The sequence below is a fragment of the Inquilinus limosus genome (genome assembly GCF_002195995.1).
Taxonomy (GTDB): domain Bacteria; phylum Pseudomonadota; class Alphaproteobacteria; order DSM-16000; family Inquilinaceae; genus Inquilinus; species Inquilinus limosus_C.
Window position 1 is genome coordinate 1 of record NZ_NHON01000025.1, and the last position, 54885, is coordinate 54885.

A 54885-nucleotide genomic window follows, 5' to 3' on the forward strand; every position below is an offset into this window, starting at 1 on the left:
GGGGCGCTGGCGACGGGTTTCTCCGCCGGCGGGGCGGCGGGCGCGGGCGCGGTGCGGTCGCGCGAGCCGAACCCGACCAGGGCGATGCCCCCGATGCCGAGCACGGCGATGACCGCCGCCGCGACCCAGCCCAAGAGCCCGCCGCGCCGAGCCGGCTGGGCCGCCGCTTCCACCAGGCGGTCGTTCAGCGTGTCGATCTCGCCGCGGGCGTTGCGCAGCTCCTGCTGCAGCTGCAGCACGCTGTCGTTCAGGGATTTGAGTCGGGCCTCTTCCTGCGTCTCGGGCGCGTTCTGCGCCGGAAAGTGCAGGGTGTCCTCAGGGGGCTGCTCGCCGCTCATACCGTATCCTGCCTCGACCGTTTGTCCGACCTGCGCTGCCCCGCATACGCGCCTAATCTTCTATTATGCCGAATTCGGGGCGGCAACGCGCGGTTGCGATGCTGCACCGCCTGGGCTATCAATCCCGCCCGGCCGATTGGGGCGTAGCCAAGCGGTAAGGCAGCGGGTTTTGGTCCCGCCATTCCTAGGTTCGAATCCTAGCGCCCCAGCCAGCCGCATTCTCCGATATTCCGGCTCGCAGGCCCAGGCCTGCATGGGAACCCTGATGGCGGCCCCGCCGTTTCTCCGGTCAGGAGGTACGGATGATGATCGTGGCTCTCCTCGGCGGCTTCGCGCTCGCCATGGTTTACGGCCTTGCCCTGTGCCGCGCCGCCCGGGACGACGGCGACGAGATGGCGCGGCCGACACAGATTTCCCATCGCTGGGTGGTCCGGCCGCGGCGCTGGACGGTGCTGGCGCCGACCCGGCAGACGGTCGTGATCCGCCCGCGGCGCCGCCGCTGACAGGCCTCAATCGACCGCGATCAGGTCGTCCTTGGCGCCGGCCGCAAGGCGGCGGGCGTGCAGCCGCACCAGCGCATCACCGGGACTGTCGGCGGCCAGCGCCGTGAACAGTGTCGCCGCCTCGGGATCGCCCCGGCGCAGCGCCGCATGGGCCTCGGCATAGGCCCCGGCGGGGACGGGGCACAGTTCATCCGGAATCATCGTCTCGATCGGCGCGCCGATGCCGCGCAGCTGCAGCCGCGCCACCGGCCGGAACACCCGCCCCGGGCAGGCCCTGGCGGTGGCGGCCGAGACGCAGAGCGGCGTGCCCAGCGTCTTGTTCGCATTTTCCAGCCGCGCCGCCAGATTCACCGCCTCGCTGTAGGCGGTGTAGTCGAAATGGTGCCGGCTGCCGAAATTGCCGACCACGGCGCCGCCGGTGGTGACGCCGATCCGCGTCTCGCCGAAGGGCATGCCCTCGGCCCGCCGGGCGGCGGCGAATCCGGTGGTGAAGCGGTGGATCGCCAGGGCGCAGGCGACGGCGCGTTCGGCATGGTCCGGCTGGTCCAGCGGCGCGCCGAACATCGCGTGCAGCGCGTCGCCCACCATCTTGTCGATGGTGCCGCCGGCCTCCAGAACGGCGCCGCAGACCCCGTCGAAATAGGCGTTCAGCGTCGCCACCAGCCGGTCCGGCGGCACCGACTCGCTCAGGCTGGTGAAGCCGGCGATGTCGGTGAAGACGAAGGACATCTCACGCCATTCGCCGCCCAGCCGCAGCCGCTCCGGATGCTCGGTCAGCCGGGCCACCAGGGACGGGGCGAGGTATTGCGCGAAGGCGGCGCGGATGGCGCGGCGCTCGCGCTCGACCCGCCATTGCGCCGACGCCGCGACCGCGCCATGGGTCAGCAGCAGACCCAGCGCCGGCAGGGTCGGGTCCAGCAGCAGCCCCGCCTGGCGATAGGCCAGGAAGGCGCCGGCCAGGATGGCGCCCGCGGCCAGCACCGCGAGGCCGCCGGAGACGATCGCCGGCAGCCGGCGCCAGGACGCCACCAGGGCCAGGCCCAGCGCCAGCAGCAGCCCGATCTCCGCCGCCGCGGCCCAGGGGGGACGGGTCAGCGACCCGCCGAGCAGGATCTGCTCCAGCGCCTCGGCATGGGCGGTGACGCCGGCGATGCGGTCGCGCAGCGGCGTCAGCACGGTGTCGCCGAAGCCGGTGGCGGTGACGCCGACCAGCACGATCCGCCCGCGCAGCGCGGCGGCGGGGTCGGCGCCGGCGGGGGCCGGCTCCAGCAGCTGCCAGGCCGGCACCTGGCGGGCCGGCACGTCGCTGGTGAAGCGCAGCCAGAACTGCCCGTCCGGCGCCACCGGCAGGATCGCGTCGCCGATCCGCACCGCGTCCAGCCCGGGGCCGTCGGGCGCGGCCCGCAGCGTCACCGTGCCGGCGCCCTGGGCCACCCGCAGCGCCTCGACCGCCAGCGACGGGATCAGGGCGTCGCCGAGCAGGGCGACGGCCGGCAGGCGCCGCAGCACCTCGTCGCGGCCGGCCGGCGCGCCGATGCTGCCATTGCCCCAGGCCGTGGCCTCGAATTCCGGCAGGCTCGGCACCGCAGCCGCGAAGCGGCCCAGCCCCTGCCGCGCGGGCCCGATCTCGGCGAAGCTGGCCTTGATCAGCGGCATCCGGCCCGGCGTGTCGGTGGGGGCGAAGGCCACCACGCTCGGCACCCGTTCCAGCGCCCGGGCCAGGTCGCGGTCGGGGTCCGGCAGGTCCCTGGCCAGCTGCGCCAGCTCCGGCGGGGCGGCGCGGCCGGCCAGCAGCTCCGCGATCCGGGCCGGCGCGCTGCGGTCCGGCTCGGCCAGGACGAGGTCCAGCGCGACTGCCGCCACCCCGGCCCGGCCCAGCCGGTCGACCAGCTGCGCCAGGCGGTCGCGCGGCCAGGGCCATTGCCCCAGGCGGCGCAGCGAGTCGTCGTCGATCGCGACCACGCGCACCGGCACGTCGGGGTCGTAGATTCGTGGCGCCAGCCGCTGGAACAGGTCGAAGCCCTGCAGCCGCAAGGCCGCGACCGGCGTCGGATCCGCCAGGCGCAGCGCCGTCAGCCCGGCCAGGACCAGCAGTCCCGGCAGCACCAGGGCGAGGCGGCGCCAGGGCCGGCGCATCGGGTCAGGGGGCTCCGGCGTCGGCGATGTCGGCCAGCGCGTCGGTGTCGCAGATCACCATCGCCCCGTCTTCCCGGCGCAGCAGCCCGTCGGCGGACCAGCGGCCGAGCTGCAGGTTGACCTTCTCGCGGCTGGCCCCGATCAGCTGGCCCAGATCGCGCTGCGACAGGTCCAGCGGCAGCAGCATCTCGCCGTCCTTGCCGCGCGAGCCATGGGCCTCGGACAGGGTCAGCAGCAGCCGCGCCAGCCGCGACGGCAGCGCCATCAGCGCGACGCCCTCCAGCTGGTCGCTGGTGCGCCGCAGCCGGTTCGACAGCAGCTCCAGCAGCCGGATGCAGGCGTCGGGCGAGTCCAGCAGCACCGGCAGCATGTCGCGGCGTTCCAGGATCAGCAGGCGGCAGGGGCCGAAGGCGACGGCGTCGGCGCTGCGGCCCCGGCCGTCCAAGAGGGACATCTCGCCGAAGATCTCCCCGGACTCGAGGATCGCCAGCAGGATCTCGCGCCCCTGCGGCGATGTGAGGCGCAGCGCGACGCGGCCGGAGACGACGATCATCAGGCTCGTGCTCTCGTCGCCGCGCAGGAAGATGGTGTCGCCGTCCTCGTGGCTGCGCTCGACCAGCCGGGCGGCCAGGGCATCGCGCTGGCCCGGGGAGAAGGCGGTGAAGAATGGGGTCTCGGACAGAAGGCGACGCTTCTCCGCCAGAGGAACGCTGGCCACTGACACTCTCCTGCCTGGACTGCGCTAAGATAAGGGCTGTCTCCCGCCACGGGAAGGCCCGGTTGCGCCGCGACATGACCCAGGTAACACCGGACGGCCCCGCGCCGAACCATCATCTCTCCGAAAGGGAGATCGCGATGACACGTCTTTCACGCTCCGTCGGGTTCGTCCTTGCCTGCCTGCTGCTGCCGGCCGTGGCCGTGGCGCAGGACCGCCCGAAGATCGGCCAGGTCGACCGGCTGGAGCCGGCGGCCGGCGCCTATTACCAGGGCCAGGACCGGCTGCTCGACCCGGCCTCGCCGGTGTTCCTCGACGACACGCTGTGGACCGGCCCGCAGTCGCGGCTGCAGGTCAAGCTGGACGACGGCACCGAGCTGTCGCTCGGCCCCGCGGCGCGGCTGCTGGTCGACCGTTTCGCCTATGGCGGGGCCGATGGCGGCGCCACCCTGGCGCTGCGCCGGCTGCAGGGCGCCTTCAAATTCGTCGGCGGCGGGGTCGAGCAGGTCCCCGGCCACAGCCTCTCGATCGAGACCGGGGTGGCCACCCTCGGGGTGCGCGGCACCAGCTTCTTCGCCGGCCCGATCGACGGCGCCTTCGGCGTGCTGGTGCTCGAGGGCTCGGTCGAGGTGTCGACCGATGCCGGCTCGGTCACGCTCGGGCCCGGCGAGGGCACGGCGGTCACCAGCCGCAAGGAGCCGCCGGGCGCGGTCAAACGCTGGCCGGCCGAGAAGGTCCAGCGCGCGCTGGCGATGGTGGATGTCCGCTGAGGGTGGCAGATACCGAGGAAATACGGCCCCCTCCAGCTGTCATGCCCGGGCTTGACCCGGGCATCCAGAGAGCGTCGACACCTTCTGGATTGCCGGGTCAAGCCCGGCAATGACAGCAGGGGACCGAGGCCGGTCGAGTTGGATGTCCTACAGCCCCAGGTCGCGCTTGATCTCGGCCAGAACGGCGCAGGCCTTGTTCGGGTCCTGGGCGCTGATCGAGGGCAGCGACTGGATCTTCTTCGAGATCTCCGACAGCTTGTCCTCGGGCAGCGACCCGTCGCGCACCTTCGAGCCCCAGGCCGCGACCACGGCCGCGGATTCGGCGTTCACGTCGCAGGATTCGGCGGCCAGGGCAGGCCCGGTGGCGAGGGTGAGAAGGGCGGCGGTCAAGGCAAGGCGGCGCATGGCATTCTCTGGTCTCGGCGCAGCCGCAGGGGCTGCACGACGGAGAATCGCGGCCGAGCATGGCGAGAACAAGGCCGGCAAACCCTTCCGGAGCCGGTCCGGTTGCGCTATGAAGCGCCAAATCCCCACGGGGTCTTGGAGAACCGTACATGGCCGAGCACGCGTCGTTCCGGAAGGATTTCCCGGTATCCTGGGAGGAGCTGCACCGCAACGCCCGTGCCCTGGCCTGGCGTCTGGCCGAGCTGGGGCCGTGGAAGGGCATCGTCGCCATCACCCGCGGCGGGCTGGTGCCGGCCGCGATCCTGGCGCGCGAGCTCGACGTCCGGCTGATCGACACGGTCTGCGTCTCGACCTACGACCACCAGGACATGCGGGAATCCAAGATCCTGAAGGCGCCGATCGAGGGCGACGGCGAAGGTTGGCTGATCGTCGACGACCTGGTCGACACCGGCCGCACCGCCCGGGTGGTGCGCGACCTGCTGCCGAAGGCGCATTTCGCCACGGTCTACGCCAAGCCGGCCGGGCGGCCGCTGGTCGACACCTTCATCACCGAGGTCAGCCAGGACACCTGGATCTTCTTCCCCTGGGACATCGAATACCGCTACGCCGAGCCGATCGCCGAGATCCGCCAGAAGCGCTGAGGCCGCCATGCCGATCCATTTCGAGGCGTCGGAGCTGGCGGATCGCCGGCGCCGCGTCTGCGCCGAGATCGCCGCCCGCGGCCTCGACGGCCTGCTGGTGTTCCGCCAGGAGTCGCTGTACTGGCTGACCGGCTACGACACCTTCGGCTATGTCTATTTCCAGTGCCTCTGGCTTGGCGTCGACGGCCGGATGACGCTGCTGACCCGCTCCGCCGACGAGCGCCAGGCCTATTTCACCTCGGTGATCGAGGATGTCCGCGTCTGGGTCGACCGGGCGGGGTCCGAGCCGGCGGACGACCTGCTGGCGATCCTCGACGAATACGACGCCCGCGGCGGCCGCATCGGCGTCGAATGGGACGCCTACGGCCTCACGGCAGCGCTTGGCTTCCGGCTGAAGGCCAAGCTCGACGGCTACGCGACCAACGAGGACGCCTCCGACCTCGTCTCCCGCTTCCGGCTGATCAAGAGCCTGGCCGAGCTGGTCTATGTGCGCGAGGCGGCGAAGCTGGCCGACGCCGCCTATGACGAGGCGGCGAAGCTGACCGGGCCCGGCGCCTTCGAGGGCGACATCCTGGCGGCGATGCAGGGTGCCGTCTGGCGCGGCGGCGGCGACGACCCGGCCAACGAATTCATCATCGGCTCCGGCCCCGGCGCCCTGATGTGCCGCTATTTCACCGGCCGCCGGCACCTGTCGGCCGAGGATCAGTTGACGCTGGAATTCGCCGGCACCTACCGCCACTACCACGCCTGCCTGATGCGCACGCTGCTGGTCGGCAAGGCCTCGCCGGAACACCGGGCGATGCACCGGGCGGCGGTCGAGGCGCTGGAGGCGGCGAAGGCGGCGCTGAAGCCGGGCCGGCCGCTCGGCGACGTGTTCGACGCCCATGCCAGGGTGGCCGACGCCGCCGGGCTGCGCCACGCCCGGCTGAACGCCTGCGGCTATTCGCTGGGCACCACCTTCGCGCCGAACTGGATGGACTCACCCAGCCTGTCGATGTTCTTCCACGGCAACCCGACGCTGGCGGCGCCCGGGATGGTGTTCTTCATCCACATCATCCTCTACGACAGCGACCGCGGCCTGGCCATGACCTCGGGCCAGTCCGTGCTGGTCACCGACACCGGCTGCGAGCCGCTGACCCTGGCGCCGACCGAGCTGGTGGTGGCCTGACGGAGCCGACGATGCCGCCGCGGATCTTCCTGATCGGTCCGGGCGGCGTCGGCAAGACCAGCTCCGGGCGGGAGCTGGCGGCGCTGCTGGGCTACGCCTTCGTCGATCTCGACCAAGCGTTCTGCGACCGCATCGGCCCGATCGACGCGTTCCTCCGGACGGAAGGCTACGAGCGCTATATCGAGGCGAATGCGGCACTGTTCGACGCGCTGTGCCGCAGCGATGACGGCGACGTGGTGATGCCGCTCTCCTCCGGTTTCCTGGCGACCCACATCCGGCCGGACCTGGTCGAGCATAACCGGCAGGCGGTGCGCCGCTCCGGCGTCTCGGTGCTGCTGCTGCCGTCGCTGGATATCGATGCGGCGGCTGAGATCGTTGTCGAACGGCAGCTGCGGCGCGGCTTCGGCCTGGAGCGGGAAAGAGAGCTCGAGAAGTTCCGCGCCCGCTTCCCGGCCTATCTCGGGCTCGGCGATCTGCGGGTCGTCTCGACCCAGCCGCCGGCGGAGATCGCGGCCGAGATCGCGGCGCTGCTGCGGGGGCCCGGCTCAGTCGTGGGTCTCGCCTGACAGCGGCGTCGCCAGCATCGACGGGCGGCGGCTGAAGGCGTCGAACCAGGCGGAGAGGCGCGGCCGGCCGGGGCGGAACGCCGGCAGGCCGCGGAACTCCAGCCAGCTCAGCGCGGTGGCCAGGGCGATCTGGCCCAGCTCGACCGGCCCGTCGAGATCGACCTCGCGCTTGATGAAGTCGTAGCCCGCCTGCAGCTTCGCCGCCTGGCCCTCGGCCAGGGCCGGATAGCGCAGCGCCTCCGGTCGCCTCTCCGTCTCCCAGCGCAGGGCGATGCCCGCATCGGCCAGCCCCTGGGCCAGGGCCTGCAGCCGCAGCGTCAGGGCGCGCGCCCGGCCGGCGGGCGGGATCAGCCTCGGCCCGTTATGCAGGCTGTCCAGGTGGTCGCAGATCGCGACGCTGTCGAACAGCGCCAGCCCGTCGGCGCAGACCAGCACCGGCACCTTGCCCAGCGGGTTGGCGGCGAACACCGCGTCGTTGCGCCGGGTCGGGCTGGTCTCGTGGTGGATCACCTCGATCCGGCCGGCGAGGCCGGCCTCATGCGCCATCACCAGCACCTTGCGGGCATAGGGGGAATGGGTCTGGTACAGCAGCTTCATGGCCGGCCCCGGCGTGGAGAGAAGATGCCGTGACCCTATCCGCCCGCTTGCGCGAGGTGCGCGCGATGATCGTGTGCGAACGCAAGGTTTTTGCGCAACGGCCTTGTCGCCAACCGACGTCCTCAAAAGCCGTCATGGCGAGGCGCGCAGCGCCGTGGCCATCCGGGCTCGCCATGACGGTGATGTATGGGTAGGCCGCGCCTATCCGATGCGCCCGACCTTCATCCTCGGATCCAGCAGGTCTCTCAGCCCGTCGCCGATCAGGTTCAGGCCGAGCACCGCGACGGCGATGGCCAGGCCAGGGAACACCGCCTGCAGCGGCGCCTGGGCCAGCAGGGTCTGGGCATCCAGCAGCATCTTGCCCCAGCTGGCCTGCGGCGGCTGGGTGCCGAGGCCGAGATAGCCCAAAGCCGCCTCGGCCAGGATGGCGATGGCGAACTGGATCGTCGCCTGCACGATCAGGGCGTTGGCCATGTTCGGCAGCACGTGGCGCAGCGCGATGTCCAGCCGCGACCGGCCGAGCGACTGGGCGGCGCGGACGAAGTCGCGGCCATAGACCACCAGGGCGGCGCCGCGCGACACCCGGGCGAAGACGGCGATGTTGAAGATGCCGATCGCCAGGATGGCGTTGACCGCGCCGGGGCCCAGCAGCGCGGTGATCAGGATGGCGCTGAGCACGGCGGGGAAGGCGAAGGTCAGGTCGACCGCGCGGCCTAGGATCTCGTCGGTCCAGCCGCGTCGGGCGGCGGCCCACAGGCCCAGCGGTACGCCGAGGACGAGGCCGATGGCGACCGCCACCACGCCAACGGCGACCGAGGTGCGGGCGCCGACCATGATGCGGGACAGCGTGTCCCGCCCCAGCTGGTCGGTGCCAAGCCAGTGCAGCAGGCTGGGCGTCTGCAGCTTCTGCGGGATGGCGATGGCGTTCGGCGCGTAGGGCGTCCAGAGCAGGCTGAGCAGCGCCATGCCGATGAACACGGCGCAGAGGGTTAGGCCGAGGACGAAGCCGCGATGGGCGAGGAGGCGCAGCATCGGCCTCACCCCGCCTGCTTCGGCCGCGGGTCGATCACGGCATAGACCACGTCGACCAGGAAGTTCACCGTGACGACGATGGCGGCCAGCAGCACCACCACGTCCTTGACCACGATCAGGTCGCGCTGGGCGATGGCCTGGAAGGCCAGCCGGCCCAGGCCGGGCAGGGTGAAGACGTTCTCCACCACCACCGCGCCGGCCATCAGGAAGCCGAACTGCATGCCGATGATGGTGGCGACCGGGATCAGCGCGTTGCGCAGCACGTGGCGGCGCAGCACCTGCCCCCTCGACAGGCCCTTGGCCCGGGCGGTGCGGACATAGTCCTCGCGCATCGTCTCCAGCATCGCGGAGCGGACGATGCGGGCCAGGATCGCGGCCTCGGTCAGGGCCAGGGCCACGGCCGGCAGCACCAGCGCCTGCAGCGCCAGGCCCCAGCCGGCAGACCAGCCGGGGAAGCCGCCGGCGCCGAACCAGCGCAACTGCAGCGCGAAGGTCCAGATCAGCATGATGCCGACCCAGAAGCTGGGCACGGCGAGGCCGAGCTGGCTGAACCCCATCACCCCCCAGTCGCCGACCCGGTTGTGCTTCACCGCGGCCAGCATGCCCAGCGGGATGGCCAGCGCGGTCGACAGCAGCAGGGCCAGCAGCGCCAGCGGCGCCGTCACCGCCAGCCGGTCGCCGACCAGCTTCGCCACCGGCATCTTGTAGGTGTAGCTGGTGCCGAAATCCCCGGTCAGCGCGCCACCGGCCCAGTCGAGGTAGCGGACCGGCGCCGGCTTATCGAGGCCCATCTGGCTGCGCAGCGCGGCCAGCGTGTCCTCGCGCGCCTCGGTGCCCAGCATCAGCAGCGCCGGGTCGCCGGGCAGCACCTCCAGCACCGTGAACACCACCACCGAGGCGGCGAACAGCGTGAACAGCAGCGTCAGCACCCGCCGCGCCAGGAAGCCGATCATCGGGTTAGGTGCCCGGCGCGGCGGAGCCGGTGCGGCCGGTCATTCCGCCCAATAGGCCTTGGTCATGTCGTTGGCGGCGATCGGGCTGTTCTTCCACATCCCCAGCAGCTTGGCGTTGCGCACGCCGGTCTTGGCCAGCTGGAACAGGAACACCGCGGCCTCGTCATCCGACAGGATCTGCTGCGCCTGCTGGTACAGGGCACGGCGCTGCTCCGGGTCGACCGTGCTGTTCAACTGCTGGATCACCTGGTCGAAGGCCGGGTTGTCGTAGCCGAAATAGTACTTGTCCTTGCCGCGGGCGTAGATGTCGATGTCCAGCGCCTCGGTGTGCGAGACGATGGTCATGTCGTAGTCGAAGCCCTTGAACACCTGCTCCAGCCACTGCGCCCATTCCACCGGCACCAGCTCGACCTGGACGCCGATCTCGGCCAGCTGCGCCTGGATGATCTCGCCGCCGCGGCGGGCATAGCCGGGCGGGGGCAGCTTCAGCGTCGCCTTGAAGCCGTCGGGATAGCCGGCCTCGGCCAGGAGGGCCTTGGCCTCCACCGGGTCGTAGGGATACGCGCCGGTCAGGTCCTTGTAGGCCGGGTCGTAGGGCGCGAAATGGCTGCCGATCGGGATGCCGTAGCCGAACATGGCACCGTCGATCAGCGCCTGCCGGTCGATCGCCATGGCCAGGGCCCGGCGCACCTTGACGTCGTCGAAGGGCTTGCGGCGCTGGTTCACCGCCATCACGGTCTCGCCGGCGGTGGTGCCGATCTCGACCGCGAAGCGCGGATCGGCCTTGAACTGGTCCAGCGTCTCCGGCGCCGGCATGTTCGGGAAGGCGTCGATGTCGCCCGACATCACCGCGGCGGAGGCCGCCGCCGGGTCGGCGACGAAGCGGAACACCAGCCGGTTCAGCTTCGGCTTGTCGCCGGCATAGGCGTCGGTGCGCTCCAGCGTGACATGGTCGCCCGGCACCCATTCGACGAATTTGAACGGGCCGGTGCCGATCGGGTGGGTGCCGTTGTCGGCGGCGGTGTTCGGCGCCACGATCAGCGCTGCCGCCTGGCCCAGATGGAACAGGAACAGCCCGTCCGGATGCGACAGGGTGATCACCACCTGGTCCGCCGCCGGGGTGTCGACCGACTTGATCGGCTCGAAGAAGACCTTCTGCGGGTTGGTCGAATCCGCCGCCCGGGCGCGGTCCAGCGAGAACTTCACCGCCTCGCTGTCGAATTTGGTGCCGTCATGGAAGGTGGTGCCGCGGCGCAGGGTGAAGGTGTAGGTCAGCCCGTCGTCCGACACCTTCCACTCGGTGGCCAGGCTCGGCTGCACCTGGCCGGCCTCGTCGATCCGGGTCAGTCCCTCGAAGACATTGGCGTAGACGACCTCGGCGATGGCCGCGGCGGCGCCGCCGGTCGGGTCCAGGTTCGGCGGCTCCAGCACCATGCCGATCACGGCCTGGTCCTTGGCGGCCATGGCCGGCGTCGCGATCAGCCCGACCGCCAGCATGGCGGCGGCGAGCAAGCCCCTCATCCCCATCGTCGTCTCCCTGTGCCGGTGGGAAGCGAATCCCCCGGCCCTTCGCGTTCGCCGCGGATGATGGCAGCGCCGCCGGGGCGGGTTCAAGCCTTGCCGTAACGCTCCCGCCAGGCCTGGTAGCGGCCCTCGCTCAGGGTCCCGGCGTGCCAGACGCCGCGGGCGATGGCGCGGGCGACGCAGTCGGCGGCGATGGCGCCGATCCGGGCCAGGTCGATCGGCCGGGGCCCGGGCAGCGCCACGGCGCCGGTGGCCAGGGCGAAGATGGTGTCGCCGTCCATCGGCGTGTGCACCGGGCGGATGGCGCGGGCCAGCCCGTCCTGCGCCATGATCGCCAGACGCTGCGCCTCGGCCTTGGTCAGGGCGGCGTCGACCGCGACGATGCCGATCGTGGTGTTGCCGCCGGGCTCGGGCGCCGGGTGGCGGTGGAACTCCGGCTCCGGCGCCGCCGGCCCGGCCGGGCGGTGCGGGCCGCCGAACTCGCCGTCCTGCTCGAACGGCCAGGCCCAGAAGGTGCCGTCCGGCATGGTCACGGCGCCGACCGGGTTGGCGGCGACCAGCGCGCCGATGGTGATTCCGGTCTCGGGGTCGAAGGCCGAGGCGGTGCCGAGGCCGCCCTTGCAGGTGGCGGTCTTGGCGCCCAGCCCGGCCCCGGCATTGCCCTGCCGCACCTCCGGCCCGGCGGCATCGCAGGCGGCCAGCGCCAAAGCGCGATAGGGCGGGGTGTCGCCCCAGCTCTTGTCGCCGCCATTGGTCAGGTCGAACAGGATGGCGGCCGGCACGATCGGCACCCGGACCTCGCCGACCGGATGGCCGCGGCCGCGCGCAGCGAGCCAGGCGACGACGCCCGACGCCGCCTCCAGCCCATGCACCGACCCGCCGGACAGCACCACGGCGTCGATGGCCTCGACCAGGCAGGTCGGGTCCAGCGCGTCGGTGTCGCGGGTGCCGGGACCGCCGCCGCGGACATCGACGGCGGCGGTGCAGCGCGTCTGCGGCAGCAGCACGGTCACGCCGGTGCGCGCCGCCACATCCTCGGCCTGGCCGACCGTCAGGCCGGCGATGTCGGTGATCGAATTGCGCGGGCCCGGGCGGATGGTCATGGCGGTCTCATCGATTGGCGGCGAGAGGCAGCAGACAGGACCGGCCGGTGCGGCGTCAACGTCCGCGGCGTCAACGTCGCGGTTCCCGTCGGGCGGCGGCGCCCCTATGCTCCGCCGCCATGACCGACCTGCCGCTCATCCGCCTGCAGCCCGGCCGCGACAAGCGCGTCGCCGCCGGCCATCCCTGGATCTTCTCGAACGAGATCGCCATGACGCCGGAGCTGCGCGAGGTGCCGCTGGGCGCCCCGGTGCGGGTCGAGGCGGCCAGCGGCAAGACCCTCGGCGTCGGCGGCTTCAACCGGCATGCGCTGATCGCGGTGCGCATGCTCGACCGCAGCCCGGACGTGGCGATCGACACCGCCTTCCTGCGCCGGCGCCTGGCCGCGGCGGTGGCGCTGCGCGACGCGCTGTTCGACCGGCCCTTCTACCGCCTGGTCCATGCCGAGGCCGACGGGCTGCCGGGCCTGATCATCGACCGCTATGGCGATGTGCTGGTGCTGCAGAGCAACACGGCCCTGATCGACCGGCTGGAGGGCCCGCTCTGCGACGCGCTGGAGGAGCTGCTCAAGCCCCGCGCCATCGTGCTGCGCAACGACAGCGCCGTGCGCGGCCTGGAAGGGCTGGCGGAGGAGGTGCGGGTCGCCCGCGGCGCCGTCGATGGCCCGATCGCGGTGGAGGAGAACGGGGCGAGCTTCGAGGCCGATCCCCTCGGCGGCCAGAAGACCGGCTGGTTCTTCGACCAGCGCGACAACCGCGCCTTCGTGGCGAAGCTGGCCCGCGGCCGGCGGATGATCGACGTCTACACCCACACCGGCGGCTTCGGCATCCAGGCGGCGCTGGCGGGGGCGGAGGCGGTGACGCTGGTCGACCGCTCGGCCCCCTCGCTGGAGCTGGCGGCCAAGGCGGCCGAGGCCAACGGCGTCGCTGACCGTGTCTCCACCGCCCGCGGAGAAGCCTTCGCCGAGCTGGAGCGGCGGGGCGGGGAGGGCGAGCGCTGGCCCGTGGTGGTGGTCGACCCGCCGGCCTTCGTGAAGTCGAAGAAGGACCTCGCGGCCGGCGCGCGGGGCTATGCCAAGCTGACCCGCCTGGCGGCGCGGATCACCGAGCGCGGCGGCTTCCTCTGCGCCTTCTCCTGCAGCCATCACGTCGACCCGGCGCTGTTCGCCGAGCAGGTGGCACGCGGCCTGGTCGATGCCGGGCGCACCGGCCGGATCCTGCGCCAGTCCGGCGCCGGGCCGGACCATCCGGTGCACCCGCTGCTGCCGGAGAGCGCGTATCTGAAGGGCATCGTGCTGCAGCTCGACTGACAGCGCCGTCCCTCGTCCACGGGGTTGACAAGCCGGGCCGCTCCCGCTGGTCTATACCAGCCAAAAGGGGAGGCTCAAGACAATGACCACCATCCTATCCCGCGTCCTGATGACGGGCGCGGCCTTCGTCGCGCTGGCCGGCGCCGCCCGCGCCGAGGACGTGACGCTGACCATCGACAGCTGGCGCAACGACGACCTCAAGATCTGGCAGGACAAGATCATCCCGGCCTTCGAGTCGACGCATCCGGGGATCAAGCTGAACTTCGCGCCCTCGGCGCCGACCGAGTACAACGCCGCGCTGAACGCCAAGATGGAGGGCGGGGTCGCCGGCGACATCGTCGCCTGCCGCGCCTTCGACGCCTCGCTGGCGCTGTTCCAGAAGGGCCATCTGGCGCCGGTGAACGACCTCAAGGGGATCGACAATTTCACCGCCGATGCGCGGACGGCCTGGAGCACCGATGACGGCAAGACCACCTTCTGCGTCCCGGTCGGCTCGGTGATCGGCGGCTTCATCTACAACAAGAAGATCTTCGAGGAGCTCGGGCTGACCCCGCCGAAGACGCAGGCCGAGTTCTTCGCCCTGCTCGACAAGATCAAGGCCGGCGGGGAATACGCGGGGCTCGATATCGGCACCGCCGACCAGTGGGAGGCCGCGACCATGGGCTTCCAGACCATCGGCCCGAACCACTGGAAGGGCGAGCCCGGCCGCAAGGGCCTGATCGCCGGCACCGCCAAGTTCACCGACGCCCCCTATGTCGGCGCCTGGGCCGAGCTGGCGAAGTGGAAGCCCTACCTGCCGGACGGCTACCAGGCGCAGTCCTACCCGGACAGCCAGAACCTGTTCACCCTGGGCCGCACCGCGATCTACCCGGCCGGGTCGTGGGAGATCCCGCTGTTCGAGGCCCAGGCCGACTTCCCGCTCGGCGCCTTCCCGCCGCCGGTGGCGAAGGAAGGCGACCCCTGCTTCATCTCGAGCCACACCGATATCGGCTTCGGCATGAACGCCCAGGGCAAGCATCCGGAGGCGGCGCGCGCCTTCCTGGAATGGGTGACGTCGGCCGAGTTCGCGACGATCTACACCAACGCCCTGCCGGGCTATTTCACCCTGTCGACCCACAAGGTCGAGCTGAAGGACCCGCTGGCGGCGGAATTCCAGGGCTGGAAGGACAAGTGCGGCAGCAACATCCGCCTGGCGCACCAGATCCTGTCGCGCGGCAAGCCCAATGTCGACCAGGCGATCTGGAACGTCTCGGCCCAGGTGCTGAACGGCACCCTGACCGCCGAGCAGGCCGGCGCCAAGGTGCAGGAGACGCTGGACGCCTGGTACAAGCCGCCGGGGAAGTGAGACCGCAGGGCTGACCGCGATAGGGCCATTGGCATAATATGCCAATGGCCCTATCTTATTCCTGAAGATGTGTTCAGGAGGACAGCCCGCGATGCCGACCCGCAACGTCGTCGTGACCGACCATCAGGCCGAGCTGATCGAAGGGCTGGTCAGGTCCGGCCGCTACCAGAACGCCAGCGAGGTCCTGCGCGAGGGGCTGCGCCTGGTCGAGCAGCGCGAGCAGGAGGACGCGGCCAGGCTGGAGCGCCTGCGGGCGGCGGTCGACGTTGGAATCGCTGCGATGGAGCGCGGGGAGTACACCGAGTTCGACTCCATGGACGATTTGGAGCGGCACATGAACGCCATAGCCGAGAAAGCCATAGCCGGCGCCCTCAAATCCGGTTCGGCGGACTGATCCCGGATGGCCGGGGGCCGCTGGCAGGTCCGCTTAAGCATCGCGGCCGACCAGGACCTCGCTTCCATTCTTCATTGGACCACCCAAGCCTTTGGTCCGAAGCAGGCGAGCGACTATCGGCAGACGATCGTCCAGGCCGTCCGGGCGCTGGGAGGCGGGCCGGACCTTCCGGCCAGCAGGGCACGCGATGAGGTCCGGGCGGGTGTCCGCATATTGCATGTCGCCAGGCGTGGCCGCCGCGGCAGGCACATTCTGGTCTATCGGGTCATCGAGGAAGGCGTCATCGAAGTGCTGCGCATCCTCCACGATTCGATGGACCTCGCACGGCATGTGCCGCACTGAACCGCTCAGGGATTTGACGATTCCTGAGGCGCTTCACGCCCCCACCCGGGCCAGCAGCAGCAGGCGGCGGAAGGGGAACAGCGTGCTGCCGTCCGGCTGCGGCGGATAGGCCTGGGCCAGCCGGGCCGAGTAGCTGGCGATGAAGGCGTCCAGCTCCGGCCCCGACAGCGCCGCCATCACCGGCAGCAGCGCCGTGCCGCGCACCCAATGCAGCACGGGGTTGTCGCCCTTCAGCACGTGCAGGTATTCGGTCTCCCAGATGTCCAGCGCCTCGGTGCGCGGCGCCAGCAGGTCGTAATAGGCGGCCGGGGTGCCGACCGGCGGCCGGCGCAGCGGGATCCGGCCGGCCCAGGGCGCCTCCGACGCCAGCGCCCGCATCAGCACATGGCTCGGCGCATCGTGGTTGCGCGGCATCTGCACCGCCAGCACGCCGCCCGGGGCCAGGAAGGACAGCAGGCGCGGGACCAGCGCGTCGTGCCCTTCGACCCATTGCAGGGCGGCGTTGGAGAAGATCAGGTCCACCGGCTCCGCCGGCGCCCAGTCGGCGATGTCGCCTTCGGCCCACTCCAGGTCCGGATGGGTCGCGCGCGCCTCGCGCAGGGCGTTGCGGTCGCGGTCCAGGCCGGTGACCGTCGCACGGGGCCAGCGTTCGGCCAGCTGCGCCGCCAGCGCGCCGGTGCCGCAGCCGAGATCGACGATCCGCCGCGCCTCGATGTCCGGCAGCCGGGTGATGAGGTCGAGCCCGGGCTGCAGCCGCGGACCGGCGAATTTCAGCGTGTGGGTGGGATTCCATGTCATGGCGCTCAATCTACCGGAAGATCCGCGTCGCACGCATCCCCGCACCGATCCCCACGCCGATCCGTGGCCGGATCGATTGACTCGGGCGCCGGTCATGCCTATAACCCGCGACCGTTTTGCGTCCGGAAGGGCGCAGTTGAGCCATCCGGAGTTCAGACCGTGAAGAGAACCTATCAGCCGAGCAAGCTGGTGCGTAAGCGCCGCCACGGCTTCCGCGCCCGCATGGAGACCGTCGGTGGTCGCCGCGTGCTGTCCAATCGTCGTGCCAAGGGCCGGAAGCGCCTCTCCGCTTAACCGGCTCTCGGCTTTCGCGGCCGGGGTGACCGGATGCGCGTCCGCCTTGACGATCCTTCCCTGATCCGCCTCGGCCGGCTGAAGAAGCGGGCCGAGTTTTTGGCCGTGGCCGGCACCCGCCGCAAATGGGCGCAGCCGGGCGTGATCGTGCAGCTGCGCCGCTGGGACCAGGCCGGGACCGACGCCGAGGCGACGGCCGGTTGCGACCTGCGCGTCGGCTACACCGCCAGCCGCAAGGTCGGCAACTCGGTCGCCCGCAACCGGGCGCGCCGGCGCCTGCGCGCCGCTGCGGCCGAGGTGCTGGGCCGCCGGGCCGCGCCGGGCCTCGACCTGGTGCTGATCGCCCGCGGCGAGACCATCACCCGTCCCTTCGCCGACCTGGTCGCCGATCTCGACCGCGCGCTGCAGAAGCTGGGGGCCGTGCGCCCGGCCGCGGAGGCCGGAGGGGCCGCGGCATGAGCCCGCTGGCCCATGCGATGCGCGCCCTGGTGATCGGCTACCGCTACAGCCTGTCGGCGCTGATCGGACGCCAGTGCCGGTTCGCGCCCACTTGCTCCGCATACGCGATAGAGGCTATTGAGCGGCACGGTGCGATCGCCGGGGGCTGGCTGGCCCTGCGGCGCATCGCGCGTTGCCACCCCTGGGGTGGGTCGGGGTATGACCCCGTGCCCGACACCCTGACCAAGGATGCCGGTGGATCCGGCCGCGACGCCTGCTGCGGCGCGGCCCGGTCCACCGACCAATAAACGCACGACTGACCGGCCGGCCAGATTAGACAGGCAGGGGCCGGGACCGGAGCCCTGATGCGATGACCGACCAGAAGAACCTGATCCTGGCGATCGCCCTTTCGCTGGCCATCCTTCTCGGCTTCCAGTTCCTGTTCCCGGCGCCGAAGCCCACCACGCCGTCGGGACAGCAGCAGACCACCACCGCCGCCACCACCTCGACCGCCTCGCCCCAGGCCCCGACCACGGTCGGCGGCGCGGCGCAGGCGCCGATGGACCGCGCCCAGGCGCTGGCCCAGTCCCAGCGGGTCAAGATCGAGGCGCCGCGCGTGCACGGCTCGATCAACCTGACCGGCGGCCGGATCGACGACGTCACCCTGCGCGACTACCGCGAGACGGTGGACCCGAACAGCCCCGAGATCGTGCTGCTGACGCCGCTGGGCGGCCCCTCGGCCTATTACGCCGATTACGGCTGGGCCCCGGCCGACGTCTCGGTCCAGGTCCCCGGCGCCGGCACGGTGTGGACCGCCGACCGCGACACGCTGACCGCGGACGCGCCGGTGACGCTGAGCTGGGACAACGGCCAGGGGCTGGTGTTCAAGCGCACCATCTCGATCGACGCCAACTACATGTTCACGGTGGTGCAGAGCGTCGTGAACAACACCGACAAGCCGGTGCAGCTGGCGCCATACGGCCGGGTGCTGCGCTTCGGCACGCCGGTGACCCAGGGCTACTACGTGCTGCATGAAGGGCCCTACGGCGTGTTCAACGGCACGCTGGAGGAGAAGACCTATAAGGACATCCAGGACGACAAGGCGGTCAAGAACTCGACCACCGGCGGCTGGCTCGGCTTCACCGACAAGTACTGGCTGGCGGCGCTGATCCCGGACCAGGCGGTCAAGGTCGACACCCAGTTCCTGCACCAGTCGGACGGCGAAGGCCGGTACCTGGCGACCTACCAGGCCGACGCCATGACCGTGGCGCCGGGGCAGACTGTGGACTCGACCGGCCGGCTGTTCGCCGGCGCCAAGGAGGTCGACCTGATCAGCAGCTATGCCGACACGCTGCACATCACCAAGTTCGACTTCGCCATCGATTTCGGCTGGTTCTGGTTCCTGACCAAGCCGTTCTTCAAGATTTTGGCGTGGATCCACAGCGTCGTCGGCAATTTCGGCCTGTCGATCATGATCTTCACCCTGGCGCTGAAGCTGCTGTTCTACCCGCTGGCGGACAAGTCCTACCGCTCGATGGCGAAGATGAAGGCGCTGCAGCCGGAGATGGTGAAGCTGCGCGAGCGCTTCGCCGACGACAAGGCCAAGCAGCAGCAGGAGCTGATGGCGCTGTACAAGCGCGAGAAGGTCAACCCGGCTGCCGGCTGCCTGCCGATCCTGATCCAGATCCCGGTGTTCTTCGCCCTCTACAAGGTGCTGCTGGTCACCATCGAGATGCGGCACGCGCCGTTCTTCGGCTGGATGCACGACCTGTCGGCGCCCGACCCGACCACGGTGTTCAACCTGTTCGGCCTGATCCCGTGGACCCCGCCGGCGATGCTGATGATCGGGGCGGCGCCGATCATCATGGGCTTCACCATGTTCATGCAGCAGAAGCTGAACCCGGCGCCGGCCGACCCGGTCCAGGCCAAGGTGTTCATGGCGCTGCCGATCGTGTTCACCTTCATGCTGGCGCATTTCCCGGTCGGCCTGGTGGTCTACTGGGCGTGGAACAACACGCTGACGATCCTGCAGCAGTGGTCGATCATGAAGCGCATGCATGTGAAGATCTCGGGCGGGGTCGAGGAAGGCGCCGAATCGCCGGTCGCCCTGCCGCCCTCGGTCGCCCGCAAGAAGAACGGCAATGGCGACGCCAAGGCGCCCGCCAACCGCAAGCCGGCGGGCCGCAAGGGGTGACCGACGCGCAGGCGACCGGCGCGGACGCGTACGGACCGGAGGCGATCGAGGCGGGGCGGCTGCTGTTCGCGCAGGAATGCCGCTTCACCTGGGGCTCGGCCGCGCTGTCCGACCTGCCGCCCGCGGGCCTGCCGGAGATCGCCTTTGCCGGCCGTTCCAATGTCGGCAAGTCCAGCCTGGTCAACGCCCTGACCGGGCGGAAGACCCTGGCCCGCACCAGCCACACCCCGGGCCGCACCCAGCAGCTCAACTTCTTCGACCTCGGCGGCCGGCTGGCGCTGGTCGACCTGCCGGGCTACGGCTACGCCAAGGTGTCGAAGACGCTGTCCCAGGGCTGGACCGACACGCTGAAGGGCTATCTGCGCGGCCGGGCGACGCTGCGTCGGGCCCTGGTGCTGATCGACGGCCGGCACGGCATCAAGGAGTCGGACGCCGAGATCCTGAAGCTGCTCGACGACACCGCCGTGGCCACCCAGGTGGTGCTGACCAAGATGGACAAGGTCGGCAAGGGCGAGCGCGAGCGCCGGATCCCGGAGGTCGAGGCGGCGCTGAAGCGCCACCCGGCGGCCTTCCCCAAGGTGATGCTGACCAGCAGCGACAAGGGCGAGGGCATCGCCGAGCTGCGCGCCTTCCTGACCGAGATCGCGAAGAACGGATAAACCGGGGCCGATTCCGGGTTTCCCAGACCGTCATTGCGAGCGCAGCGAAGCAATCCAGGGGCCGCTCGCACCGGCCCCTGGATTGCTTCGTCGGCTTCGCCTCCTCGCAATGACGGTCTGGAGAGAAGGGCTTGTCTCCGCGGTTGATCGCGGCGGCGCGCTGGGGCATGAGAGGGGCGCCGGCAACCGCTCGCAGGATTCGAGCCCGATGACCAAGCCCTTCGCCGCCCCGCCCAAGCTGCCCGCCGCCTCGCTCGACAAGGCCCAGACCCTGGTCGAGGCGCTGCCCTTCATGCGCCGCTACGCCGGCGCCACCTTCGTGATCAAGTATGGCGGCAACGCCATGGGCGACGACTCGCTGACCGAGAGCTTCGCCCGCGACGTGGTGCTGCTGAAGCAGGTCGGCATCAACCCGGTGGTGGTGCATGGCGGCGGCCCGCAGATCGGCGCGATGCTGGAGCGGCTGCAGATCAAGTCGGAATTCGTCGACGGGCTGCGCGTCACCGACCGCAACACCGTCGACGTGGTCGAGATGGTGCTGTCCGGCAACATCAACAAGCAGATCGTCTCGGCCATCCAGGCGGTGGGCGGCAAGGCCGTCGGCGTCTCCGGCAAGGATGGCGGCCTGATCTCGGCCCGCAAGCTGCAGCGCACCAAGCGCGACCCCGACAGCAACATCGAGCGCATCCTCGACCTCGGCTTCGTCGGCGAGCCGGCGGCGGTGAACCCGGAGATCCTCGAGGCGTTCGAGGACAGCGACTTCATCCCGGTGATCGCGCCGATCGGCGTCGGCCCGCGGGGCGAGAGCTACAACATCAACGCCGACACCGCGGCCGGGGCCATCGCCGCGGCGCTGAACGCCACCCGCTTCTTCCTGCTGACCGACGTCGCCGGCGTGCTGGACAAGGAGAAGACGCTGATCCAGGAGCTGCCGCTGGCCCGGGCGCGCGAGCTGATGACCGACGGCACCATCTCCGGCGGCATGATCCCGAAGCTGGAGACCTGCATCTCGGCGGTCGACCAGGGGGTCGAGGGCGCGGTGATCATGGACGGCCGCATTCCGCATGCCGTGCTGCTCGAGGTCTTCACCGAAGGCGGCATCGGCACGCTGATCCGGGCGTAAGGCCGGCGGCCCATAGGGGTTTCCTCGTCATGGCGAGCCCCGAAGGGGCGTGGCCATCCAGGGGCGGCTCGCACCGGCCCCTGGATGGCCACGTCGCTGCGCTCCTCGCCATGACGGATCATGGGTCTTGGCCTGCGACTACACCTGCGCCCCCACCAGCCCGGCCACCACGTCCAGCAGCACCTCGGCGCCGGCGGCCAGCTGCTCCGGCGCGGTGAACTCGGCCGGGTTGTGGCTGATGCCGCCGCGGCTGGGCACGAAGATCATCGCCGACGGCGCGATCCGGGCGATCATCTGGGCGTCGTGCCCGGCGCCGGAGGTCATGCGGCGCCAGCGATGGCCGCGCCGCTCCGCCGCCTCGGCCACCCGCCGCACCAGCGCCGGGTCGAACCGCACCGGCTCGAACCGGGCCAGCCGCTCGGCCGCGACCTCCACCCCCTCCGCCGCCGCCAGCGTCTCGAGATAGCCGGCCAGCGCCGCCTCGGCCGCCTGCAGCCGGCCTTCGTCCGGGTCGCGCAGATCGACGGTGAACACGGCGCGGGACGGGATGACGTTGATCGCGTCCGGCTCCAGCCGCAGCGACCCGACGGTCGCAAGGGTTCCGGCATTGGCCCCGGCCACCCGGTCGCGCAGATGGGCGATGACGCGGGCGGCGGCCAGGCCGGCGTCGCGGCGGGCGGCGATCGGCGTGGTGCCGGCATGGTTGGCGGCGCCGGTGATGCTGACGCGCTGCCAGGAGATGCCCTGCAGCGAATCGACGGCGCCGATCGCCAGCCCCTCTGCCTCCAGCACCGGGCCCTGCTCGATGTGCAGCTCCAGGTAGCAGGCCGGGCGGATCGATCCGGGCGCCATCTCGCCGGCATAGCCGATCCGGGCCAGCTCCTCGCCCAGCACGGCGCCGTCGGTGCCGACCGTGGCCAGGGCGGCGTCCAGCTCCAGCCCGCCGGCATGGACCAGCGACCCCATCATGTCGGGCTGGAAGCGCACCCCCTCCTCATTGGTGAAGGCGGCGACCGCCACCGGCCGCGACGGCGCGATGCCGGCCGCCCGCAGCGCCTCGGCCACCGCCAGCCCGGCGAGGACGCCATAGCAGCCGTCATAGATGCCGGCGTCGATCACCGTGTCGATGTGCGATCCGATCATCACCGGGGCGGCATCGCCCGCGGCCGGCCACAGGCCGAAGATGTTGCCGATGCGGTCGACCCGCACCTCCAGCCCGGCCTCGCGCATCCAGCTCGCCAGCAGGTCGCGGCCTGCGTGGTCGGCGTCGGTCAGCGCCAGCCGGGTCGGCCCGCCGGACGGGCCGCGGCCGATGGCGCCCAGGCGCTGCAGCCGGTCGATCAGGCGGGCATGGTCGAGGACAGGGGCGGTCATGTCGGATCCCGGGTCGTTGCCGCGGCAGCATATCGCCGGCCCGGCTCGATCGGTTTGCGTATCCCGCGCCGCGGCGCAAAGCCTTTGCGCCGGCTTCCGGTGCCGGGCGGCATCCTCTAGGGTTCCCCGACTCCCAGAACGCCAAGCCGAGGACAGCGCCGATGGCCGACACCATCACCTATCTCACCACCACCCGCTTCGGGGCGGGCGCGGTCGAGCTGCTGCCGCAGGAGCTGGCGGAGCTCGGCATCGGCAAGCCGCTGCTGGTCACCGATCCCGGCATCGCCCGGCTGCCTCTGCTCGACCGGGTGCGCCGGATGCTGCCGGCGGAGCACGCGCTGTTCACCGAGACGCCGGGCAACCCGACCGAGGCGGCGGTCGACAAGGCGTTCGAGGTCTTCCGGCAGGGCGCCTGCGACGGGCTGGTCGCGCTCGGCGGCGGCTCGGCCATGGACCTGGCCAAGGCCGTGGCCCTGCGCGCCACCCATGCCGGGCAGCTGGCCGAATACGCGCTGATCGAGGGCGGCGCCGGCCGCATCGGCCCGGTGGCGCCGCTGGTGGCGATCCCGACCACCGCCGGCACCGGCAGCGAGGTCGGGCGCGGCGCCCTGATCACCCTGCGCGACGGCCGCAAGCTGGCGCTGATCAGCGGCCATCTGATCCCCGCCCGCGCCATCTGCGACCCGGAGCTGACGCTCGGCCTGCCGCCGCTCTTGACCGCCGCCACCGGCATGGATGCGCTGACCCATTGCATCGAGACCTTCCTGTCGCCCCGGTACAACCCGCCGGCCGACGCCATCGCCCTGGACGGCGCCGCAAGGGCCATGACCTTCCTGCCGCGGGCGGTGGCCGATGGCGGCGACCGCGAGGCGCGGGCCGAGATGATGATGGCGGCGCTGGAGGGTGGGCTGACCTTCCAGAAGGGGCTGGGCGCGGTGCACGGCCTGTCGCACGCGCTGGGCGCCATCCCCGACCCGGTGCTGCATCACGGCACGCTCAACGCCGTGATCCTGCCGGCGGTGCTGCGTTTCAACGCCCCGGCGGCGGCGGCGAAATATCCCCGGCTGGCCCTGGCGATGGGATTGGCGGCGGAGGCCGACCTCGCCGCCGCGATCGAGAACCTCAATGTTCGCCTGGGCCTGCCGGGGAGCCTGCGGCAGATGGGCGTGACCGAGGCGCATCGCGACCGCGCCGTCGCCGGGGCGCTGGCCGACCATTCCACCGCCAGCAACGCCCGGCCGGTGACCCGGTCGGATTACGAGGCGCTGTTCGACGCCGCGATGGGCTGAAGGTGCCCCGACGCGCTCAGAGGAGCGCGCGGCGCTCATCGGATAGGCAATTTCCGGCTGCGGCCATCGGGCATGCAAAAAATTTCGGGGGGGTGGGAACCTCCCCTTTTGCGAGGCGTTCTACGATTGCACGTCCGCATCGTGCATGAACCTCCCTGTTCAACTCGGGCCGGCCATGGGGTCGGCCCGTTCTTTTTGGGACCCCGCCTTCCACCCCATTCGGGGCGTAGATCGCGCCCGCGCGGCCTGCTACCCAGGCGCGGGGGAAAACCCCGACGTCACGGCGAGGGTGGGATGGCGCGCGCGCGATTGCGGGATCTGGGTCTGTCGATCGGCACGCTGCCGCCCGGCCCGAAGAACGGCATCACCGATGTTCCCGGCGTGCTGGTCGGCCAGGTCACCCTGGTCGAAGAGACGCCGCACATCATCCGCACCGGCATCACCGCCATCGTGCCGCAGGACGGCGAGATCTGGCGCCGCAACCTGTTCGCCGCCGGCCATGTGCTGAACGGCAACAGCGAGGTCACCGGCCTGACCTGGATCAACGAGTTCGGCCTGCTGTGCGGCCCGCTGTCGCTGACCGGCACCTTCTCGATCGGCGCCGTGCATGAGGGCATGGTCGATGCCGAGGTGACGCTGGCCACCGGCGCCGACTTCAAGATGCCGCTGGTGTCCGAGACCTATGATGGCTGGCTGTCCGAGAGCGAGCATTTCGTGCTGCGGCCGCACCATGCGCTGGAGGCGCTGCGCCGTGCCACCGCCGACCCGGTGGCCGAGGGCTGCGCCGGCGGCGGTACCGGCACCAACGCGCATGAGTTCAAGGCCGGGACCGGCACCGCGTCGCGCATCGTCGCCCAGGGCGGCGAGAGCTGGACCGTCGGCATCCTGGTGCAGACCAATTACGGCGACCGCGACCGGCTGCTGCTGGACGGCGTGCCGGTCGGGCGTGAGATCCCGGTCACCGACGTGCCCAGCTGCTTCGCCCAACGCCGGGTCGAGGGGTCGATCCTGGTCGTGGTCGCCACCGACGCGCCCCTGTTCCCGCACCAGCTGAAGCGGCTGGCGCAACGTGCCGGCCTCGGCCTGGCCCGCTGCGGCGGGCTGGGCTGGCCGGGCAGTGGCGACGTGTTCATCGCCTTCTCCACCGGCAACGACCTCGGCCAGGCCACCGACACCAGCCGGGCGCAGCCCTTCGACAACCTGCGCATGCTGCCGGATTTCGCGCTGCAGCCGCTGATGGCGGCGGTGGTGGAGGGGACGGAGGAGGCGATCTGGAACTCGCTCTGCGCCGCCGAGACCACGCAGGGCCGCAACGGCCGGGTCAGCCACGCCTTGCCGATCGAGCGGCTGCCGGAGATCATGCGCCGCTACGGACGCACTTGACGCGGCCGGCGCGCGGGATTCTTGTGGCGGCATCGACCGCCGCCAGTCGGAGCCCCATGCGCCGATCCATCACCGCCCTGTTCCTCGCTCTCGCCGCGGCCATGCCGTCCACGGCCCAGGCCGCCGGCAGCGGCCAGCCGGTGCCGCGATTCGTCTCCCTGCGCTCGGACGAGGTGAATCTCCGCACCGGCCCGGGCGAGCGCTACCCGGTCGAATGGGTGGTCAGCAAGAAGGGCCTGCCGGTCGAGGTGATCGCCGAATTCGACACCTGGCGCCGCGTGCGCGACTGGGAGGGGATCGAGGGCTGGGTCCACCAGGCCCTGCTGACCCGCCGGCGCACCCTGGTGGTGACCGGCAAGGAGGATCAGCCGATCTACAACGAGCCCAGCGAGGGCTCCGGCCTGATGGCGAAGGCGGAGCCGGGGGTGCTGGGTTCGCTGCTGCGCTGCCCGGGCGACGGGGCGCAGGCCGACTGGTGCTATGTCGACCTCAAGGGCTATCGCGGCTGGATGCGCCGGGCGTCGTTCTGGGGGGCGTATCCGGGCGAGAAGGTGGAGTAGGGCGCGGCGTCGAGCGTCTTCTCGCGCGTTTCCTCTCCCGCCTGGCGGGAGAGGTCGGGCTCGTGCAGCGAGACCGGGTGAGGGCTGGCCAGGCCTCGACAAAATCCCCTCACCCGGAGCCGCTTCGCGTCTCCGGCCTCTCCCGCAAGCGGAAGAGGCAACACGTCACCACCTTGGCGAGATCGAGATGGCCCGATCCAGCCTAAGCCATCCCGCTCCGTAACCGCGGCCCAACGAAAAAGCCCCGCCTTGCGGCGGGGCTCCTCGAATTCACAATCGTAGCGCGGGGATCAGAGGTTGCTCTCGACCCACTGCGACAGCGCGCCCTTCGGCACGGCGCCGATCTTGGTGGCGGCGACCTGGCCGTCTTTGAACAGCATCAGGGTCGGGATGCCGCGCACGCCGTATTTCGGCGGGGTCAGCGGGTTCTCGTCGATGTTCAGCTTGACGATGCTGACCTTGCCGCCCAGCTCGGCGGCGATCTCTTCCAGCGACGGGCCGATCATCTTGCAGGGGCCGCACCATTCGGCCCAGAAGTCCACCAGGACGGGGCCGGAGGCCTTCAGGACGTCGGTTTCGAAGCTGGTATCCGAGACGGGCTTCGTGCTCATGGGAATTCCTTGCTTAGGGGCGGGACGCCACCTCACCACGTGGAGATAGGGTAGGGAGGGGAACGGAACAAGGTCAAGCCGATGCGCCCGGGGCATGCCGGTCCAGCGTTGCGGGCGGGAGCTCCATCAGCCTCGGACCCTCGGTCCACAGCAGCGCGCAGCGTACTGTCCGGCCTGGATAAACCAGCCGCAGCGCCGCGCGGTAGGCGGCCATCTGCACCAGGTAGGCGCGCGGCACCGACTCGATGCTGGCCGGCGGCGGGCGGTTGGTCTTGTAGTCGACCACCAGCACCGACTCGGGGGTCACCACCAGCCGGTCGATCTGGCCGGACAAAGCGCGGCCCTCGACCAGGCCGACCACCGGCACCTCGGCCCGGCTGCCGGGGCCGAACAGCGGCTCGAAGCCGGGCTGCGCCAGCACCGCCAGGGTGGTGGCCACGATCTCCGCCTGCTCGGCCTCGTCGCGGCCGTGCTGTGGCCGGGCCAGGTAGCGCCGCGCCGCCGCCTCGCGCGCCTCGGGCGGCAGCTCGGGCAGCGCCTGCAGCAGGGCATGGATCAGCGCGCCGCGGCGGAACCGGCCCTGATCGCTGCCCTCCAGCGGCGACCGGGCCGGCGGCTCGGCCTCCGGCCGCGACGGGGTCAGCGGCCGGGTCGGGTCGGGCTCCGGCGGCGGCGGACGGTGCAGCCAGTCCGGCGGTGCCGCCCCGGCCGCCGCTTCCGGCGCCACCGCCTCGGGCCCGGCGATCCGGTCGGCCTGGGGCCGGTGCAGGCGCAGGCCCTCACCCTCGACGCCGTCGATCGCGACCGTCGCGGCGTCGGGCAGCGTCGCCAGCCCGTCGCGCACCAGATGGTACCAGCAGCCATCGGCCGGCTTGCCGCGCTCGGTGGCGTAGTGGCCCAGCAGGTACAGCCGGTCCTCGGCCCGGGTCAGGGCGACATACAGCAGGCGGCGATACTCCTGGTCGCGGCGGCGATCGGCGCGCTCCATCGCCTCGCGATAGGCGGGCGGCCGGTCGGCGGCGCGCGGCGCCCATAGCGGCACCGGCAGCGCCCCCGCGACCGAATCCGGCTCCGGCCACAGGATCTTCTCCCCGGCCCGGGCGCCGCCGCGCGGCATGCCGACCAAATCGGGCAGGATCACGATCGGCGCCTGCAGGCCCTTCGATCCGTGCACGGTCATGATCCGCACCTGGCCGCCGGCCTGCTCCTGCTCGCGCTTGACCTCGGTGGTGCCGGTCTCCAGCCAGTGCAGGAAGCGCTGCAGCGACGGCGGCAACTGCCGCTCGAAGCCCAGGGCCAGCGACAGGAACTCGTCCAGCGGGTCCTCGGCCTCGGGCCCCAGCCGGCCCAGCATGGCGCGACGGCCGGAGATCGGGTCGCCCGGGCAGGGCCGGGCCAGCACGCCGGAGAACAGCTCGAACGGCGCCTGGAAATCGACCCGGTCCAGGATCTCCGCCAGCCAGGCCCGGGTCGCCTTCACCGCCGGGTCGGGCGACGCCGCCATGGCGGCCCACAGCGCGCCGCGCCTTCCATGGGCCAGGGCGAACAGCCGGTCGTCGTCGAAGCCGACCAGCGGGCCCTTCAGCAGCTCGGCCAGGGACAGATCGTCCTCCGGCAGCAGCAGGAAGCGGGCCAAGGCCATCAGGTCCATCACCGCCAGCTGCTCGGTCAGCACCATCCGGTCCATGCCGCCGACCGGCACGTCTGCCGCCTTCAGGGCGCGCATCAGCTCGACGAAGAAGCGGTTGCGGGTGCGCACCAGGATCAGCACGTCGCCGGGGCGGATCGGCCGGCCCTGGGATTCCAGGATCGTGCCGTCGCGCAGCCAGCCGGCGATGCGGGCCGCGATCAGCCGCGCCAGCCGGGCGCCGGGGTCGCTGATGCCACGCTGCTCGGTCGGCGGCTCCCAGGCCGGCGGTTCGTCGCTCTCGCTGGGGCCCAGGAGCGGCCACAGCTCGACCAGCCCGCCATGCAGCCGCCGCCGCTCCGACACGAAATGGCGCGGCGGCTCCGGCGCCACCCCGTCCAGCGCCGGGTCGCGGGCGAAGACGGCGTCGACCAGCTCCAGCACGGCGGAGACCGAGCGGAACGAGGTCTCCAGCGGGATGGTGTGGAACGGCCGCTCGGCCTCGCGGCTGCGCCGGTCGAACAGGCCGTGCACGCGGCTGAACTCGGCCGGGTCGGCGCCCTGGAAGCTGAAGATCGACTGCTTCTCGTCGCCGACGACGAAGATTGTGCGGTCGGCATCCTCGCGGGCGCCGAATCCTGCGAAGAACTCCGCCGTCAGGGCCTCGACCACGCGCCACTGCTCCGGGCTGGTGTCCTGCGCCTCGTCGATCAGCACATGGTCGATGCCGCCGTCGAGCTTGAACAGCACCCAGGCGGACTTGCCCGGCCGCTCCAGCAGGTCGCCGGCCTGCAGGATCAGGTCGTCATAGTCCAGCAGCGCCCGCCGCGCCTTCTCCGCCCGGTAGCGCTCGATCAGCGCCGCGCCCAGGGCCAGCAGGGCGGCGGTGGCGTCGGCGGTGCCGGCGGCGCGCAGCCGCTCGGTCAGCGCCAGGATGCGCTCGGCCTCGGCCTGCAGCGCGTCCAGCACGCCGGGCACGGCGGCGACGGCCTTGGTGGCCAGGCGGGCACGGATGCTGCCGTCGGTCGCGGTCAGGAAGGCGTCGCGGTAGTCGCCGAAACCGACGACCCGTCCGTCCGGCTTCTCCAGCCAGTTGGCGATGGCGGTGCCGCGGTCCTGATCGGTCTTGGCGCCGGCCAGCAGGGCATAGGCCGCCGCGCGCACCGCCTCGCAGTCCAGGGCGGAATCGGCACAGGCGTCGCGCAGCAGGCTGTCGGCGGTGGCGCCCTCGGGCAGGTCCAGCAGGGCGCGGATCCCGGCGACAAGCGAGTCCCGCCCGCCATGCTCGTCCAGCAGGCGGGTCAGCTGGCCGCGCTCGGCCACCAGGGCGCGCACGATCTCGCTGAACTCGTCGGCGCCGACCGAGGCGGCGACGCGGTCGACCGCCCAGCCGAGGCCGTCATCCGCCAGCACCTGGCGGCGCACCCGCTCCAGCATCTCGGCGGCGCTGCGGTCGTCGATCAGCTCGAATTGCGGCGGCAGCCCGGCCTCGACCGGGAAGCGGCGCAGCAACGACTGGCAGAAGCTGTGGACGGTCTGGATGCGCATGCCGCCGGGCACGTCGAGGACGCGGGCGAACAGCCGCCGCGCCTCGGTCTGCACCGCGGTGGCGGGCGGCGCGCCCATCAGATCGGCCAGGGCCAGCTGCAGCGCGTCGTCCGGCATTGTGGCCCAGCGCGCCAGGGTGGCGGCGATGCGGTTGGCCATCTCGGCCGCGGCGGCGCGGGTGAAGGTGATGCACAGGATGCGGTCGGGCGGCGTGCCGGCCAGCATCAGCCGCAGCACCCGGTCGGTCAGCACCTTGGTCTTGCCGGTCCCGGCCGAGGCGCCGACCCAGACCGACTGTTTGGGATCGGACGCCTCGCGCTGCGTCGCCGTCGGGTCGGGGCGGATCGCGCTCATCCCTCGCCACCTCCCGCCGACCATTCCTTGACCCGGGCCAGATGGGCGTAGTCGGAGAAGCGGGGCGCCAGGCCGCGCGGCTGGGACAGATAGGGCGTCTCCGGCAGGTCGAAGCGGGCGATCAGCCTCATCAGCCCGCCCAGCGCCTGGTCGGCCAGGGCGGCGAAATCGCCCTCGGCCGGCTTCACCGGCTTGACCTCGCCGGGCGTGGCGGCGCCGGACAGGCGCCAATGCTCCAGCCCGGCCACCGGCACGCCCGCAGGCACGCCGGGGAAGCCGCCGTCGCGGATCATCATAGCCTCCAGCGGCAGCTGCGGCTGGTGGCCGGCCAGGATGGTCTCGTTCGACGGCACCACGCCGGTCTTGTAGTCGACCACCACCAGCCCGTCCGGCCCCTGGTCGATGCGGTCGGCGACGCCGGACAGGGCGAAGGCCCCGCCCGGGGCGGGCAGGGTGACCAAGCCCTTCTGCTCGGTCAGGATCGCGCGCCGCCCGGCCGCGCGCAGCCGGCCTTCGGTCTCGACGAACCAGGCGGCGATCCGGGCGAAGCGCGGCCACCAGAAGGTGCGGATGTCCGGCCCCGGCGGCAGCCTGGCGAACTCCGCCCGGCCCAGCACCAGAAGGCGCTCCAGCGCGTCCGGCGGCAGCGCGTCCGGATGGGCCTGGACGAGCGCGGCCAGGGCGGCGTGGATGGCGGTGCCGCGCTCCGACGCGCCCGGCTCGGCCTCGATCGGGTCCAAGGGCTCCAGCCCCAGCACCATGCGGGCGTAGATGGCGTAGGGGTCCTGCATCCAGACCGAGATCTGGGTCACCGACAGGCGCCGCGGCCGCGCCTCGACCGGCGGCTTCGGCCGCGGCGGTGCCACCGGCCGCACCGCCTCGGGCTCGTCGATGTGCCGGGCCAGCGCGCGCCAGTCGCGCGCCGGTGGAGTCAGGGCCAGGCCGGCGCCGTCCAGCACCGCCTGCAGCCGCAGCAGCCAGCGCGACGGCACGGTCGGCGTGCCCTCCACCTTCTCCGCCCGGGTCAGGAAGACCTCGGTCCCGGCGGCGGCCTGGGCGAAGTCGTTGGCGGCCAGGCCGATGCGCCGCTCCGGCGCCGGCAGGCCGAATTGCCGCCGCATCGGCCGCGACAGCCAGGGATCGGCGGCGGGCACGCCGGGCCAGGTGCCCTCGTTCAGCCCGCCCAGCACGATGCGGTCGAACCGCGCCATCCGCGCCTCGACCGGGCCCAGGATCGCCAGCCGCGGATGCCGGCCCCAGCGCGGCCGCACCACCGCCCCGTCCATCATCGCCTCGAACAGGCCGGGCCAGTCGGGGCCGGGAATGGCCGGGAAGCCGTCGAAGCCGGCGAGCAGCTCGTCGGCCAGCGCCTGCGCCGCCTCGCCATCCTCGGCCCGCCACAGCCGGGCGGGGCCGGGCTCGGCATCAGTGGCGGCCAGGGCCTCGGCGCAGGTGATGTGCAGCCGCAGCAGCTCGGCCGGGGATTGGCTGTCGTCCCGCACCGCTTCGATGAAGGGGCTCAGGATGCCGCCGACCTTGTCCAGCCAGACGGCCAGCGCCGGGCCGCCGCCGGCCGCCAGCGCCGCCTGCAGCCCGGCGATGCCGGGCTCCGGCGCCGGGCCGCGCAGCACCTCGCGCTCCAGCCGGCGCAGCGCCTCGCGGAACAGGCCGATCGGCTCGCCGCCGGCCGCCAGAGGATGCTTCAGCAGCGCCAGCACCGACAGCGGCGAGGCGTCGCGGAAGGCAACGTCGCCGACCAGCCGCAGATAGGCGCCGACCGGGGTGTCGGCCAACGGCCGGCCGGCCGAATCGTCGACCGCCACCTGCCAGCGGGTCAGGTCGGCGGCCACCCGGCGGGCCAGGTCCCGGTCCGGCGTCACCAGCGCGGCGGTGCGGCCCGGCGTCTCCAGCACCTCGCGCAGCAGCAGGGCGATGACGCCCGCCTCCTCCTGCGCCGTGGCGCAGTCGATCCGGGTGAGGCCGCTCAGCGCCGCGGCGTCCAGCCCGGCGGGGTGGCGCCAGGCATCGGTGGTGGCGGCCGGGCGCATCACCTCGCGCAGCAGCACGGTGCGGTCCGGCCCGCCGACGGCCGTGGGGTCGGGCCAGTCGGCGACCTGCGCCCGGTCGACGCCCAGCCCCTCCAGCATCCGTTTCAGCGGCTGCTGCGGGTGGCCGTCATCGAGCTGGTCCCAGCTCTCGCCATCCATGAAGCGGTCCAGGCCTGGCAGGACCAGCGCACCCTGCGGCAGCGTGGCGACCACGCGCAGCAGCCCGATCTCCGCCGGGTTGGTGCCCAAGAGGCCGGCGGCTATCACCGGGTCGGCCGGCGGCGCGGCCTGCCAGGCCTCGGCCTGGGCCCGGGTCAGCCGGGCGCGCCATTCGGCCGGGTCGAGGGCGTCGAGGTCCTTCAGCACCTCGGGCCAGGCGGTGGTGACGATGCGCAGGAACTCCAGCGTCTCCTGCCAATGCTCGGCCAGCTCCTCCGGCACCAGCCCGTCCAGCCGGTCGAAGCCCAGCCCCTCGGCCTGCACCTCGTCCAGCAGCCGGGCCAGCGCCGCCGCCAGATGCATCGCCTGGTCGGCGCCGACCTGCGGGTCCGGCCGGGCCAGCACCAGCCGGGCCAGCAGGATCTGCCGCTGCCGCGGCTGGATCGCCGGCGGCAGCGCCAGCGCCTCGGCCACCGCCGGGGTCTCGCCGGCGGCCAGGCCCAGCGCGTCGGCGTCGATGTCGCCGACCGGCAGCAGCCGGGGCAGCAGCAGCGGCTTGCCCTCCGCCGCGCGCAGAAAGGCGTCCCGCAGGGTGGTGCCGGCCCGGCGGCTGGGCAGCAGCACGGTCATGGCGCCCAGCGCCAGCGGATCGCCCGCCGCCCGGGCCAGCAGGCCGCGGGCCAGGGCGTCGGCCACGCCGCCGCCGGCCGCGATGGTGTAGATTCGCGGGGTCACGGCCCCTCGCGCAGGGCCCGGGCCAGGGCCGCGCCGCGGCCGCCCAGGCCGGTGATGGCGGCGATGCGGCCGTCGGCCTCGCCATGCGCCAGCTCGACCTTCAGCCGGTCGGCCGGGGTCAGCGGGCCAAGCCGGTCCGGCCATTCCACCAGGCAGATGCCCAGCCGCGCCTCGTCCCAGCCCAGCTCCAGCACCTCCTCCAGCGCCGCCAGCCGGTACAGGTCGAAATGCCACAGCGGGCCGGCCGGCAGGTCGTAGGTCTGGACCAGGGTGAAGGTCGGGCTCGGCACCTCGAGATCCGGCTCGCCGGCGGCGGCGCGGATCAGGGCGCGGGCCAGGAAGGACTTGCCGGCGCCCAAATCGCCGGCCAGCAGCACGATATCGCCGGGCCGCAGCAGCGCCGCCAGCCGTGCCGCCAGGGCTGCGGTCGCGGCTTCGTCCGGCAGGTCGAGGGTGAATCGGAACATCGGCCGATTGTTCGCATACCGGGGCAGATGCGTCACGCCCGCGTCGCATCGCGATGGTGCGCCCGGCCACAGAACCGGCTATCCCATCGAGGTCTGCAGCTCCGGAGAACCGCCATGCCGACCCCGCACCGCACCGACGTCGCCATCATCGGGGCCGGCCCGGTCGGGCTGTTCGCGGTGTTCGAATGCGGCATGCTGAAGCTGCACTGCCATGTCGTCGATGTGCTCGACGTCCAGGGCGGGCAATGCGCGGCCCTCTATCCGGAAAAGCCGATCTACGACATCCCCGGCCAGCCGCGGATCGAGGCGGCAGAGCTGATCGATAGGCTGGTGGCCCAGGCGGCGCCCTTCGCCCCGGTCTACCATCTCGGCCAGCGGGTCGAGACGCTGGCGCGGCAGCCGGACGGCCGCTGGCTGGTCGGCACCAGCGCCGGCACTGAGATCGACGCCGCGGCGGTGATCGTCGCCGCCGGGGTCGGCGCCTTCGGCCCGAACCGGCCGCCTTTGGCCGGGATCGAGGCCTACGAGAACCGCTCGGTCTTCTACATGGTGACGCGGAAGGAGGCGCTGCGCGGCAAGCGGGTGGTGGTGGCCGGCGGCGGCGACAGCGCGCTCGACTGGTCGATCCTCTTGGCCGACATCGCCGCCAAGGTCATGGTGGTGCACCGGCGCGACAAGTTCCGCGGCGCGCCGGACAGCGTGGCGAAGCTGCATGCCCTGGCCGAGGCCGGGAAGATCGAGCTGGTGACGCCCTACCAGCTGCACGGGCTGGAGGGGGCGGGCGGCCAGCTTTCCGCCGTCACCGTGGCGACGCTGGACGGCGAGGTGCGGCGGCTCGACGCCGACGTGCTGCTGCCCTTCTTCGGCCTGTCGATGAATCTGGGGCCGATCGCCGATTGGGGCCTGGCGCTGGACAAGAACCACATCGCCATCGACCAGGCGACGGCGGCGACCAGCGTGCCCGGCATCTTCGCGGTCGGCGACATCGCCACCTATCCGCACAAGCTGAAGCTGATCCTGACCGGCTTCGCCGAGGCCGCCTCCGCCGCCCACGCCATCCACCCGCTCGCCCGCCCGGGCGAGGTGCTGCATTTCGAGTATTCGACGACGTCCGGCGTGCCCGCGGCGTGAGGCACGGGCGACCCTTCCCCTTGTGTCATTGCCGGGCTCGACCCGGCAATCCAGGGGCCACGAAGGGCTGTTCTCGACGGCCCCTGGATCCTCGGGTCAAGCCCGAGGATGACAATGAGGGGGCCGATCCCCGCCGATCTCAGCCCAGCAGATCCGCCGCGATCGGGTACAGCGAGGCGACCAGCAGCAGGGCCATGCCCAGGTTGAAGGCGCGGACGGCGGCGGGGGCGTGCAGCACCCGGCGCAGCGCCATGCCGAACAGGGCCCAGCAGCCGACGCTGGGCAGGTTCACCAGCCCGAACACCAATGTGACGATCGCCAGATTGCCCAGGAAGCCGGCCTGCGGCGTGTAGGTGGCGATGGCGCCCACCGCCATCACCCAGGCCTTGGGGTTGACCCACTGGAACGCCGCGGCCTCCAGGAAGGTCATCGGCCGGCCGGATTCGCCGCCGGCCGCGATCGGCCCGGAGCGGGCGATCTTCCAGGCCAGGTACAGCAGGTACGCGGCGCCGCCGTATTTCAGCAGCTCGTACAGCAGCGGCCAGGCGGCGAAGGCGGCGCCCAGCCCCAGCCCGACCGCCGCCACCATCACCGTGAAGCCGACGGCGATGCCGACCATGTGCGGCACCGTGCGGCGGAAGCCGAAGCTGAGGCCGGAGGCGGTCAGCATGATGTTGTTCGGCCCCGGTGTGATCGAGGTGACGAAGGCGAACAGCACGAAGGAGGAGAGCAGCTCTGGCGTCATGGCCGCAGAGTGGCGCGACGGCGGGATCGAGACAATCGGAACATTGTCCCGAACAATTCGGTGATAGAGCAATGTCAATCTCCGTGCCACCCTCTGGCCGCACCGCCGCCCGAGGAGTTCCCCGATGTCGCTGCCCGAATTCGCGCTCGAAGCCTATTTCGCGCGCTGGGAGTTCACCGCCCGCCACAATCTCTGCGCCTCCGACATGCAGTCGCTGACGCTGACGGACCTTCTGGCCCTCGGCACGCCGGTCCAGCGCGAGGCCTGGGACAAGCTGTGGCTCGGCTACACCGAGACCGCCGGGGCACCGTCGCTGCGCGCCGCCATCGCCGGGATGTATGCGGGGCTGCAGGCGGATGACGTGGCGGTCACGGTCGGGGCAGGGGAGGCGATCTTCCAGTCGGTGCGCAGCCTGCTGGGACCGAACGACCATGCGGTGACGCTGATCCCGAACTACCAGTCGCTGGAGGCGGTGGCCGCCGGCATCTGCGCCGTCACCGGCGTGCCGCTGCAGGCCGATCCCGGGGCGCCGGGCGGCTGGTCGCTGGACCCGGACCGGATCGCCACGGCGCTGCGGCCGAACACCCGGCTGATCATCCTCAACGTGCCGCACAACCCGACCGGCTGGCTGCCGCCGCGGCCGGTGCTGGACGCGATCATCGAGCTGGCCCGCTCGCGCGGGATCTGGATCCTGGCGGACGAGGTCTATCGCGGGCTGGAGCGGCGCGAGGCGGACCGTCTGCCGCCGGCGGTCGAGCTGTACGAGCGCGCGCTGTCGGTCGGGGTGCTGTCCAAGACCCACGGCCTGCCGGGGCTGCGCCTGGGCTGGGTCGCCTGCCGCGACCGCGAGCTCCTGCGCCGGATCGTGCGGCAGAAGGACTACACCACGCTGTGCGCCCCGGCGCCGAGTGAGGCGCTGGCCGAGATCGCGATCGGCGCTCGGGAGCATCTGGTGCGGCGCAGCCGCGACCTCGTCGCCCGCAACCTGCCGCTGCTGGAGGCGTTCTTCGCCCGGCACGCCAACCGCTTCGACTGGCAGGTGCCGGCCGCCGGCTGCATCGGCTTCCCGCGCTATTTGGGCGGCGAGGGGGTGGATGCCTTCGCCGACGACCTGGTCGAGCGCTCCGGCGTGCTGCTGCTGCCGGCACGGGTCTACCGCTCGGCCCTCGGCCCGGTGCCGGCCGACCGCTTCCGCATCGGCTTCGGCCGCGCCGACATGGCCGAGGCGCTGGAGGCCTTCGAGGCGCATCTGTCGCGTTGAGAGCCGGCTGAATCCCCAACACCGTCATTGCGAGGAGCGCAGCGACGAAGCAATCCAGGGCCGGTTCGCACCGGCCCCTGGATTGCTTCGCTGCGCTCGCAATGATGGTATCGGGAACCCCGAAAGGGTCCCGCAGGCGGCAGGGCTGCGCGACCAACCATGACGAATCTGTAACGCGTGCGACGCGATGGCGGGGAGGCGCGGCGGCGCCGCAGCGTGTAGGGTGCGGCCGGATCACCGGGATGAGACCCATGCTGCGCCGCCTTGCCTTCGCCCTCCTTCTGCTGCTGCCCGCCCTGCCCGCGGCGGCGGCCGACCAGACCCTCGGCACCTTCCGCGGCACGGTCGCGGGCCCCGGCGGCGAGACCGAGACCATCGAGGGCTTCGCCCTGGCGGTGAAGGACGATCGCGGGCGCTTCGTGGTCGGCATGACCGCGACCGGCGAGGGCGTGATCCGCGCCCGCCAGATCCAGCTGCTGCTGCCGGCCGATGTCGCGCCCGGCACGCTGCAGGTGGGCAGCTACGATTCCGCCCGGCACGACCAGGCCGGCAAGGCGTCCGGCGCCCTCTACCTCGCCATCGGCGCGAATGGGTCGCGCGTGCGCGACTGCCGGCTGGTGCCGCAGGGCACGGTCGAGGTGACCGGCGTCTCGCCCTTCGCCGGCACGCTCAACTTCACCTGCCGCGATTCGTCGGAGGCGACGCTGTCGCTGACCTTCGACGCGGTGCCGGTCGACCCGAGCCAGGTGGTGCCGTCGGAGCCGGCGGCGGCCTCGGCCGGACCCGGCCGGGTCAGCACCACGATGGGCGCGCCGGTCAACGCCACCATCACCGGCACCGGCTCGGCCAAGCGCCAGGCCGCCGGCAGCCGGCTGCTGATGCTGTATCTGGAGCAGGAGCGCGACGTCCACGGCACCAAGCAGATGATGCCGGTCGGTGCCGTGGTGGTGGCGCTGCCGAAGGACGCGTCCCTCGGCACCCATGACCTGAAGCCGTTCTCCCAGGCGGTCGCGGCCGACAAGTCGGCCACCGATTACGGCGTCTCCTTCAGCATCGACGCGGGCGACGATTCGCTCGACGGCTGCGACCAGGCGGCGAGCGGCACCCTGACCCTGACGGGCCTCGACCCGCTCGCCGGTTCGGCCCGCTTCACCTGCGCCGACCAGAAGGATCTCTCGGTCGAGACCGATTTCGACGGCATCCCGACCGAGTGACGTCCCCGGGCCGCGGCTACAGCACGAAGTCGCCGGCCACCAGGGTCAGGCTGTCGGTCAGGGTGATGTGGAAGTCGGAGGCGCCGTCGCCATTGACGTCGCCGGCGATGGTGGTGACGCCGCCGCTGACGGCATAGCGCAGCTCCCCGGCGTGGTGGGTGTACAGGCCGGTGCCAAGGAAGGTGAAGGCCTGGTCGCCGGCCGTGCCGGCGTTGGCGTCGATCGCCGACAGGTCGATGCGGTCGCCCTGGGCGTGGCTGAAATCGGTGATCCGGTCGGCATTGGCGCCGACCGCACTGTCGGTGATGGCGCCGTAGACGAAGCGGTCGGCCCCGGCGCCGCCGGTGAGCGTGTCCTTGCCCAGGCCGCCCGAAAGCACGTCGTTGCCGTTCCAGCCCTGCAAGGTGTTGGCGCCGCCATTGCCGACGAGGCTGTCATTGCCCTGGCTGCCGGACAGATTCTCGATATTGAGCAGGGTGTCGCCCTGAGCCTCGCCACCGCTGCCGATGCCGGTCGTGAGGTCGACCGCGACCCCGGTCGAGCCGCTGAAGTAGCTGGCCGTGTCGACGCCGTTGCCGCCGTCGAGGGCGTCCATGCCGGCTCCCCCGCGCAGCACGTCGTTGCCGTCGCCGCCGGACAGGAAATCCGCCCCGTCATTGCCGGTCAGGGTGTTGGCGCCGGCATTGCCGACCAGGGTGTCGGCGGCGTCGCCGCCCGTGGCGTTGATCACGGCGCCGCCGGTCAGGATCAGCCGCTCGACGAATTGCGGCAGGGTGTAGGAGACGCTGGAATAGATCGTGTCGGTGCCGTCCGAGGCCGAGAATTCGGTGACCGTGTCGCCGGTCGAATCGACGATATAGGTGTCGTCGCCGAAATTCCCCTGCATGGCGTCGGCGCCGGTGCCGCCGTCGATATAGTCGTCGCCGCCACCGCCATCGATGAAGTCCACGCCGCTGCCGCCGAAGGCCAGGTCGTCACCGATGCCGCAGTTGAGATTGTCGTTGCCGCCGAGGCCGTTGAACACGTCGTTGCCGCTGTTGTCGCCCATCAGGGGGGGCAGCATGTCGTCGCCATTGGTGCCTGTGAATGTGGTCATCGAACTCTCCCAAAGCAGGAATGAAATATCAATTCGCGCGGAAGAAGCGACATATGCCTCATGTTGGCGGCATTGATTTGGCATGAACGTGCTGAATCTGGGGTGTTCCTGCATGACGCCGCACCGCAATCTGCCCGGTCTTGCTGCAGGCACGAAAAAGCCCCCGCCTTGCGGCGGGGGCTGGTCTCGACCGGACCCTTGCGGGGTCGATCAGTAGCGGTAGTGGTCCGGCTTGAACGGGCCCTGCGACGGCACGCCGATATAGTCGGCCTGCTTCGGGGTCAGCTGGGTCAGTTTGGCGCCGATCTTCTCCAGGTGCAGCGCCGCGACCTTCTCGTCGAGGTGCTTCGGCAGGACGTAGACCTTGCGCTCGTAGTTGGCGTGGTTCTGCCACAGCTCGATCTGGGCCAGCACCTGGTTGGTGAAGCTGGCCGACATCACGAAGCTGGGGTGGCCGGTGCCGCAGCCCAGGTTGACCAGCCGGCCCTGGGCCAGGACGATCAGGCGCTTGCCGTCCGGGAACACCACCTCGTCGACCTGCGGCTTGACCTCCTCCCACTTGTAGTTGCGGAGGGCGTCGATCTGGATCTCGCTGTCGAAGTGGCCGATGTTGCTGACGATCGCCCGGTCCTTCATCGCCCGCATGTGATCGAGGGTGATGACGTCGACATTGCCGGTCGCGGTGACGAAGATGTCGCCGATCGGCGCCGCCTCGTCCATGGTCACGACCTGGTACCCTTCCATCGCCGCCTGCAGGGCGTTGATCGGGTCGATCTCGGTGACCATGACCCGGGCGCCCTGGCTGCGCAGCGAGGCGGCCGAGCCCTTGCCGACATCGCCATAGCCGGCGACGACGGCGACCTTGCCGGCCATCATCACGTCGGTGGCGCGCTTGATGCCGTCGACCAGGCTCTCGCGGCAGCCGTAGAGGTTGTCGAACTTCGACTTGGTGACGCTGTCGTTGACGTTGATGGCCGGGACCTTGAGGGTGCCCTTCTTCATCATCTCATACAGGCGGTGCACGCCCGTGGTCGTCTCCTCGGACAGGCCGCGGACCTCGGCCAGCATCTCCGGATACTTGTCGTGCATGATCTGGGTGACGTCGCCGCCATCGTCCAGGATCATGTTCGGGGTCCAGCCGCCCGGGCCGCGCAGCGTCTGCTCGATGCACCACCAGAACTCCTCCTCGGTCTCGCCCTTCCAGGCGAAGACCGGGATGCCGGCGGCGGCGATGGCCGCGGCGGCCTGGTCCTGGGTCGAGAAGATGTTGCAGGACGACCAGCGCACGGTGGCGCCCAGCGCCGTCAGCGTCTCGATCAGCACCGCGGTCTGGATGGTCATGTGCAGGCAGCCGACGATACGGGCGCCCTTCAGCGGCTGCGACGCGCCGAACTCCGCCCGCAGCGCCATCAGGCCGGGCATCTCGGTCTCGGCGATCGCGATTTCCTTGCGGCCCCAATCGGCGAGGCTGAGGTCCTTGACCTTGTAGTCGGTGAAGGTGGCGGCGTCAGGCATCGGGTGCTCCTGCGACAAGTTCGGAATTGCCGCAGGGTGTAGCAGCCGGGCCGGTTCGCCACAAGCATAAAGACATCTTTATATGTTTGATTTGCCCTTCCCCGCCGTCGGGCCGGCCGGCGGCGGGGAAGGGCGTCCGGTCAAGCCTGCTTGTTCGGCGCCCCGGCCCCGGCGCGCTTGGCGTGGCTGCGCTTGGCCAGCAGGTTCAGCACCTCGACGCCGAGGGAGAAGGCGATGGCGAAGTACAGGTAGCCGCGCGGGATGTGGAAGTGCAGGCCGTCGGCCACCAGGGCCACGCCGACCAGCAGCAGGAAGGACAGGGCCAGCATCTTCACCGTCGGGTGCCGGTGCACGAAGCGGCTGATCGGGCCGGAGGCCGCCAGCATGGTGCCGACCGCGACGATCACGGCGGCATACATCACCGGCAGGTTGTCGGTCATGCCGACCGCGGTGATCACGCTGTCCAGCGAGAACACCAGGTCGAGGATGATGATCTGGCCGATGATCGCGGCGAAGCTGGCCGCCTTGATGGCGTGGCCTTCCTCCTTCTCCTCGATCGCGGCATGCACCTCGACCGTGGCCTTGTAGAGCAGGAACAGGCCGCCGGCGAGCAGGATCAGGTCGCGCCAGGACACGTCCAGGCCGAAGGCGCTGAACACCGGCGCGGTCAGGCCGATGATCCAGGAGATCATCGCCAGGAACACCAGGCGCAGCAGCAGCGCCAGGATCAGGCCGACGCGGCGGGCGTTGGCGCGCTGGCTCTCCGGCAGCTTCTCGGTGGCGATGGCGATGAAGATGATGTTGTCGATGCCGAGGATGATCTCGAGCACGGCCAGCGTGATGAAGCTGGCCCAGATCTGGGGATCGGCGAGGAAGTCGAGCACGGCTCGTCGGTCTCCGCTATGGCTGAAAGCCGCCGGGATATTGGGGGCGGCGGCGCAGATTACCAGGAGTTCACGACCGATTTCGCCTGTTGTCGGTGCGGGAAGGGCGCCCCCGGGGAGGCGGTCGAGGCATGGGCGAAGGGGCCATTCAACTCTCCTCACTTGTCATCCTCGGGCTTGACCCGAGGATCCAGGGGCTTTCAGAGCCGTTCTCGGTGGCCCCTGGATTGCCGGGTCAAGCCCGGCAATGACAAAAAGGGGGCATCAGTGGTTTTCCTGCCGGCCGTTGCATGTTCGTGCACAATCATGCATGATCGTGCAAAATCAGGCAGTGGCCGCATGACCGACATCCTGTTGCCCGAGGAACGGCGCAAGCGCCTCCTCGACCTCCTCGCCCTCGACGGCAAGATCCTGGCCACCGCGGCCAGCACGGCCCTCGGCGTGTCCGAGGACACGATCCGCCGCGACCTCAACGACCTGGCCCGCGCCGGCGCCGTGCGGCGGGTCCATGGCGGGGCGCTGCCGCTGACCCCGGCCACCGGCACCTTCGCCACCCGGGCGACCGAGCGGACGGAGGCCAAGGCGGCGCTGGGCCGGATGACGGCCGGGCTGATCCGCCCGGGCGAGGTGGTGCTGCTGGACGGCGGCACCACCATGCTGGCGGTGGCGGAGGCGCTGCCGCCCGACCTGCGCGCCACCATCGTCACCCCGAACCTGCCGGCGGCGCTGGCCCTGACCCGGCATCCTTCGGCCGAGGTGGTGCTGCTGGGCGGCCGGCTGGACAAGGCCGACCAGGCGACCGTCGGCACCTCGGTGCTGGCGGCGCTGGAGGGCTTGCGCGCCGATCTCTGCCTGCTCGGGGTCTGCAGCCTCGATGTCGAGGCCGGGCTCGGCGGCATGGACCATGAGGAGGCGCTGGTGAAGCGGCGCATGGCCGCCTGCGCCGGCCGGGTCGCCGCCGTGGTCACCGCCGACAAGCTGGGCACCGCCGCCCCGTTCCCGATCCTGCCGGTCGGCCGGCTGGACGCGCTGATCACCGAGCGCGACGCCGACCCCGACCTTCTGGCCGCCTATCGCCAGGCCGGCCTGACCCTGATTCTCGCCTAGGAACCGTCATGACCAGCCTCGCCCGCACGGACGGCCCGTCCGACACCGCCGATCTCCGCGCCGCGCGCCTCGCCACCCGCGCCATGTTCCTGATCTGCGGCACCGTCACCGCCAGCTGGGCGCCGCAGGTGCCGCTGGCCAAGGCCCGGCTCGGCATCGATGACGGCGTGCTCGGCCTCACCCTGCTCGGCCTCGGCGCCGGGGCGATGGTGGCGATGCCGCTGGCCGGGTTCCTGGCCTCGCGCTTCAGCAGCCGGGTGGTCACGGCGCTGGGCGGGCTGGTGATCTGTCTGTCGCTGCCGCTGGTGATCCTGGCGCCGGACGCGCCGCTGCTCGGCCTAGCCCTGTTCCTGTTCGGCGCCGCCACCGGGTCGATGGACGTGGCCATGAACGTCCAGGCCACGGCGGTGGAGGCGCGCGGCACCAAGCCGGTGATGTCCTCCTTCCACGGCATGTTCAGCGTCGGCGGGCTGATCGGCGCCGGCGGCGCCAGCCTGCTGCTGGGCCTCGGCCTGTCGCCGCTGCTGGTGGCGGTGGCGATCAGCGGCGTGATGCTGGTGCTGCTGGCGACCCAGGCCGGGTCGATGCTGCCGCCGGAGCGCAGGCCCGCCCAGGCCGGGATGCGGTTCACCCTGCCGCGCGGCATCGTCCTGGTGCTGGGCCTGCTGACCTTCGTGCTGTTCCAGGCCGAAGGCGCCGTCCTGGACTGGAGCGCCGTGTTCCTGCACGACAGCCGCGGCCAGGACCCGGCGGTGGCCGGGCTGGGCTATGCCATGTTCGCGGTGGCGATGGCGGTGATGCGGCTGGCCGGCGACGGCATCACCAGCCGTTTCGGCGGCGAGACGGTGGTGCGGCTCGGCTCCGCCCTGGCGGCGGCCGGCTTCCTGCTGGCGGTGCTGGCGCCCTGGCCGGTGGCGGGCCTGGTCGGCTTCGCCCTGGTCGGGGTCGGCGCCGCCAATGTCGTGCCGGTGCTGTTCAGCGCCGCCGGCCGGGTGCCGGGCATGCCGCCGGGCCTCGCCATCTCGACCATCGCCACGCTGGGCTATTGCGGCATCCTGGCCGGGCCGGCGGCGATCGGCTTCGTTGCCGACCATGTCGGCCTGCCCACGGCGCTCGGCATCGTCGCGGCGCTGCTGGTGGCGACGGCGGCCGCGGCCCGGGCGGTGCGGGTCTGACGACCGGCTAGGAATTCCGGCGTCTGGCGCCGCCGCTGTACAGCCGCAGCGGCGGCAGGGCCGGGCGGCGGATCGCATTGGCCTCGCCCGGCCGGGAGGCGTCCCGCGGCGCCGGGGCGGATGCGTCGTCGTTCGGCCCGGCCGCCCACAGGCCGTTCAGCCGGGCGACGGTGGCCACGATGTCCCGGCGCAGCTCGGCCGGCAGGAACGGGTCGCCGGCGTCGATCACGGCCTCGACCCGGGCCAGCAGGCCCTCCAGCTCCAGAACCTGGCGGTCCCCGACGCTCGCATTCCGCATCAGCAGGGCGCAGGTGCGGCCCAGCCAGTCGGCGAGATCGTCGGCATCGCCCAGGCAGACCGGCGAACGCTCCTCATCCCGGAGCCAGATCGCCGGCGTCACATGAACGATCCCTTGCATGCCTCTCTTCCCACCACGAGTCGGCATCGGCAAGTTTTGTATAAAATATTATGTATTGCAATACGAGAATGCCTGGCGCTCGCGATTGGCCGGGTCAGCCCACCGGGTAGGGGCCTTCGGCGAAGCTCTCCGCATGGTAGCCCTTCGACCCGACCAGCCGGGCCAGCGGGCTCCACAGGCTGCCGCCTGCCCGCAGCCGGTCGATCACCGCGGCGAAGTCGTGGCGGGGCCGCCAGCCCAGCTCGGCGCGGGCCCGGTCGTTGACATAGACCCGGTCGATGCCCGGCACCATCCGCCAGCCGCGGCGGGCATATTCCGCCTCATGGCCGGGGACGCGCCGCCGCACCACCGCCGGCGCATCACGCCGCAGCTCCGCCAGGTCCTCCGGCCGGAACGGCGTGGTGGCACTGACGATGTAGCGGCCGAAGCCGATCGCCGGCGCCTTCTCCAGCGCCAGCAGATGGGCGTCGACCACATCCTCGATGTCGACCCGCCGGAACAGGAATTCGCTGGCCTTCAGGTTGTCGTCGGCATAGGCGGCGCGCTTGGCCCCGTCATCGTCGGCCTCGGGGAAGAAGCGCGAGGTTCGCAGCACCAGGCAGGGCAGGCCGTGGTTGCGGTGGGACAGCTGGCACAGGTCTTCCGCCGCGGCCTTGGTGACGCCGTAGATGTTCTTCGGGACCGGCACGACATCCTCGGTCACCCAGGCGGCCGGGGCGTCCGGCGGCGGCACCAGCGCGTCGCCGAACACGCTGGTGGTGCTGGTGAAGACGAAGGCGCCAATGCCCGCGGCCGCCGCCTCCTCCAGCAGGTTCAGCGTGCCGGTGATGTTGGTGTCGACGAAGTCCTGCCGGGCATGGGTGGCGACATGCGGCTTGTGCAGCGTGGCGGCGTGCAGCACCGCCCGAGCCCCCGCCATGGCCGCCTGCACAACGCCGCGGTCGGCGACCGAGCCGACCCGGTCGGTGAACGCTCCTGGCAGCAGGTCGAGCCCGACGGCCTCGTGCCCGCGGTCCCGCAGCGTGCGGACCAGCGCCTCGCCGAGATGGCCGGAGCTGCCGGTGACCAGGACCTTCATCGGCCGCTCAACCACCTTCGTTGAAATCGTCCAGCAGCGCCGCGATGCGGCCGGAATCGGTCTGGTCCAGCATCATCCGGGCGCGGCGGGCGGCGGCGACGCTGTCCAGCGTCAGGATCCGGCGCTTGACCTCCAAGAGGCGCAGCGGCGCCATCGACAGATCGCGGATGCCCAAGCCCACCAGCAGCGCGGTGAAGCGCGGGTCGCCGGCGATCTCGCCGCAGGCGCTGACCGGGATGCGGGCGCGCAGCGCCGCCTCGACCGTGAACTGCACCAGCCGCAGCACCGAGGTGTGCAGCGGGTCGTAGAGATGCGACACGGTCTCGTCGCCGCGATCGGCGGCCAGCGTGTACATCACCAGGTCGTTGGTGCCGATGGCGAAGAAGTCGACCTCGCGCGCCAGGGCGTCGGCGATCAGCGCCGCGCCCGGCACCTCGATCATCGCGCCGAGCGGCGGCATCGCCGCCGGCACCGGCACCCGGCGCCGCTTCAGCCGCCGCATCGTCCGGTCCAGCGCCGCCTTGACCGCGCGGATCTCGCCGATCGCGGTGATCATCGGCAGCAGCACCCGGATCGGCCCGTGCGCCCCGGCCCGCAGGATCGCCGCCAGCTGCGTCTCCAGCAGCTTCGGCTCCTTCAGCGACAGGCGGATGGCGCGCAGCCCCAGCGACGGGTTCGGGGCCTCGGCGAAGCGGCCGCCGAGCGCCGAGGCGATCTTGTCGCCGCCGAGGTCGAGGGTGCGGATGGTCACCGGCTTGCCGGCCATGCCCTCGACCACGCCGCGCAGGATCGAATACTGCTCCTCCTCGCCCGGCAGGTCGTCGCGGTTCATGAACATGAACTCGGTGCGCAGCAGGCCGACGCCGGCGGCGTTCAGCTCCGTCGCCACCTGCACGTCGCGCGGCAGCTCGACATTGGCCGACAGGGTGACGGTGACGCCGTCGCGGCTGCAGGAGGGCAGGCCGACCAGCGCCTCCAGCTGCTTGCGGTCGGCCCGCGCCAGGTCGCGCCGGATGCGGTAGGCGGACAGCGTCTCCGTCGTCGGATCGATGATCACCTGGCCGGCGGCGCCGTCGACGATAACGGTCTGGCCCGGGCGGACCCCGGCCAGCAGGCCGGGCACGCCCAGCACCGCCGGGAGGCCCAGCGACCGCGCCATCACCGCGGTGTGGCTCTGGGCCCCGCCGAGGGCCGAGGCGAAGCCCGCCACCCGACGCGGATCCATCAGCGCGGTGTCGGCCGGGGTGATCTCCTCGGCCAGCACGATGCTGCCCTCGGGCAGGTTGGCGAAGGCCTGGAACTGGCGCTTGGTCAGGTTGCGGATCAGCCGGGCCCCGACCTCGCGGATGTCGTCGATCCGGCTGGCCAGATAGCTGTCGTCCATCGCCGCGAACTGGGCGGCGATGGCCGTGATCTCCGACTGCACCGCGTATTCGGCGTTGACCCGCTCCTCGGCGATGCGGGCCTCGACCCCGCGCAAGAGGCGCGAGCCGGACAGGATCGCGGCATGGGCGTCCAGCAGGTAGCCGACATCCTCGGCCGCCTGCTCCGGCAGCGCCTGGGCCTTGGCCTTCAGCTTCTTGATCTGGCGGCGGGATTTGGCCAGCGCCTCGGCGAAGCGCTCGCGCTCGCCGGGCAGGTCGGCCTCCTCCAGCCGGTACTCGGGCACCTGCTCGAAGCCGCTCTCGATCAGATGGGCCGGGCCGATGGCGACGCCGCCGGAGACGGCGAGGCCGCCCAGCACGATCTCGCGGCCGGGTGCTGATCTCGAAAGGTCGGCGATCCGCGTCGCCATGGCGTCAGTCCTCGTCGAAGCCGCGCTCGACCAGGGAGGCGAGCGCCGCCAGGGCTTCCGCCGCCTGCGGCCCTGCCGCGGCGATCGAAATGTCGGTGCCGATGCCGGCCGCCAGCATCATCAGCCCCATGATCGACTGGCCGCCGACCTCGGTGCCGTTGCGCTCGACCCAGATCTCGGCATCGAACTCGGCCACCAGCTTGACGAACTTGGCCGCCGCCCGGGCGTGCAGGCCGCGTTGGTTGCGGATCGTGACCGTGCGTGTCAGGCGGTCCATGGCCGTGTCCGGGGCCCCCGGCGCGCTCATTTGCGCTTCTCGGGCTTCAGCAGGGCCGAGGCCACGCTGATGTATTTCTGCCCGGCCTCGCGGGCCGCGGTCACCGCGTCGGTCAGGGTGTCGGTCTTCCGCACCGAGGCCAGCTTGATCAGCATCGGCAGGTTGATGCCGGCGATCACCTCGACATTGGCGCGGTCCAGGATCGAGATCGCCAGGTTCGACGGCGTGCCGCCGAACATGTCGGTCAGCAGCACCACGCCGCGCCCGCCATCGACCGCGGACACCTTGTCCATGATCTCCGCCCGGCGCTGCTCCATGTCGTCCTCGGGGCCGATGCAGACGGTGGCCACCTGGGGCTGGGCGCCCACCACATGCTCCATCGCTGCGACGAACTCGTCGGCGAGACGACCATGGGTCACGAGGACCATGCCGATCATCGGGTGGGTGGTCATGTCGTTCCGGATGCCTTCCTGTCAGCCCTTACGTCGGCATGTCGCGATGGACCAGCCCGCGGCGGGTGCCCTGGCCGTCCAGCCAAGCCGCCAGCGTCTCCGCCACGAACACCGATCGATGTTTGCCGCCGGTGCAGCCGACGGCGATGGTCAGGTAGCTCTTGCCCTCGCGGTTGTAGCGCGGCAGCAGCGGTTCGAGCAGCCCGAACAGGGATGCCATGAACGGGTCGAATTGCGGGTCGCGGCGGACCATCTCCTGCACCGCCGCGGCCTGGCCGGTCAGCGGCCGCAGTTCCGGCACCCAATGCGGGTTGTCGAGGAAGCGGACGTCGAACACCAGGTCGGCCTCGCGCGGCAGGCCGCGCTTGAACGAGAAGGACATCACCGTGACATACAGGCCGGGCGCGGTGTCCAGGCCGAAATGCCCCTCGATCAGCCGCCGCAGGTCCTGCGGGCTGGTCAGCGAGGTGTCGACCACCACATCGGCCAGCAGGCGCAGCGGGTACAGCTCCAGCCGCTCGCGGCGGATGCCGTCGGCCACCGGCCGGTCGATCGCCAGCGGGTGGCGCCGGCGCGTCTCGGTGAAGCGGCGCTGCAGCACCTCGTCATCGGCATCGACGAACAGCAGCCGGACATCGACGTCGCCGCGGGCGCGCAGGGCTGCGATCTCGGCCTCCAGCGCCTCGACCGAGAAGCCGCGGGTGCGGGTGTCGATGGTCACGGCCATCGGCCGGCCTTCGGCATGGTCGACCAGCGGGCCCAAGAGCGCGATCGGCAGGTTGTCGATCGCCTCGTGGCCGAGATCCTCGAGGGTCTTGAGCGAGGTGGAATGGCCGGCGCCGGACAGGCCGGTCACCAGCACCAGACGGTGGCGCGCGCCGGGGCGCGCCGGTTGGGAACTGTCGGTCATCGGGCGAGACGGCGTGCGGGCAGGGCCAGGGCGGCCAGGGTCAGGCGCAGCTTGATCGGCGCCGAGGCCTCGAACGGCGCCACCGCGACCAGCGGCAGGCGGATGCCGAGATAGGCGCAGGTCCCCGGCTCCGGCAGCCGCTCGATCGCCTCGGCCGGCTTCAGGTCGGCGACCAGCAGCACCGGGGCGGAGGGGTCGAACGGCACCGGGATCGGCCCGAAGCCGCGGGCCTCGATCAGCCCGGCCAGGGCGGCGGGCGGGCGCGCCACCACGACGCCGCCCTCGAGCGAGAGCTGCACCCGGTCGTCGGCGACCAGGCGCCCCCCGGCATCGATCAGCCGGAGGGCCAGGTCGGATTTGCCGCTGCCCGACGGCCCGCGCAGCAGCACGCCGCGGCCGTCGACTGCGACGCAGGTCGCATGGATCGTCGCCATCGCGGGTGGGAAGGTGACCGGCCCCCCGACGCCTGTCAATCGCAACGGCAAATCATCGGACAACAAGACGGGTTATTTCGCCGGCACCGCCTTGGCCTCCAGCGTGTACGGCGTGTCGCCCTGGTAGGAGTAGACCCGCAACAGATAGGTGCCGGGATCCAGCCGCAGGTTCAGCACCTCCGGATCGGTGCCGGATTCGGCGCCGCTGATCAGGCTCTCCTGGTCCGAGGCGCGCAGCAGGTCGATGTCGGCGTCGCCCTGCTCCATGGTCAGGCGGATGGTGACGTCGGCGCGGTTGACCAGGGTGAAGGTCCAGTAGTCGTCGCGGTCGGTGAAGCCGACCCAGTCCTTCACGGTGACCGGCGTCGGCCCGACATGCTCCAGCTTGCCGGCCTCCTCCGGCGTGTTGCCGGCATTGTCGGGCGGCGGCGGGGCGGCAGCCTCGCCGGCCACGGTCACCCGGTACTCGGTGGCCTCGGTGCCGGCCGGATAGACGTTCAGGTAGTAGGTGCCGGCATCCAGCGTCGCGGTCAGCAATTCCGCCTCGCTGTCGGTGTTGGTGCCGCTCAGGAGGTAGCTGCCGTCGGCGCCCACCAGGTTGATGTCGGCGTCGGCCGACATGCCGTCCAGGCCGATGGTGACCTTCTGCCGCTCGCGGATGGTGAAGGCGTAGTAGTCGCTGGTGTCGGCTGGGCCGACCCAGTCGCTGGCATCGGTGCTGGTGCCGGTGATGTCGCCCAGGTCGCGCGCGTCGGACTGGCTGGCGCCGGCCGCATCCGGCGGCGGCTCCTGGCCCGGCGTGCCGGAGACGGAGAGGCGGTACGGCGTGTTGTCGCCATAGCTGGTGACGGCCACGTAGTAGGTGCCGGGGCCGACCGTGGTGAAGATGCGCTCGTCATCCGAGCCGGCATTGGCCGAGGAGCCGAGGCCGTTGCCGTCCTTGTCCTTCAGCTCGACATCGGCATCGCCGGTCAGGCCGGTGAGGGTGACGGTCAGGTCGGTCCAATCCGCGATGGTGACGGCGTAGACATCGGTCTGGTCGTCATTCGAGACCCGGCCGTCGGCGGTCAGCGGCGAGGCGCCGACGGCGCCGAGCGGCGTGGCGGTGGAGATGCTGTCATCGGCGGAGTCGTCGGCCGGGGGCGTGGCGGGCGTGCCCTCGGTGCCGGCGCCGGGCATGGCGATGCGCATCGGCGCCAGGGTCTGCGCCCACATGTAGCCGACCGGCGTCTTCGGGGTCTGCACCCGCACCCAGCCGCCGGAGGCCAGCCGGCCGGTGACGATGACCTGCGACCCGAAGGGCAGGGTCTCCTTCAGCTCGGCGGTGCCGTTCGGCGCGCCGCGGACCGAGGCGCTGGCCCAGGTGACGAAGGACAGCGCGTCCATCTCCTCGGCCACCGCCGGCGCGGCTGCGGGCGGGGCCGGCGGCGCGGGCACGGCCACCTGGTCCTGGACCTCGACGACGACCGGCGGCGGCACCACCGTCTGGGCCAGGGCCGGCGCCGCGGCCAGGGCGAAGACGCTGCCGAGCAGCAGCCCGCGCAGGCTCGATATCATGAAAAACCCCCTTCGATGCGGAATGTCGTGGTCGGTACCGCCCTCACTTCGCGGGGATCTTCACCGTGAAGCGGGCGCCGGGGCGCCCCTCCCGGTTTTCGGCGAAGATCTGGCCGCGATGGGCGGTGATGATCTGCTTCGAGATGCTGAGGCCGAGGCCGGAATGGGTGCCGAACTTCTCCCCGGCCGGGCGCTCGGTGTAGAACCGGTCGAAGATCGCATCCAGCTTGGCCGGCGGGATGCCGGGGCCGTCATCCTCGATGGTGGCGATCACCCAGGCGCCCTCGCGCCGGGCGCGCAGGGTGATGGCGCCGTCGGCCGGCGAGAACGAGATCGCGTTGGTGATCAGGTTGCGGAACACCTGCACCAGCCGGTCCTCGATGCCGGGCACGGTCAGGGCCGATCCGGGCGGCAGGCTCAGGGACACCTTGATCCCGGTGTCCTCCAGCGTGGTCTTGTACAGCTCGGTCAGCATCCCGAGCATGCGGGCGATGTCGACCGTCCCGGTCTCGGCCCGCGACAGCTCGGCATCCAGCCGCGACGCGTCGGAGATGTCGGTGATCAGCCGGTCCAGCCGCTGCACATCCTCCAGGATGATGGCCATCAGCCGGCGCTGCTGCGCCGGATCGGTGATGCGCGCCGTGGTCTCGACCGCGCTGCGCAGCGAGGTCAGCGGGTTCTTGATCTCGTGCGACACGTCGGCGGCGAAGCGCTCGATCGCGTCGATCCGGGTCCACAGCGCCGCGGTCATGGCCCGGAGGGCCGAGGCCAGCTCGCCGATCTCGTCGCGCCGGCCGCTCATGTCCGGGATCTCGATCTTGCGGCCGCGGCCCTGCTGCACCCGCTCCGCCGCCCGCGCCAGCCGGCGGATCGGCCGGGTGATGGTGCCGGCGAGGTACAGCGACAGGATGATGGTGACGCCCAGCGCGATGGCGAAGACCTTCAGGATCTCCTCGCGCACCGTCTGCAGGTTGCCCTCGATATTGACGCCCTCGCGGGTCATCAGCACCGCGCCCAGCACCAGCCGCACGCGCTGCACCGGCACGGCGACGCCCAGCATCAGCTTGCCGTCCTCGCGGGTCCAGATCTGGCGGCCGACGCCGCCCGACAGCGCGGCGCGGACGCTGGCATAGTCGTTGCCCTGCTGGTCCTGGCGCTCGACATAGGTCGGCCAGCGCTTGCGCGGCCCGGCGAACTCGCTCGACCAGTCGTAGATCGCGTCCCAGATGCCGCGCAGCCAGCCCTTGGACTGCGGCGGCAGCAGCGGCCGCACCTCGATGATGCCGCCGGGCTGGCCCAGCATCCGGCTGTCGGCCACCAGCTTGCCGTCGGCGCCGAACAGCCGGGCGCGGGTGTCGTTGGTCTGGTACACCCGGCGCACGATCTGGCGGGCATTGTCCGGGTCCAGCGACTGCACCGTGTCGACGCCGCCCACCACGGCCGCCTCGGCCAGGTTGGCGGCCAGGATCGTGGCCTCGGCGTCGAGCGAGGACAGCTCGTTCTCGATCAGCCGCTCCTGGTAGGACGACAGGTACAGCATGCCGCCGACCAGCATCATCAGGGCCATCATGTTGACGGCCAGGACCCGGGCGGTGAGCTTGGAGAAGAAGCGGCGGCGCAGGCGCGCGACCGGGGCGTCGACGGCGCGGCCGCCGACCGGGGTCGCGGTGATCGGGTCGGCAGCCGCCTCCGGCGCGGCGGCCTCGGGGACGGGGCCGGTCGCGTCGGGACCGGCCTCGGCCGGCTCGCCGAGGCGCGGCGCCGGACCGCGGGAGGCTCGCAGCGGGGCCGTCATGGGGGGCGTGTCATGGCATCATGCGGCGGCCGCCGGCGCGCTCAGGCCTCCTTGTAGCGGTAGCCGACGCCGTACAGCGTCTCGATGTGGCCGAACTCGGTGTCGATCGCCTTGAACTTCTTGCGGATGCGCTTGATGTGGCTGTCGATGGTGCGGTCGTCGACATAGATGTGCTCGCCATAGGCCGCGTCCATCAACTGGTCGCGGCTCTTGACGTGGCCGGGGCGGATGGCCAGGGCCTTGACCAGCAGGAACTCGGTGACCGTGAGGTCGATGGTCTCGCCGCGCCACAGGCAGGCATGGCGGTTGCCGTCCAGCGTCAGGTCGCCGCGGGTCACCACGGCGGCGGGGTCGGCCGGCGTCGTGTCGGTCGCCAGCTGCTCGCGCCGCAGCAGGGCCCGGATCCGCTCGATCAGCAGGCGCTGCGAGAACGGCTTCTTGATGTAGTCGTCGGCGCCCATGCGCAGGCCGAGCAGCTCGTCGACCTCGTCGTCCTTCGAGGTCAGGAAGATCACCGGCATGTTGGTGGTCTTGCGCAGCCGGCCCAAGAGCTCCATCCCGTCCATGCGCGGCATCTTGATGTCGAGGACGGCCAGGTCGACAGGCTTCTGGGCCAGCCCGCGCAGCGCCTCGTCGCCGTCGGAGAAGGTGCGGACCTCGTAGCCTTCCGACTCCAGCGACATCGCGACCGATGTCAGGATGTTACGGTCGTCATCGACCAGCGCGATGGTCTGGGCCATGGCCCCCTCCACTCTCCACCACCCGCCCCCGGCGGGTGCAAATGCACGTTGCCGGGGACGCTGAACGCCCAATATGGCGTATTCGCGGCCAAAATGTCACTCGGACGAGGTAATCTCCAAAGAAAACCAGCGAGGTAGCTGCGCCATGACGACATCGGACCTGGCCCCGGCCACACAGGCCCGGCTCCTGCTGCGCAGCCTGGACCGCGCGGCGCTGGCGACGCTGGACGCGGATGGCGGGCCCTACGCCTCGCTGGTGCTGGCGGCGACCGACCCGGCCGGGCAGCCGCTGCTGCTGGTCTCGCGGCTGGCGGAGCACACCGGCAACCTCGAGCGCGACTCCCGGGCCTCGCTGCTGTTCGACGGCACCGCCGGCTTCGACCAGCCGCTGACCGGGCCGCGCCTGACCGTCGCGGGCCGAGCCGAGCCGGCGGACGACCCGGGGCTGCGCGCCCGCTACCTGGCCCGGCACCCGGACGCGGCCGGCTATGCCGGCTTTCCGGATTTCAGCCTGTGGCGGGTGCGGGTCGAGCGCGGCCACATGGTCGCCGGCTTCGGCGCCATCCACCGCTTCGACGCCGAGGACCTGCTGATCGCCCCGCCGCCGGCTCTGGCCGCGGCCGAGGCCGGCATCATCGGCCACATGAACGACGATCATGCCGACGCCATCGACCTCTACGCCCAGGCGCTGCTGGGCCGCGCCGGCACCGGCTGGCGGATGACCGGGATCGACGCCGACGGCGCCGACCTCCGCCTCGGCGGCGCCGTCGCCCGGCTGGCCTTCGCCGCGCCGGTGACCGACGCCGAGACGGCGCGGAAGGAGCTGGTGCGCCTGGTCCGCCACGCCCGCGGCGGCGGGCTGGCGGATTGAGCGCGATACCTCCGAAAGCACAAACGCGTTGCCTCTCCCGCCGGACGCGGGAGAGGTCGGGCGCCCGTAGGGCGACCGGGTGAGGGCTGGCCCAGGCCTCGACAAACTCCCCTCACCCGGAGCCGCTTCGCGTCTCCGACCTCTCCCGCAAGCGGGAGAGGCAACGCGCTAGCACGGCCTCTATCCCACCGCCTTCAGCCGCTCCATGGTCTCGACCAGGGCGGTGCGGATGCCGGGCTCCATCGCCGAATGGCCGGCATCCGGCACCACGACATAGGCCGCCTCCGGCCAGGCGCGGTGCAGCTCGTCCGCCGTGGTGATCGGGCAGACCGTGTCGTAGCGGCCCTGCACGATCGTCGCCGGGATATGGCGGATGCGGTCGACCTGCCGCAGCAGCCGGTCCGGCGGGGTGAACAGGTTGTTCAGGAAGTAATGCGCCTCGATCCGGGCCAGGCCCAGCGCATGCGCGTCCTCCCCCGCCGAGGCCACGATCTCCGGGTTCGGCAGCAGGGTGGAGCAGGAGCCCTCATAGATGCTCCAGGCCCGCGCCGCCGGCAGGTGCACCGCCGGGTCGGGGTCGGTCAGGCGGCGATGATAGGCGCGGGTCAGGTCGCTGCGCTCGGCCGGCGGCAGGAACTCGACGAAGCTGCGATGCGCCTCCGGGAAGAAGGTGCCCATGCCGTGGAAGAACCAGTCGATCTCCGTCGGCCGCATCAGGAAGATGCCGCGCAGGGTCAGCGACCGGCAGCGCTGCGGATGCGCCTCGGCATAGGCGAGGGCGAGGGTCGAGCCCCAGGAGCCGCCGAAGACGTGCCAGCGCTCGATGCCCAGCATCCGGCGCAGCTGCTCCATGTCCCCGACCAGGTGCTCGGTGGTGTTCTGCCGGGTCTCGCCCAGCGGCCGCGACCGGCCGGCGCCGCGCTGGTCGAA

54 protein-coding genes and 1 tRNA gene (1 of these 55 only partly in view) are annotated in these 54885 nt (G+C 71.6%); 25 read left to right on the forward strand and 30 right to left on the reverse strand.

The genetic code is table 11. The features are described 5' to 3' along the window. On the reverse strand, positions 1–338 hold a 338-nt coding region (locus BWR60_RS14870), incomplete at its 3' end, for a hypothetical protein (RefSeq protein WP_218823510.1). A 137-nt stretch (positions 339–475) separates the two neighbouring features. Between BWR60_RS14870 and BWR60_RS14875 the strand changes: the two genes are divergently transcribed. Together BWR60_RS14875 and BWR60_RS14880 are read left to right on the forward strand one after the other, a co-directional pair. After that, positions 476–550: transfer RNA gene (locus tag BWR60_RS14875), tRNA-Gln, on the forward strand. A gap of 90 nt (positions 551–640) precedes the next feature. Further along, entirely contained in the window at positions 641–841 is a 201-nt protein-coding gene (locus tag BWR60_RS14880) for a hypothetical protein (RefSeq protein WP_088151809.1), read from the forward strand. A gap of 6 nt (positions 842–847) precedes the next feature. Here BWR60_RS14880 and BWR60_RS14885 read toward each other — a convergent pair whose 3' ends face one another. Together BWR60_RS14885 and BWR60_RS14890 are read right to left on the reverse strand one after the other, a co-directional pair. After that, a complete protein-coding gene (locus tag BWR60_RS14885) occupies positions 848–2977 on the reverse strand; it encodes a CHASE2 domain-containing protein (protein WP_088151810.1) in 2130 nt (709 codons plus the stop codon). Positions 2978–2981: 4 nt separating this feature from the next. Beyond that, entirely contained in the window at positions 2982–3695 is a 714-nt protein-coding gene (locus BWR60_RS14890; RefSeq protein WP_179221778.1) for a Crp/Fnr family transcriptional regulator, read from the reverse strand. A 137-nt stretch (positions 3696–3832) separates the two neighbouring features. On the opposite strand from BWR60_RS14890, the gene BWR60_RS14895 reads away from it, so the two are divergent. Next, positions 3833–4462, forward strand: a complete 630-nt coding sequence (locus tag BWR60_RS14895; protein WP_179221779.1) for a FecR family protein — start codon at positions 3833–3835, stop codon at positions 4460–4462. Positions 4463–4609: 147 nt separating this feature from the next. Here BWR60_RS14895 and BWR60_RS14900 read toward each other — a convergent pair whose 3' ends face one another. Beyond that, complete coding sequence (locus tag BWR60_RS14900; RefSeq protein WP_088151812.1) at positions 4610–4867, reverse strand: hypothetical protein; 258 nt, start codon at positions 4865–4867, stop codon at positions 4610–4612. A 149-nt stretch (positions 4868–5016) separates the two neighbouring features. Between BWR60_RS14900 and gpt the strand changes: the two genes are divergently transcribed. The 3 genes from gpt to BWR60_RS14915 are packed head-to-tail and all read left to right on the forward strand — an operon-like array spanning position 5017 to position 7242. Next, entirely contained in the window at positions 5017–5508 is a 492-nt protein-coding gene (gene gpt, locus BWR60_RS14905; protein ID WP_088151813.1) for a xanthine phosphoribosyltransferase, read from the forward strand. A gap of 7 nt (positions 5509–5515) precedes the next feature. Then, positions 5516–6676 (forward strand): M24 family metallopeptidase, encoded by a 1161-nt coding sequence (locus BWR60_RS14910; protein ID WP_088151814.1) that lies wholly within the window; start codon positions 5516–5518, stop codon positions 6674–6676. Positions 6677–6687: 11 nt separating this feature from the next. Next, positions 6688–7242: a shikimate kinase gene (locus BWR60_RS14915; RefSeq protein ID WP_088151815.1), complete on the forward strand. Its 555-nt coding sequence runs from the start codon at positions 6688–6690 to the stop codon at positions 7240–7242. On the opposite strand, the gene BWR60_RS14920 is transcribed toward BWR60_RS14915, so the two are convergent. The 5 genes from BWR60_RS14920 to BWR60_RS14940 all read right to left on the reverse strand — a co-directional run bounded on the left by BWR60_RS14920 (position 7222) and on the right by BWR60_RS14940 (position 12451). Beyond that, entirely contained in the window at positions 7222–7839 is a 618-nt protein-coding gene (locus tag BWR60_RS14920) for a glutathione S-transferase family protein (protein WP_088151816.1), read from the reverse strand. The two genes, BWR60_RS14915 and BWR60_RS14920, sit on opposite strands and share 21 nt — an antisense overlap. A gap of 201 nt (positions 7840–8040) precedes the next feature. Beyond that, the gene (locus BWR60_RS14925; RefSeq protein WP_088151817.1) at positions 8041–8871 is read right to left on the reverse strand and encodes an ABC transporter permease; all 831 of its coding nucleotides are present in this window, start codon (positions 8869–8871) and stop codon (positions 8041–8043) included. A gap of 5 nt (positions 8872–8876) precedes the next feature. After that, the gene (locus BWR60_RS14930; RefSeq protein ID WP_088151818.1) at positions 8877–9824 is read right to left on the reverse strand and encodes an ABC transporter permease; all 948 of its coding nucleotides are present in this window, start codon (positions 9822–9824) and stop codon (positions 8877–8879) included. Between the two features lie 39 nt (positions 9825–9863). After that, positions 9864–11345: an ABC transporter substrate-binding protein gene (locus tag BWR60_RS14935; RefSeq protein ID WP_230983061.1), complete on the reverse strand. Its 1482-nt coding sequence runs from the start codon at positions 11343–11345 to the stop codon at positions 9864–9866. 89 nt (positions 11346–11434) lie between these two features. Then, positions 11435–12451, reverse strand: a complete 1017-nt coding sequence (locus tag BWR60_RS14940; protein ID WP_088151820.1) for a P1 family peptidase — start codon at positions 12449–12451, stop codon at positions 11435–11437. Positions 12452–12570: 119 nt separating this feature from the next. On the opposite strand from BWR60_RS14940, the gene BWR60_RS14945 reads away from it, so the two are divergent. The 4 genes from BWR60_RS14945 (at position 12571) to BWR60_RS14960 (ending at position 15839) form a co-directional block, all read left to right on the forward strand. After that, entirely contained in the window at positions 12571–13758 is a 1188-nt protein-coding gene (locus tag BWR60_RS14945) for a class I SAM-dependent rRNA methyltransferase (protein ID WP_088151821.1), read from the forward strand. Between the two features lie 82 nt (positions 13759–13840). Beyond that, the gene (locus BWR60_RS14950) at positions 13841–15103 is read left to right on the forward strand and encodes an ABC transporter substrate-binding protein (protein WP_088151822.1); all 1263 of its coding nucleotides are present in this window, start codon (positions 13841–13843) and stop codon (positions 15101–15103) included. A 91-nt stretch (positions 15104–15194) separates the two neighbouring features. Beyond that, positions 15195–15497, forward strand: a complete 303-nt coding sequence (locus tag BWR60_RS14955) for a type II toxin-antitoxin system ParD family antitoxin (RefSeq protein WP_088151823.1) — start codon at positions 15195–15197, stop codon at positions 15495–15497. 6 nt (positions 15498–15503) lie between these two features. Continuing rightward, positions 15504–15839 carry a type II toxin-antitoxin system RelE/ParE family toxin gene (locus BWR60_RS14960; protein ID WP_088151824.1) on the forward strand — a complete coding sequence of 112 codons (336 nt, stop codon included), beginning with the start codon at positions 15504–15506 and terminating at the stop codon, positions 15837–15839. 33 nt (positions 15840–15872) lie between these two features. Here BWR60_RS14960 and BWR60_RS14965 read toward each other — a convergent pair whose 3' ends face one another. Continuing rightward, positions 15873–16637 (reverse strand): methyltransferase domain-containing protein, encoded by a 765-nt coding sequence (locus tag BWR60_RS14965; RefSeq protein ID WP_088151825.1) that lies wholly within the window; start codon positions 16635–16637, stop codon positions 15873–15875. Positions 16638–16796: 159 nt separating this feature from the next. On the opposite strand from BWR60_RS14965, the gene rpmH reads away from it, so the two are divergent. The 6 genes from rpmH (at position 16797) to argB (ending at position 21345) form a co-directional block, all read left to right on the forward strand. Then, positions 16797–16931, forward strand: a complete 135-nt coding sequence (gene rpmH / locus BWR60_RS14970) for a 50S ribosomal protein L34 (protein WP_081991844.1) — start codon at positions 16797–16799, stop codon at positions 16929–16931. A gap of 33 nt (positions 16932–16964) precedes the next feature. After that, a complete protein-coding gene (rnpA, locus tag BWR60_RS14975) occupies positions 16965–17390 on the forward strand; it encodes a ribonuclease P protein component (protein WP_088151826.1) in 426 nt (141 codons plus the stop codon). After that, positions 17387–17677: a membrane protein insertion efficiency factor YidD gene (gene yidD, locus BWR60_RS14980; RefSeq protein WP_088151827.1), complete on the forward strand. Its 291-nt coding sequence runs from the start codon at positions 17387–17389 to the stop codon at positions 17675–17677. The genes rnpA and yidD overlap by 4 nt, the downstream gene beginning before the upstream one ends. A 62-nt stretch (positions 17678–17739) precedes the next feature. Beyond that, a complete protein-coding gene (gene yidC / locus BWR60_RS14985) occupies positions 17740–19563 on the forward strand; it encodes a membrane protein insertase YidC (RefSeq protein ID WP_088151828.1) in 1824 nt (607 codons plus the stop codon). Then, positions 19560–20222 carry a ribosome biogenesis GTP-binding protein YihA/YsxC gene (gene yihA / locus BWR60_RS14990; RefSeq protein ID WP_179221780.1) on the forward strand — a complete coding sequence of 221 codons (663 nt, stop codon included), beginning with the start codon at positions 19560–19562 and terminating at the stop codon, positions 20220–20222. Before yidC ends, yihA begins: the two co-directional genes overlap by 4 nt. A 208-nt stretch (positions 20223–20430) precedes the next feature. Then, positions 20431–21345 (forward strand): acetylglutamate kinase, encoded by a 915-nt coding sequence (gene argB / locus BWR60_RS14995; protein ID WP_088151829.1) that lies wholly within the window; start codon positions 20431–20433, stop codon positions 21343–21345. Between the two features lie 138 nt (positions 21346–21483). Here argB and BWR60_RS15000 read toward each other — a convergent pair whose 3' ends face one another. Then, entirely contained in the window at positions 21484–22719 is a 1236-nt protein-coding gene (locus tag BWR60_RS15000) for a Zn-dependent hydrolase (protein WP_088151830.1), read from the reverse strand. A gap of 161 nt (positions 22720–22880) precedes the next feature. Between BWR60_RS15000 and BWR60_RS15005 the strand changes: the two genes are divergently transcribed. From BWR60_RS15005 to BWR60_RS15015, 3 genes are all read left to right on the forward strand, one after another. Beyond that, on the forward strand, positions 22881–24008 hold the full coding sequence (locus BWR60_RS15005) for an iron-containing alcohol dehydrogenase (RefSeq protein WP_088151831.1): 1128 nt from the start codon (positions 22881–22883) through the stop codon (positions 24006–24008). Positions 24009–24302: 294 nt separating this feature from the next. Further along, entirely contained in the window at positions 24303–25391 is a 1089-nt protein-coding gene (locus tag BWR60_RS15010) for a P1 family peptidase (protein WP_088151832.1), read from the forward strand. A gap of 56 nt (positions 25392–25447) precedes the next feature. Further along, on the forward strand, positions 25448–25951 hold the full coding sequence (locus BWR60_RS15015; RefSeq protein WP_088151833.1) for an SH3 domain-containing protein: 504 nt from the start codon (positions 25448–25450) through the stop codon (positions 25949–25951). Between the two features lie 290 nt (positions 25952–26241). Here BWR60_RS15015 and trxA read toward each other — a convergent pair whose 3' ends face one another. The 4 genes from trxA to tsaE all read right to left on the reverse strand — a co-directional run bounded on the left by trxA (position 26242) and on the right by tsaE (position 33500). After that, positions 26242–26562, reverse strand: coding sequence for a thioredoxin TrxA (gene trxA, locus BWR60_RS15020; RefSeq protein ID WP_088151834.1), 321 nt, complete (start codon positions 26560–26562; stop codon positions 26242–26244). Positions 26563–26635: 73 nt separating this feature from the next. Beyond that, positions 26636–30091: a double-strand break repair helicase AddA gene (gene addA / locus BWR60_RS15025; RefSeq protein ID WP_088151835.1), complete on the reverse strand. Its 3456-nt coding sequence runs from the start codon at positions 30089–30091 to the stop codon at positions 26636–26638. Then, the gene (gene addB, locus BWR60_RS15030) at positions 30088–33033 is read right to left on the reverse strand and encodes a double-strand break repair protein AddB (protein WP_088151836.1); all 2946 of its coding nucleotides are present in this window, start codon (positions 33031–33033) and stop codon (positions 30088–30090) included. Before addB ends, addA begins: the two co-directional genes overlap by 4 nt. After that, positions 33030–33500, reverse strand: coding sequence for a tRNA (adenosine(37)-N6)-threonylcarbamoyltransferase complex ATPase subunit type 1 TsaE (gene tsaE, locus BWR60_RS15035; RefSeq protein ID WP_088151873.1), 471 nt, complete (start codon positions 33498–33500; stop codon positions 33030–33032). The genes addB and tsaE overlap by 4 nt, the downstream gene beginning before the upstream one ends. A gap of 114 nt (positions 33501–33614) precedes the next feature. Between tsaE and BWR60_RS15040 the strand changes: the two genes are divergently transcribed. Then, entirely contained in the window at positions 33615–34631 is a 1017-nt protein-coding gene (locus BWR60_RS15040; protein ID WP_088151837.1) for an NAD(P)/FAD-dependent oxidoreductase, read from the forward strand. A 139-nt stretch (positions 34632–34770) separates the two neighbouring features. On the opposite strand, the gene BWR60_RS15045 is transcribed toward BWR60_RS15040, so the two are convergent. Beyond that, the gene (locus tag BWR60_RS15045) at positions 34771–35376 is read right to left on the reverse strand and encodes a LysE family translocator (RefSeq protein ID WP_088151838.1); all 606 of its coding nucleotides are present in this window, start codon (positions 35374–35376) and stop codon (positions 34771–34773) included. Positions 35377–35500: 124 nt separating this feature from the next. Here BWR60_RS15045 and BWR60_RS15050 point away from each other — a divergent pair, with 124 nt between their 5' ends. Both BWR60_RS15050 and BWR60_RS15055 read left to right on the forward strand, forming a co-directional pair. Beyond that, the gene (locus BWR60_RS15050; RefSeq protein ID WP_088151839.1) at positions 35501–36637 is read left to right on the forward strand and encodes an aminotransferase class I/II-fold pyridoxal phosphate-dependent enzyme; all 1137 of its coding nucleotides are present in this window, start codon (positions 35501–35503) and stop codon (positions 36635–36637) included. Positions 36638–36888: 251 nt separating this feature from the next. Beyond that, positions 36889–37851 (forward strand): hypothetical protein, encoded by a 963-nt coding sequence (locus tag BWR60_RS15055; RefSeq protein ID WP_088151840.1) that lies wholly within the window; start codon positions 36889–36891, stop codon positions 37849–37851. A gap of 16 nt (positions 37852–37867) precedes the next feature. On the opposite strand, the gene BWR60_RS36365 is transcribed toward BWR60_RS15055, so the two are convergent. From BWR60_RS36365 to BWR60_RS15070, 3 genes are all read right to left on the reverse strand, one after another. Beyond that, positions 37868–38947: a calcium-binding protein gene (locus BWR60_RS36365; protein ID WP_179221781.1), complete on the reverse strand. Its 1080-nt coding sequence runs from the start codon at positions 38945–38947 to the stop codon at positions 37868–37870. A gap of 210 nt (positions 38948–39157) precedes the next feature. After that, positions 39158–40462: an adenosylhomocysteinase gene (gene ahcY / locus BWR60_RS15065; protein ID WP_088151841.1), complete on the reverse strand. Its 1305-nt coding sequence runs from the start codon at positions 40460–40462 to the stop codon at positions 39158–39160. 140 nt (positions 40463–40602) lie between these two features. Further along, on the reverse strand, positions 40603–41346 hold the full coding sequence (locus tag BWR60_RS15070) for a TerC family protein (RefSeq protein WP_088151842.1): 744 nt from the start codon (positions 41344–41346) through the stop codon (positions 40603–40605). A 339-nt stretch (positions 41347–41685) separates the two neighbouring features. Between BWR60_RS15070 and BWR60_RS15075 the strand changes: the two genes are divergently transcribed. Both BWR60_RS15075 and BWR60_RS15080 read left to right on the forward strand, forming a co-directional pair. After that, complete coding sequence (locus tag BWR60_RS15075) at positions 41686–42453, forward strand: DeoR/GlpR family DNA-binding transcription regulator (protein WP_179221782.1); 768 nt, start codon at positions 41686–41688, stop codon at positions 42451–42453. Between the two features lie 8 nt (positions 42454–42461). Beyond that, positions 42462–43628 (forward strand): MFS transporter, encoded by a 1167-nt coding sequence (locus tag BWR60_RS15080; protein WP_088151844.1) that lies wholly within the window; start codon positions 42462–42464, stop codon positions 43626–43628. A 7-nt stretch (positions 43629–43635) separates the two neighbouring features. Here the strand turns inward: BWR60_RS15080 and BWR60_RS15085 are convergent, their stop codons facing one another. The 10 genes from BWR60_RS15085 to BWR60_RS15130 all read right to left on the reverse strand — a co-directional run bounded on the left by BWR60_RS15085 (position 43636) and on the right by BWR60_RS15130 (position 53084). Further along, the gene (locus BWR60_RS15085) at positions 43636–44046 is read right to left on the reverse strand and encodes a hypothetical protein (protein WP_088151845.1); all 411 of its coding nucleotides are present in this window, start codon (positions 44044–44046) and stop codon (positions 43636–43638) included. Between the two features lie 94 nt (positions 44047–44140). Further along, on the reverse strand, positions 44141–45124 hold the full coding sequence (locus BWR60_RS15090; RefSeq protein WP_088151846.1) for an NAD-dependent epimerase/dehydratase family protein: 984 nt from the start codon (positions 45122–45124) through the stop codon (positions 44141–44143). A 7-nt stretch (positions 45125–45131) separates the two neighbouring features. Beyond that, complete coding sequence (ptsP, locus tag BWR60_RS15095) at positions 45132–46919, reverse strand: phosphoenolpyruvate--protein phosphotransferase (RefSeq protein ID WP_088151847.1); 1788 nt, start codon at positions 46917–46919, stop codon at positions 45132–45134. Between the two features lie 4 nt (positions 46920–46923). Then, positions 46924–47196 carry an HPr family phosphocarrier protein gene (locus BWR60_RS15100; protein WP_230983062.1) on the reverse strand — a complete coding sequence of 91 codons (273 nt, stop codon included), beginning with the start codon at positions 47194–47196 and terminating at the stop codon, positions 46924–46926. Between the two features lie 26 nt (positions 47197–47222). Further along, positions 47223–47633, reverse strand: a complete 411-nt coding sequence (locus BWR60_RS15105) for a PTS sugar transporter subunit IIA (RefSeq protein ID WP_026869137.1) — start codon at positions 47631–47633, stop codon at positions 47223–47225. 43 nt (positions 47634–47676) lie between these two features. Further along, positions 47677–48558, reverse strand: coding sequence for an RNase adapter RapZ (gene rapZ / locus BWR60_RS15110; protein WP_088151849.1), 882 nt, complete (start codon positions 48556–48558; stop codon positions 47677–47679). Beyond that, positions 48555–48992, reverse strand: coding sequence for an HPr kinase/phosphorylase (locus BWR60_RS15115; protein WP_088151850.1), 438 nt, complete (start codon positions 48990–48992; stop codon positions 48555–48557). The genes rapZ and BWR60_RS15115 overlap by 4 nt, the downstream gene beginning before the upstream one ends. Before the next feature lie 72 nt (positions 48993–49064). Further along, entirely contained in the window at positions 49065–50549 is a 1485-nt protein-coding gene (locus BWR60_RS15120; protein WP_088151851.1) for a pre-peptidase C-terminal domain-containing protein, read from the reverse strand. Between the two features lie 43 nt (positions 50550–50592). After that, entirely contained in the window at positions 50593–52344 is a 1752-nt protein-coding gene (locus tag BWR60_RS15125) for a stimulus-sensing domain-containing protein (RefSeq protein WP_088151852.1), read from the reverse strand. 41 nt (positions 52345–52385) lie between these two features. Then, positions 52386–53084, reverse strand: coding sequence for a response regulator transcription factor (locus BWR60_RS15130; protein WP_088151853.1), 699 nt, complete (start codon positions 53082–53084; stop codon positions 52386–52388). Positions 53085–53229: 145 nt separating this feature from the next. Between BWR60_RS15130 and BWR60_RS15135 the strand changes: the two genes are divergently transcribed. Then, a complete protein-coding gene (locus BWR60_RS15135) occupies positions 53230–53955 on the forward strand; it encodes a HugZ family protein (protein WP_088151854.1) in 726 nt (241 codons plus the stop codon). 180 nt (positions 53956–54135) lie between these two features. Here the strand turns inward: BWR60_RS15135 and pip are convergent, their stop codons facing one another. After that, positions 54136–54885: the 3' portion of a prolyl aminopeptidase gene (pip, locus tag BWR60_RS15140; RefSeq protein ID WP_088151855.1), read on the reverse strand. The gene runs 201 nt beyond the window's last position; 750 of the gene's 951 nt are visible here — the last part of the coding sequence; its start codon lies off the right edge, out of view; the stop codon is at positions 54136–54138.

Coding starts and splice junctions, on each gene's coding strand:
- BWR60_RS14880 (WP_088151809.1), top strand. CDS start 641: ATGATGATCGTGGCTCTCCTCGGCGGCTTCGCGCTCGCCATGGTTTAC.
- BWR60_RS14885 (WP_088151810.1), bottom strand. CDS start 2,977: ATGCGCCGGCCCTGGCGCCGCCTCGCCCTGGTGCTGCCGGGACTGCTG.
- BWR60_RS14895 (WP_179221779.1), top strand. CDS start 3,833: ATGACACGTCTTTCACGCTCCGTCGGGTTCGTCCTTGCCTGCCTGCTG.
- BWR60_RS14900 (WP_088151812.1), bottom strand. CDS start 4,867: ATGCGCCGCCTTGCCTTGACCGCCGCCCTTCTCACCCTCGCCACCGGG.
- gpt (WP_088151813.1), top strand. CDS start 5,017: ATGGCCGAGCACGCGTCGTTCCGGAAGGATTTCCCGGTATCCTGGGAG.
- BWR60_RS14910 (WP_088151814.1), top strand. CDS start 5,516: ATGCCGATCCATTTCGAGGCGTCGGAGCTGGCGGATCGCCGGCGCCGC.
- BWR60_RS14915 (WP_088151815.1), top strand. CDS start 6,688: ATGCCGCCGCGGATCTTCCTGATCGGTCCGGGCGGCGTCGGCAAGACC.
- BWR60_RS14920 (WP_088151816.1), bottom strand. CDS start 7,839: ATGAAGCTGCTGTACCAGACCCATTCCCCCTATGCCCGCAAGGTGCTG.
- BWR60_RS14925 (WP_088151817.1), bottom strand. CDS start 8,871: ATGCTGCGCCTCCTCGCCCATCGCGGCTTCGTCCTCGGCCTAACCCTC.
- BWR60_RS14930 (WP_088151818.1), bottom strand. CDS start 9,824: ATGATCGGCTTCCTGGCGCGGCGGGTGCTGACGCTGCTGTTCACGCTG.
- BWR60_RS14935 (WP_230983061.1), bottom strand. CDS start 11,345: ATGAGGGGCTTGCTCGCCGCCGCCATGCTGGCGGTCGGGCTGATCGCG.
- BWR60_RS14940 (WP_088151820.1), bottom strand. CDS start 12,451: ATGACCATCCGCCCGGGCCCGCGCAATTCGATCACCGACATCGCCGGC.
- BWR60_RS14945 (WP_088151821.1), top strand. CDS start 12,571: ATGACCGACCTGCCGCTCATCCGCCTGCAGCCCGGCCGCGACAAGCGC.
- BWR60_RS14950 (WP_088151822.1), top strand. CDS start 13,841: ATGACCACCATCCTATCCCGCGTCCTGATGACGGGCGCGGCCTTCGTC.
- BWR60_RS14955 (WP_088151823.1), top strand. CDS start 15,195: ATGCCGACCCGCAACGTCGTCGTGACCGACCATCAGGCCGAGCTGATC.
- BWR60_RS14960 (WP_088151824.1), top strand. CDS start 15,504: ATGGCCGGGGGCCGCTGGCAGGTCCGCTTAAGCATCGCGGCCGACCAG.
- BWR60_RS14965 (WP_088151825.1), bottom strand. CDS start 16,637: ATGACATGGAATCCCACCCACACGCTGAAATTCGCCGGTCCGCGGCTG.
- rnpA (WP_088151826.1), top strand. CDS start 16,965: ATGCGCGTCCGCCTTGACGATCCTTCCCTGATCCGCCTCGGCCGGCTG.
- yidD (WP_088151827.1), top strand. CDS start 17,387: ATGAGCCCGCTGGCCCATGCGATGCGCGCCCTGGTGATCGGCTACCGC.
- yidC (WP_088151828.1), top strand. CDS start 17,740: ATGACCGACCAGAAGAACCTGATCCTGGCGATCGCCCTTTCGCTGGCC.
- argB (WP_088151829.1), top strand. CDS start 20,431: ATGACCAAGCCCTTCGCCGCCCCGCCCAAGCTGCCCGCCGCCTCGCTC.
- BWR60_RS15000 (WP_088151830.1), bottom strand. CDS start 22,719: ATGACCGCCCCTGTCCTCGACCATGCCCGCCTGATCGACCGGCTGCAG.
- BWR60_RS15005 (WP_088151831.1), top strand. CDS start 22,881: ATGGCCGACACCATCACCTATCTCACCACCACCCGCTTCGGGGCGGGC.
- BWR60_RS15010 (WP_088151832.1), top strand. CDS start 24,303: ATGGCGCGCGCGCGATTGCGGGATCTGGGTCTGTCGATCGGCACGCTG.
- BWR60_RS15015 (WP_088151833.1), top strand. CDS start 25,448: ATGCGCCGATCCATCACCGCCCTGTTCCTCGCTCTCGCCGCGGCCATG.
- trxA (WP_088151834.1), bottom strand. CDS start 26,562: ATGAGCACGAAGCCCGTCTCGGATACCAGCTTCGAAACCGACGTCCTG.
- addA (WP_088151835.1), bottom strand. CDS start 30,091: ATGAGCGCGATCCGCCCCGACCCGACGGCGACGCAGCGCGAGGCGTCC.
- tsaE (WP_088151873.1), bottom strand. CDS start 33,500: ATGTTCCGATTCACCCTCGACCTGCCGGACGAAGCCGCGACCGCAGCC.
- BWR60_RS15040 (WP_088151837.1), top strand. CDS start 33,615: ATGCCGACCCCGCACCGCACCGACGTCGCCATCATCGGGGCCGGCCCG.
- BWR60_RS15045 (WP_088151838.1), bottom strand. CDS start 35,376: ATGACGCCAGAGCTGCTCTCCTCCTTCGTGCTGTTCGCCTTCGTCACC.
- BWR60_RS15050 (WP_088151839.1), top strand. CDS start 35,501: ATGTCGCTGCCCGAATTCGCGCTCGAAGCCTATTTCGCGCGCTGGGAG.
- BWR60_RS15055 (WP_088151840.1), top strand. CDS start 36,889: ATGCTGCGCCGCCTTGCCTTCGCCCTCCTTCTGCTGCTGCCCGCCCTG.
- BWR60_RS36365 (WP_179221781.1), bottom strand. CDS start 38,947: ATGACCACATTCACAGGCACCAATGGCGACGACATGCTGCCCCCCCTG.
- ahcY (WP_088151841.1), bottom strand. CDS start 40,462: ATGCCTGACGCCGCCACCTTCACCGACTACAAGGTCAAGGACCTCAGC.
- BWR60_RS15075 (WP_179221782.1), top strand. CDS start 41,686: ATGACCGACATCCTGTTGCCCGAGGAACGGCGCAAGCGCCTCCTCGAC.
- BWR60_RS15080 (WP_088151844.1), top strand. CDS start 42,462: ATGACCAGCCTCGCCCGCACGGACGGCCCGTCCGACACCGCCGATCTC.
- BWR60_RS15085 (WP_088151845.1), bottom strand. CDS start 44,046: ATGCAAGGGATCGTTCATGTGACGCCGGCGATCTGGCTCCGGGATGAG.
- BWR60_RS15090 (WP_088151846.1), bottom strand. CDS start 45,124: ATGAAGGTCCTGGTCACCGGCAGCTCCGGCCATCTCGGCGAGGCGCTG.
- ptsP (WP_088151847.1), bottom strand. CDS start 46,919: ATGGCGACGCGGATCGCCGACCTTTCGAGATCAGCACCCGGCCGCGAG.
- BWR60_RS15100 (WP_230983062.1), bottom strand. CDS start 47,196: ATGGACCGCCTGACACGCACGGTCACGATCCGCAACCAACGCGGCCTG.
- BWR60_RS15105 (WP_026869137.1), bottom strand. CDS start 47,633: ATGATCGGCATGGTCCTCGTGACCCATGGTCGTCTCGCCGACGAGTTC.
- rapZ (WP_088151849.1), bottom strand. CDS start 48,558: ATGACCGACAGTTCCCAACCGGCGCGCCCCGGCGCGCGCCACCGTCTG.
- BWR60_RS15115 (WP_088151850.1), bottom strand. CDS start 48,992: ATGGCGACGATCCATGCGACCTGCGTCGCAGTCGACGGCCGCGGCGTG.
- BWR60_RS15120 (WP_088151851.1), bottom strand. CDS start 50,549: ATGATATCGAGCCTGCGCGGGCTGCTGCTCGGCAGCGTCTTCGCCCTG.
- BWR60_RS15125 (WP_088151852.1), bottom strand. CDS start 52,344: ATGACGGCCCCGCTGCGAGCCTCCCGCGGTCCGGCGCCGCGCCTCGGC.
- BWR60_RS15130 (WP_088151853.1), bottom strand. CDS start 53,084: ATGGCCCAGACCATCGCGCTGGTCGATGACGACCGTAACATCCTGACA.
- BWR60_RS15135 (WP_088151854.1), top strand. CDS start 53,230: ATGACGACATCGGACCTGGCCCCGGCCACACAGGCCCGGCTCCTGCTG.